General features: G+C 72.0%; 50 protein-coding genes (2 of these 50 only partly in view). 33 read left to right on the top strand and 17 right to left on the bottom strand.

Annotation, left to right across the window (positions count from 1 at the left end):
* The 5 genes from ACZ6NZ_RS14990 to ACZ6NZ_RS14970 form a co-directional block, all read left to right on the top strand.
* On the top strand, positions 1–874 hold the 3' portion of the coding sequence (locus ACZ6NZ_RS14990) for an ABC transporter permease (RefSeq protein WP_366610705.1). Its footprint begins 311 nt before the window's first position; the window shows 874 of its 1185 coding nt (coding positions 312–1185); the start codon falls outside the window, past its left edge; it ends in the stop codon at positions 872–874.
* Positions 875–1086: 212 nt separating this feature from the next.
* Positions 1087–1296: a helix-turn-helix domain-containing protein gene (locus tag ACZ6NZ_RS14985; protein ID WP_007465625.1), complete on the top strand. Its 210-nt coding sequence runs from the start codon at positions 1087–1089 to the stop codon at positions 1294–1296.
* A 269-nt stretch (positions 1297–1565) separates the two neighbouring features.
* Complete coding sequence (locus ACZ6NZ_RS14980) at positions 1566–1667, top strand: 30S ribosomal protein bS22 (RefSeq protein WP_007465623.1); 102 nt, start codon at positions 1566–1568, stop codon at positions 1665–1667.
* 121 nt (positions 1668–1788) lie between these two features.
* Positions 1789–2865: an NAD-dependent epimerase/dehydratase family protein gene (locus ACZ6NZ_RS14975; protein ID WP_366610703.1), complete on the top strand. Its 1077-nt coding sequence runs from the start codon at positions 1789–1791 to the stop codon at positions 2863–2865.
* 330 nt (positions 2866–3195) lie between these two features.
* Positions 3196–4077: a lysophospholipid acyltransferase family protein gene (locus tag ACZ6NZ_RS14970; RefSeq protein ID WP_465858872.1), complete on the top strand. Its 882-nt coding sequence runs from the start codon at positions 3196–3198 to the stop codon at positions 4075–4077.
* 16 nt (positions 4078–4093) lie between these two features.
* On the opposite strand, the gene ACZ6NZ_RS14965 is transcribed toward ACZ6NZ_RS14970, so the two are convergent.
* From ACZ6NZ_RS14965 to ACZ6NZ_RS14955, 3 genes are all read right to left on the bottom strand, one after another.
* Entirely contained in the window at positions 4094–4963 is an 870-nt protein-coding gene (locus ACZ6NZ_RS14965; protein WP_366610701.1) for an HAD family hydrolase, read from the bottom strand.
* 126 nt (positions 4964–5089) lie between these two features.
* Positions 5090–5959, bottom strand: coding sequence for a DUF5667 domain-containing protein (locus ACZ6NZ_RS14960; RefSeq protein ID WP_465858631.1), 870 nt, complete (start codon positions 5957–5959; stop codon positions 5090–5092).
* 289 nt (positions 5960–6248) lie between these two features.
* Positions 6249–7205, bottom strand: a complete 957-nt coding sequence (locus ACZ6NZ_RS14955) for an ECF subfamily RNA polymerase sigma factor, BldN family (protein WP_465858630.1) — start codon at positions 7203–7205, stop codon at positions 6249–6251.
* Between the two features lie 587 nt (positions 7206–7792).
* Here ACZ6NZ_RS14955 and ACZ6NZ_RS14950 point away from each other — a divergent pair.
* From ACZ6NZ_RS14950 to ACZ6NZ_RS14940, 3 genes are read left to right on the top strand one after another with little or no spacing between them, the layout of a single operon-like run.
* Positions 7793–9400 (top strand): AMP-binding protein, encoded by a 1608-nt coding sequence (locus ACZ6NZ_RS14950; RefSeq protein WP_465858629.1) that lies wholly within the window; start codon positions 7793–7795, stop codon positions 9398–9400.
* Positions 9390–9644: a glutaredoxin family protein gene (locus ACZ6NZ_RS14945; protein WP_357356194.1), complete on the top strand. Its 255-nt coding sequence runs from the start codon at positions 9390–9392 to the stop codon at positions 9642–9644. Before ACZ6NZ_RS14950 ends, ACZ6NZ_RS14945 begins: the two co-directional genes overlap by 11 nt.
* A gap of 20 nt (positions 9645–9664) precedes the next feature.
* Positions 9665–10327, top strand: coding sequence for an HAD family hydrolase (locus ACZ6NZ_RS14940; protein WP_465858628.1), 663 nt, complete (start codon positions 9665–9667; stop codon positions 10325–10327).
* Here the strand turns inward: ACZ6NZ_RS14940 and ACZ6NZ_RS14935 are convergent.
* Positions 10308–10961 (bottom strand): response regulator transcription factor, encoded by a 654-nt coding sequence (locus ACZ6NZ_RS14935; protein ID WP_030329744.1) that lies wholly within the window; start codon positions 10959–10961, stop codon positions 10308–10310. The two genes, ACZ6NZ_RS14940 and ACZ6NZ_RS14935, sit on opposite strands and share 20 nt — an antisense overlap.
* Positions 10962–11059: 98 nt before the next feature.
* Positions 11060–12364, bottom strand: coding sequence for a sensor histidine kinase (locus tag ACZ6NZ_RS14930; RefSeq protein WP_366610694.1), 1305 nt, complete (start codon positions 12362–12364; stop codon positions 11060–11062).
* A gap of 496 nt (positions 12365–12860) precedes the next feature.
* On the opposite strand from ACZ6NZ_RS14930, the gene ACZ6NZ_RS14925 reads away from it, so the two are divergent.
* The 6 genes from ACZ6NZ_RS14925 to ACZ6NZ_RS14900 all read left to right on the top strand — a co-directional run bounded on the left by ACZ6NZ_RS14925 (position 12861) and on the right by ACZ6NZ_RS14900 (position 19727).
* Complete coding sequence (locus ACZ6NZ_RS14925; protein WP_465858627.1) at positions 12861–13631, top strand: redox-sensing transcriptional repressor Rex; 771 nt, start codon at positions 12861–12863, stop codon at positions 13629–13631.
* On the top strand, positions 13628–15025 hold the full coding sequence (locus ACZ6NZ_RS14920; protein ID WP_465858626.1) for a glutamyl-tRNA reductase: 1398 nt from the start codon (positions 13628–13630) through the stop codon (positions 15023–15025). Before ACZ6NZ_RS14925 ends, ACZ6NZ_RS14920 begins: the two co-directional genes overlap by 4 nt.
* Positions 15022–15990: a hydroxymethylbilane synthase gene (gene hemC / locus ACZ6NZ_RS14915; protein ID WP_396794723.1), complete on the top strand. Its 969-nt coding sequence runs from the start codon at positions 15022–15024 to the stop codon at positions 15988–15990. Before ACZ6NZ_RS14920 ends, hemC begins: the two co-directional genes overlap by 4 nt.
* Positions 15987–17567: a bifunctional uroporphyrinogen-III C-methyltransferase/uroporphyrinogen-III synthase gene (locus tag ACZ6NZ_RS14910; protein WP_366610689.1), complete on the top strand. Its 1581-nt coding sequence runs from the start codon at positions 15987–15989 to the stop codon at positions 17565–17567. The genes hemC and ACZ6NZ_RS14910 overlap by 4 nt, the downstream gene beginning before the upstream one ends.
* A 20-nt stretch (positions 17568–17587) precedes the next feature.
* Entirely contained in the window at positions 17588–18571 is a 984-nt protein-coding gene (gene hemB, locus ACZ6NZ_RS14905) for a porphobilinogen synthase (RefSeq protein WP_465858625.1), read from the top strand.
* 574 nt (positions 18572–19145) lie between these two features.
* The gene (locus ACZ6NZ_RS14900; RefSeq protein WP_465858624.1) at positions 19146–19727 is read left to right on the top strand and encodes a helix-turn-helix transcriptional regulator; all 582 of its coding nucleotides are present in this window, start codon (positions 19146–19148) and stop codon (positions 19725–19727) included.
* A gap of 69 nt (positions 19728–19796) precedes the next feature.
* Here ACZ6NZ_RS14900 and ACZ6NZ_RS14895 read toward each other — a convergent pair whose 3' ends face one another.
* From ACZ6NZ_RS14895 to ACZ6NZ_RS14885, 3 genes are all read right to left on the bottom strand, one after another.
* Positions 19797–23075, bottom strand: a complete 3279-nt coding sequence (locus ACZ6NZ_RS14895) for a lamin tail domain-containing protein (protein ID WP_465858623.1) — start codon at positions 23073–23075, stop codon at positions 19797–19799.
* Between the two features lie 92 nt (positions 23076–23167).
* Entirely contained in the window at positions 23168–24184 is a 1017-nt protein-coding gene (locus tag ACZ6NZ_RS14890; RefSeq protein WP_465858871.1) for a GNAT family N-acetyltransferase, read from the bottom strand.
* 72 nt (positions 24185–24256) lie between these two features.
* Positions 24257–25819 carry a lytic transglycosylase domain-containing protein gene (locus tag ACZ6NZ_RS14885; protein ID WP_465858870.1) on the bottom strand — a complete coding sequence of 521 codons (1563 nt, stop codon included), beginning with the start codon at positions 25817–25819 and terminating at the stop codon, positions 24257–24259.
* A 55-nt stretch (positions 25820–25874) separates the two neighbouring features.
* Here ACZ6NZ_RS14885 and ACZ6NZ_RS14880 point away from each other — a divergent pair, with 55 nt between their 5' ends.
* Both ACZ6NZ_RS14880 and ACZ6NZ_RS14875 read left to right on the top strand, forming a co-directional pair.
* Positions 25875–26087 (top strand): FmdB family zinc ribbon protein, encoded by a 213-nt coding sequence (locus ACZ6NZ_RS14880; protein WP_465858622.1) that lies wholly within the window; start codon positions 25875–25877, stop codon positions 26085–26087.
* Between the two features lie 152 nt (positions 26088–26239).
* Entirely contained in the window at positions 26240–29080 is a 2841-nt protein-coding gene (locus ACZ6NZ_RS14875; protein WP_465858621.1) for an ATP-binding protein, read from the top strand.
* A 498-nt stretch (positions 29081–29578) separates the two neighbouring features.
* On the opposite strand, the gene ACZ6NZ_RS14870 is transcribed toward ACZ6NZ_RS14875, so the two are convergent.
* Together ACZ6NZ_RS14870 and ACZ6NZ_RS14865 are read right to left on the bottom strand one after the other, a co-directional pair.
* Complete coding sequence (locus ACZ6NZ_RS14870; protein ID WP_465858620.1) at positions 29579–30115, bottom strand: phospholipase; 537 nt, start codon at positions 30113–30115, stop codon at positions 29579–29581.
* A 179-nt stretch (positions 30116–30294) separates the two neighbouring features.
* Positions 30295–31950 carry a glycoside hydrolase family 10-like protein gene (locus tag ACZ6NZ_RS14865; protein ID WP_465858619.1) on the bottom strand — a complete coding sequence of 552 codons (1656 nt, stop codon included), beginning with the start codon at positions 31948–31950 and terminating at the stop codon, positions 30295–30297.
* A 202-nt stretch (positions 31951–32152) separates the two neighbouring features.
* On the opposite strand from ACZ6NZ_RS14865, the gene ACZ6NZ_RS14860 reads away from it, so the two are divergent.
* Complete coding sequence (locus tag ACZ6NZ_RS14860) at positions 32153–33649, top strand: amino acid permease (RefSeq protein WP_465858618.1); 1497 nt, start codon at positions 32153–32155, stop codon at positions 33647–33649.
* Between the two features lie 90 nt (positions 33650–33739).
* Positions 33740–34801, top strand: a complete 1062-nt coding sequence (locus ACZ6NZ_RS14855; RefSeq protein WP_465858617.1) for a LacI family DNA-binding transcriptional regulator — start codon at positions 33740–33742, stop codon at positions 34799–34801.
* A gap of 72 nt (positions 34802–34873) precedes the next feature.
* On the opposite strand, the gene ACZ6NZ_RS14850 is transcribed toward ACZ6NZ_RS14855, so the two are convergent.
* The 3 genes from ACZ6NZ_RS14850 to ACZ6NZ_RS14840 form a co-directional block, all read right to left on the bottom strand.
* Entirely contained in the window at positions 34874–35599 is a 726-nt protein-coding gene (locus ACZ6NZ_RS14850) for a methyltransferase domain-containing protein (protein WP_366610670.1), read from the bottom strand.
* Between the two features lie 475 nt (positions 35600–36074).
* Entirely contained in the window at positions 36075–36383 is a 309-nt protein-coding gene (locus ACZ6NZ_RS14845; RefSeq protein WP_465858616.1) for a hypothetical protein, read from the bottom strand.
* A 38-nt stretch (positions 36384–36421) separates the two neighbouring features.
* A complete protein-coding gene (locus tag ACZ6NZ_RS14840) occupies positions 36422–38059 on the bottom strand; it encodes an ABC-F family ATP-binding cassette domain-containing protein (RefSeq protein WP_465858615.1) in 1638 nt (545 codons plus the stop codon).
* A 62-nt stretch (positions 38060–38121) separates the two neighbouring features.
* Here ACZ6NZ_RS14840 and ACZ6NZ_RS14835 point away from each other — a divergent pair, with 62 nt between their 5' ends.
* The 3 genes from ACZ6NZ_RS14835 (at position 38122) to ACZ6NZ_RS14825 (ending at position 39818) form a co-directional block, all read left to right on the top strand.
* A complete protein-coding gene (locus ACZ6NZ_RS14835; protein ID WP_124860484.1) occupies positions 38122–38892 on the top strand; it encodes an ROK family protein in 771 nt (256 codons plus the stop codon).
* Positions 38893–39022: 130 nt separating this feature from the next.
* Positions 39023–39391, top strand: coding sequence for a tetratricopeptide repeat protein (locus ACZ6NZ_RS14830; protein ID WP_355005736.1), 369 nt, complete (start codon positions 39023–39025; stop codon positions 39389–39391).
* Positions 39392–39563: 172 nt separating this feature from the next.
* Positions 39564–39818: a Smr/MutS family protein gene (locus ACZ6NZ_RS14825; RefSeq protein WP_007465523.1), complete on the top strand. Its 255-nt coding sequence runs from the start codon at positions 39564–39566 to the stop codon at positions 39816–39818.
* 214 nt (positions 39819–40032) lie between these two features.
* Here the strand turns inward: ACZ6NZ_RS14825 and ACZ6NZ_RS14820 are convergent, their stop codons facing one another.
* Entirely contained in the window at positions 40033–40257 is a 225-nt protein-coding gene (locus ACZ6NZ_RS14820) for a winged helix-turn-helix domain-containing protein (RefSeq protein ID WP_366610667.1), read from the bottom strand.
* Positions 40258–40964: 707 nt separating this feature from the next.
* On the opposite strand from ACZ6NZ_RS14820, the gene ACZ6NZ_RS14815 reads away from it, so the two are divergent.
* The 3 genes from ACZ6NZ_RS14815 (at position 40965) to ACZ6NZ_RS14805 (ending at position 42793) form a co-directional block, all read left to right on the top strand.
* Entirely contained in the window at positions 40965–41138 is a 174-nt protein-coding gene (locus ACZ6NZ_RS14815; protein ID WP_366610665.1) for a hypothetical protein, read from the top strand.
* 855 nt (positions 41139–41993) lie between these two features.
* The gene (locus ACZ6NZ_RS14810) at positions 41994–42314 is read left to right on the top strand and encodes an ArsR/SmtB family transcription factor (protein ID WP_465858614.1); all 321 of its coding nucleotides are present in this window, start codon (positions 41994–41996) and stop codon (positions 42312–42314) included.
* A complete protein-coding gene (locus tag ACZ6NZ_RS14805; protein ID WP_465858613.1) occupies positions 42311–42793 on the top strand; it encodes an SRPBCC family protein in 483 nt (160 codons plus the stop codon). Before ACZ6NZ_RS14810 ends, ACZ6NZ_RS14805 begins: the two co-directional genes overlap by 4 nt.
* A 24-nt stretch (positions 42794–42817) precedes the next feature.
* On the opposite strand, the gene ACZ6NZ_RS14800 is transcribed toward ACZ6NZ_RS14805, so the two are convergent.
* Positions 42818–43066, bottom strand: coding sequence for a hypothetical protein (locus ACZ6NZ_RS14800; RefSeq protein WP_465858612.1), 249 nt, complete (start codon positions 43064–43066; stop codon positions 42818–42820).
* Between the two features lie 194 nt (positions 43067–43260).
* Between ACZ6NZ_RS14800 and ACZ6NZ_RS14795 the strand changes: the two genes are divergently transcribed.
* Both ACZ6NZ_RS14795 and ACZ6NZ_RS14790 read left to right on the top strand, forming a co-directional pair.
* Entirely contained in the window at positions 43261–44061 is an 801-nt protein-coding gene (locus tag ACZ6NZ_RS14795) for a 2OG-Fe(II)-dependent halogenase WelO5 family protein (protein ID WP_465858611.1), read from the top strand.
* Between the two features lie 15 nt (positions 44062–44076).
* Positions 44077–45018, top strand: coding sequence for a threonine/serine dehydratase (locus ACZ6NZ_RS14790; RefSeq protein WP_465858610.1), 942 nt, complete (start codon positions 44077–44079; stop codon positions 45016–45018).
* Positions 45019–45041: 23 nt separating this feature from the next.
* Here ACZ6NZ_RS14790 and ACZ6NZ_RS14785 read toward each other — a convergent pair whose 3' ends face one another.
* Positions 45042–47192: a tetratricopeptide repeat protein gene (locus ACZ6NZ_RS14785; RefSeq protein ID WP_465858609.1), complete on the bottom strand. Its 2151-nt coding sequence runs from the start codon at positions 47190–47192 to the stop codon at positions 45042–45044.
* 280 nt (positions 47193–47472) lie between these two features.
* Between ACZ6NZ_RS14785 and ACZ6NZ_RS14780 the strand changes: the two genes are divergently transcribed.
* A complete protein-coding gene (locus ACZ6NZ_RS14780; RefSeq protein ID WP_465858608.1) occupies positions 47473–47961 on the top strand; it encodes a hypothetical protein in 489 nt (162 codons plus the stop codon).
* Positions 47962–48011: 50 nt separating this feature from the next.
* Here the strand turns inward: ACZ6NZ_RS14780 and ACZ6NZ_RS14775 are convergent, their stop codons facing one another.
* The gene (locus tag ACZ6NZ_RS14775; protein ID WP_465858607.1) at positions 48012–50432 is read right to left on the bottom strand and encodes a M28 family peptidase; all 2421 of its coding nucleotides are present in this window, start codon (positions 50430–50432) and stop codon (positions 48012–48014) included.
* Positions 50433–50723: 291 nt separating this feature from the next.
* Between ACZ6NZ_RS14775 and ACZ6NZ_RS14770 the strand changes: the two genes are divergently transcribed.
* The 6 genes from ACZ6NZ_RS14770 to ACZ6NZ_RS14745 form a co-directional block, all read left to right on the top strand.
* Positions 50724–51923: a PP2C family protein-serine/threonine phosphatase gene (locus ACZ6NZ_RS14770; RefSeq protein ID WP_465858606.1), complete on the top strand. Its 1200-nt coding sequence runs from the start codon at positions 50724–50726 to the stop codon at positions 51921–51923.
* Positions 51920–53644, top strand: coding sequence for a sensor histidine kinase (locus ACZ6NZ_RS14765; protein ID WP_465858605.1), 1725 nt, complete (start codon positions 51920–51922; stop codon positions 53642–53644). The genes ACZ6NZ_RS14770 and ACZ6NZ_RS14765 overlap by 4 nt, the downstream gene beginning before the upstream one ends.
* Entirely contained in the window at positions 53641–54093 is a 453-nt protein-coding gene (locus ACZ6NZ_RS14760; protein ID WP_366610649.1) for a response regulator, read from the top strand. Before ACZ6NZ_RS14765 ends, ACZ6NZ_RS14760 begins: the two co-directional genes overlap by 4 nt.
* The gene (locus tag ACZ6NZ_RS14755; protein ID WP_465858604.1) at positions 54086–54895 is read left to right on the top strand and encodes an inositol monophosphatase family protein; all 810 of its coding nucleotides are present in this window, start codon (positions 54086–54088) and stop codon (positions 54893–54895) included. The genes ACZ6NZ_RS14760 and ACZ6NZ_RS14755 overlap by 8 nt, the downstream gene beginning before the upstream one ends.
* 181 nt (positions 54896–55076) lie before the next feature.
* Positions 55077–56093, top strand: a complete 1017-nt coding sequence (locus tag ACZ6NZ_RS14750; protein ID WP_366610646.1) for a coiled-coil domain-containing protein — start codon at positions 55077–55079, stop codon at positions 56091–56093.
* A 36-nt stretch (positions 56094–56129) separates the two neighbouring features.
* A protein-coding gene (locus tag ACZ6NZ_RS14745) for a fused MFS/spermidine synthase (protein ID WP_366610644.1) crosses the window boundary here: on the top strand, positions 56130–56445 show its start. The gene runs 1247 nt beyond the window's last position; 316 of the gene's 1563 nt are visible here — the first part of the coding sequence; its start codon is at positions 56130–56132; the stop codon falls past the right edge of the window.

Genomic DNA, 56445 nt, shown 5'->3' with positions numbered 1-56445 from the left:
GGCGACCGCGCGGGCCGGCGCCCGTTCCGACTTCACCACGGTGCAGGGCGTCCTGGAGACCACCCCGGCGGTGTTCACCCGCTCGCTGGCGCGGGGACGCTACCTCACCGGCACCGACGTCGACACCAGCCGCCGGGTGGCGGTGCTCGGTGACTCGGTCGCCCGTGCGCTCTTTCCCGACCGGGACCCGCTCGGCCAGCAGGTGGCGCTGGCCGGGGTGCGGTTCCGGGTGATCGGTGTCTTCGCGCCGCTCGGGCAGAGCCTCGGCGTCGACCGGGACGACGAGGTGCACGTGCCGGTGACCGCCGCGCAACGACTCTGGGGCACCCAGCGGGTCGACGGCATCGCGGTGAAGGCGCCGGACCGGGAGCGGATCGACGAACTGGGCCAACGGATCGTCGCCGAGCTGAACCGCCGCCACCCGGACACCGAGTTCAGCGCCGTCACCCAACAGCAGATCCTCGGCGTGCTCGGCGACATCCTCGGTGTCCTCACCGGCGTGCTGGCCGCCATCGCTGGCATCTCGCTGCTGGTCGGCGGCGTCGGCGTCTCCAACATCATGCTGGTCAGCGTCCGGGAGCGGACCCGGGAGATCGGGCTGCGCAAGGCCGTCGGCGCGCGCCCCCGCGACATCGGCGTGCAGTTCCTGCTGGAAGCGGTGCTGCTCACCACGATCGGCGGGTTGACCGGAATGGCCCTGGGCGTGGGAACCGCCCTGCTCGTCGACGCGCTGTCGCCGATCCCGGCGGCGATCACCTGGTGGTCGTTGGCGCTCGCCTTCGGGGTTTCGGCGGTGGTGGGCATCGTCTTCGGGGTGGTTCCCGCGCAACGCGCCGGCCGGCTCGACCCGGTGGTCGCGCTGCGCACCGAATGAGCGGCAAAGGAACAACCGGACGACGGGCGCGGACGGGCCGATACCGGGAGCACGGATCGGGTGAACCGGCCACCGAAGCGTGATCAGTTGCAGGAAGGGATCGCGCCGGTCACAACCGCCCCGCTACCGTACTGGTAACACGCGCGTCGTCGGCCCGGCCCGGAGCATCCGTCGGGTTGGCACGCGCCGGGCATGGGATGGGTCGGTGAGCCATGGCCGGGTCACAGTCCGACGGACGGCTGTCGGAGGTCAAGTTCCTGACCGTTGCGGAGGTGGCGACGGTCATGCGGGTGTCAAAGATGACCGTCTATCGCCTGGTGCACAGCGGTGAGCTCACCGCCGTCCGGGTCGGTCGGTCGTTCCGGGTGCCCGAGCACGCGGTGCACGAATATCTCCGGGGTGCCTTTCAGGAGACCGCCTGAGCCACCGCCTCACCCTCCGATCGTCGGTTGACCGGCATCGGTGGGCGTGACGGGTGAGCTCGCGTGCCCCGGCTCGTGCGCCAGAAGCGGCCGCGACGGGGGCGCGTTGGTCCGGCTGACGCCCTGCGGCTACCCTGGAACCCGACCGAGACCCCACCGGTGCGCCCCGCCGCCCAGACTGGTCCGGTCCGTTGTCCGCAAGCGGTCGCCGTCGCCACCTGCGTGGTGTCATCCGGTCCGCCCCGCACGTTGTATCGAAAGGCTGTCGTATGGGCTCGGTGGTCAAGAAGCGCCGTAAGCGCATGGCTAAGAAGAAGCACCGCAAGCTGCTGCGCAAGACCCGCGTCCAGCGTCGCCGTCTCGGCAAGTGATCGCCGCCGGGCTCAGGCCCGGCGTTCGGCGTCACTTGCCAAACTGTCGACCTCCGGAGGCTCAGGTGATCAGGCCGTGGTCGTCCCGGCTCGGTCCATCCTGCCGGCGTAGGTGCGTCAGATGACCCCCGGTGGCACCTCAGGTGCTCCGGGGGTCGTCGTCGTCACCGGAGTGGGCCGTTACCTGGGAGCCCACGTGGCGGCCCGACTGGCCGCCGACCCGCGCATCGAACGGGTCATCGGGGTCGACGCACCTGACTCCGGCATCGAGTTCACCGACCTGCTGGACCGGGTCGAGCGGATCCGCGTCGACAGCGGTTCCCTCGGTGGCCTCCTCGCCGACCTGGACGTCGACGCGGTGGTGCACCTCGCGCTCGTCACCTCACCCGACCCGCAGCACGGCGGCCGGTCCGGGATGAAGGACCAGAACGTCATCGGCAGCATGCAGATGCTCGCCGCCTGCCAGCGGGCACCCCGACTGCGCAAGCTCGTGGTCCGCTCGTCGACCGCCGCCTACGGGGTGTCGTTCCGGGACCCGGCGGTCTTCACCGAGGAGACCGAACCCCGCGAGGTGCCGCGCGGCGGTTTCGGCCGCGACATCCTCGACCTTGAGGGGTACGTGCGCGGCTTCCGCCGCCGTCGGCCCGACGTCACCGCCACGGTGCTGCGCTTCGCCCCGTTCATCGGCTCGACCGCGGACACCACGCTGACCCGCTACTTCTCGCAGCCGTTCGTGCCGACCGTCTTCGGCCGTGACCCCCGCCTGCAGTTCCTGCACTTCGACGACGCGCTGGAGGTGCTGCACCGGTCGATCGTGGAGGACCATCCCGGCACGTACAACGTCGCCGGCCCGGGGGTGCTGTCGCTGTCCCAGGCGATCCGGCGCGCCGGCCGGGTCGCCGTGCCGGTGCTGGAGCCGGGTCTCTCCGGGGCCGCCGCGCTGGCCCGCACCATGGGCTTCGGTCGCTACGGCCTGGACCAGGTCGACCTCTTCGTGCACGGCCGGGTGGTCGACACCAGCCGGCTCGAGCAGGAGTACGGCTTCACGCCCCGGTCGACCGCCGAGGCGTTCGAGGACTTCATCCGGGCCCACCACGGTGGGGTGGTGGTCACCCGGGATCAGCTGGCCGCCGCCGAGCAACTCGTCCTGGACGGTATCCGGCAGGTGCGCTCGGCGGTCCGGGAGCGGTCATCATGAGCGCGAGGAACGAGCCGGTTGTGCGAGTCCCGCAGTCGCGAACCGAGGCAGCATCGTGAGCGCGAGGAACGAGCCGGTTGTGCGAGTCCCGCAGTCGCGAACCGAGGCAGCATCGTGAGCGGTTTCGAGGAGGGGCGCGACCCGCAGTCGGTCGGGCGTTTCGACGTACCCGAGCAGGTGCCCTCGCCGGACGCGGAGCCGGCGCGGCGCAACGGACATCGACCGGCCGCGCAGGCCGCGCCGACCCCGACCGCGCCGCCGACCCCGACCGCGCCGCCGACCCCGACCGCACGGCCGGCCCCGGCTCCGACCGACGGGGTCGACGGCGGGTTGGCCGGCGGCACCGAGCCGGCGGTGTCGGACCGGCCCGGGGATCACTGGGACCGCAAGGTCGCGAACGGGTTGGCGTTCCTGCGCCGGCGGCTCTCCGGTGAGTACGAGGTCGACGAGTTCGGGTTCGACTCGGAGTTGACCGACGCGGTCTTCCACCCGCTGCTGCGGGTGCTCTACCGCGACTGGTTCCGCACCGAGGTCAGTGGGGTGGAGCACGTGCCGGTGGACGGGCCCGCCCTGGTGGTCGGCAACCACTCCGGGACGGTGGCCCTGGACGCCCTGATCCTCTCGGCGGCGCTGCACGACAAGCATCCCGCCCATCGCTACCTGCGGCTGCTCGGTGCCGACCTGGTCTTCCGGATGCCGGTGGTCTCCGAGTTGGCCCGCAAGACCGGCGGCACCGTGGCCTGCAACCCGGACGCCGAGCGGCTGCTCGGCGGCGGCGATCTGGTCGGTGTGTTCCCCGAGGGCTTCAAGGGCATCGGCAAGCTCTACGCCGACCGGTACAAGCTGCAACGGTTCGGGCGGGGCGGGTTCGTCTCGGCGGCGTTGCGTACCGGCACCCCGATCGTGCCCGTCGCCATCGTCGGCGGCGAGGAGATCTACCCGATGCTCGCCGACATCAAGCCCCTGGCGCGGCTGCTGAAGCTGCCCTACTTCCCGATCACGCCGACGTTCCCGCTGCTCGGCCCGCTGGGCATGGTGCCGCTACCCAGCAAGTGGCTGATCGAGTTCTGCCCGCCGATTCCCACCGCCCACCTGACCGACTCGGCGGACGACCCGCTGGTGGTCTTCAACCTCGCCGACCAGGTGCGGGAGACCATCCAGCAGACCCTGCACACGCTGTTGGAGCGACGGCCCGACCCGTTCGGCCCCTGAGCCAGCCGGCGTGACGTCAGCCGGCTCGGCGGCGGCGCTGGAGGGCCAGGCCGGCGGTGACCGCGCCCGCGACCAGCCCGGCGGCCGCGGTCGACGGAACGGCGATCTTGACAGCTCGGCGACCGTTGCGGAAGTCCCGCACCTCCCAGCCGTGCCGGCGGGCCTGCCGCAGCAGGGTGCCGTCCGGGTTGACGGCCACCGCCCGGCCCACCGCGCGGAGCAGCGGCAGGTCGTTCGCCGAGTCGCTGTAGGCCGCGCAGCGGGACAGGTCGAGCCCCTCCACGGCGGCGAGCTGGGTGACCGCCTCAGCCTTGGCCGGACCGTGCATCAGGTCACCCACCAACCGTCCGGTGTACGCCCCGTCCAACACCTCGGCCACGGTGCCGATGGCACCGGTCAGGCCGAGCCGGGCGGCGATCACCCGGCCGATCTCGACGGGGGCGGCGCTGACCAACCAGACCCGCTGGCCGGCGTCCAGGTGACGCTGGGCGAGCTGGTGGGTGCCGGCCCAGATCCGGGGGGCCATCATCTCGTCGAAGATCTCCTCGGCGAGGTGTTCGACCTCGTTGACGCGCCAGCCCTGGACAAAGGCCAACGCGGCCTCCTTGGCCAGTGACATGTCACCCGCGTGCTCCCGGGCCAGCAGCCGGAAGCGGAGCTGTTGCCAGGCGAATCGGGCCAGGTCGGCGGTGGTCACGTAGTTTCGGGAGGCGAGCCCACGGGCGAACCAGTAGATCGAGGCGCCCTGCATCATCGTGTTGTCCACGTCGAAGAACGCAGCGGCGCTCGGATCGGGTGCGCTGACCGGGGCCAGGTCGGTCTCCGCCCAGGCTGCGGTGTGCCCCTCGGCGTCGGTGCTGACCGTCACCTTACGGCTGCGCGCCACGCGAATCCCTTCCTCACCGGTACGACGAATGCTCTCCAGCGAGCGTATCCGCCGTAGACGGGCGACCGGCCGGGCACACAGCGAACTGTGGCGCGGCCGGTCGGTCGTGCGGTATGGGAATGCAGGTCAGCGGGCCCCGGGGCAGGTGTCCGGGTTCGGCCCGAGGGCGTCGCTGGCGGTCGGTGCCGGCAGGCCGCAGGCGATCGCCGCGCGCAGGTCGTCCGAGCGTTCCCGGATGCTGTCCAGCAGCACCAGCGACCGCTGGGTCCGTTCCCGGTCGACCCGGGTGCTCCCGTCGAGCAGGCCGCGTACGGCCCGGCGCTGGCTCGACACGAAGGTGTTGAGAGTGTCCAGGCTGCCGGGCTCGGCCCGTTGCACGGCGGCGGAGGTCAGCAGGCGAACTCCCTGCCGGCTGTCGGCGTCCATGTCGTCGAGGACCGCGCTGAAGCCGATCCGGTCGCCGCGCAGCTTGGCGGCTTCGCCGACTCTGGTCCGGGCGAAGTCCAGGAAGAGTTGGCCTCTGCTGATGTCGGAGCTGGCCAGGGCGAGCTGGGCCCGCTCGGTGGAGCGCTTCATGCCGTACAGCGCGTCACCGGGCACCGCGTTCTCGCTGGCGGCGGAGATCCCGGAGACGGCGATGGCCCCGGCGGCGATGCCGACCAGGATCGCGCCCCGGGCTCGGGCCCGTCGTGCGGTGACCGCCGGCAGCAGCCGCCCGCGGGTGGTCGTGGCGGCCGGTTCGCTGACCGCCGCCGGTGTGCTGCCCAGCCCTTCCCGCTCGGCGGTGGCGAGCAGCATCGCCCGCAGGCCGGTACGGAAGTCCTGGTCCACCTCGACAGCCGGGGGGTCGACGCTGAGTCGCTGACCCACTGCGACGAGCGGCGCCAGTTGGCCGTCCACCCGGGATCGCACGTGGTGTCGTCGAGCGCCGTTGGCCTCGTCGAGAAGCTGCGCGAAGCGCTCCGCGCGCCGGCGGGAGAAGAGGGTGTTGTCCACCGCAGGCACCTCCTCTCGCTGGTCACGGCCGGTCGGCCGCCGTCGTTGCCAGCGACCGGGCGGCAGTGTGACACCACGGAGGTGAGGTGCCGCCGGCGTACCGGTCGGACCTCGGTGCCCCGGGCCTGCCGGGACATCCACCGGTCGCACCCGGAGAAACGCGGCGGACCGGGCACGGGTTACGGGCCTGGCGGGGCGGAAATTACAGAAAGTGATGGTCATCACCGGGCGGGACCGACTCTGAGCTGCGCGGACGTTGATCGGCGTCCGTCGGTCCCGCCGTAACAAACTACGGCTGGAAGCCGTCGGGCAGCAGCCGGGCCAGGGCGCGGACGGCGCGGTACTGGAGGGCCTTGATGGCTCCCTCGTTCTTGCCCATCGCGCGGGCCGTCTCGGCGACCGAGAAGCCCTGGAGGAAGCGGAGCACGATGCACTCCTGCTGCTCCGGGTTGAGCTGCTTCACGGCGGTGAGGAGCGCGACGTTGGTGATGTGCTCCACCACCGCCGCCTCCGGGCTGCCCTCCGGGCCCCGGTCCTCCCGGTCGGCGTCGAGCACGTCGCCGGTGGTGACCTCCAGTCGGTACCGGCCCGACTTGAAGTGGTCCGCGACGAGGTTGCGGGCGATCGTCACCAGCCAGGCGCCGAGGTCGCGGCCCTGCCAGGTGAAGCTGCCGATCCGCTTGAGGGCGCGCAGGAAGGTGTCCGAGGTGAGGTCCTCGGCGAGTTGCCGGTTGCCGACCCGGAAGTAGACGAACCGGAAGACGGTGTCCACGTAGCGGTCGTAGATCAGACCGAACGCCTCGGACTCGCCGGCCTGGGCCCGCTCGATCAGCGTCCAGACCTCGGTCGCCGGGTCGGACGGGTCCGGGCGGCTCGGGAAACCGGTCGGGGTGGTCGCGGTGGTGGCCGGCACCGCCGGGATCACCGCTGTCTCGCCCGCCGCCGGGTCGGTGGTGACCGTCGGTGTGTCGTTTACCCGACGACCCTGCACAGGCATCGTGGGTCGCGGCGGTACGGCGACCCGGCCGCCGGCCGGCTTCGCGTTTCCGCCGGGCACCGCGGGTCGCGGCGGTGGCTCGTTGTGGTGTGACCGGCTGCGGATCCGCTGCGTCGCGCCGTCACCTCGCACGCCGCCGCCGTGCTGTTCGTCGGACGGGGCACGGGCCGCCGGCCGTTCGTTGACGTGGGAGCGGGCGGGTTGACCGGTCAGGCCGACCGGACGTTCCGCGTATCCGAAGGTGGTCATCGCGTCGCCCCCGTCCCGTCGGTCGCCGGGCGGGCCGGTCTGGGTCTCGTCGGGGCGGACCGGCCGGGTGACCGGTCGGGCAGGACGGTCACGGGAGTTGCCGACGCGCGGCAAGTCCCGTGGAGGTGCTGGTCCAATGCGCTCACAGGCACGGGGGCCTCCTCGGGCTGAGGGGTGTCGACTCACGGCAAATGGGGTGAGCCGACCCGAGTGATGATAGGGCCAACGTCACCCGCGCGTGGCAAGTCCGTTACACAAGGCGGAAGTATTTCCCGCTCCGTCGCACCGGTGGCGGACCGGTTGTCCGTCGTGTGCGATTGACTTTCCGTCGGCTCGGTGTTCCAGGATGGATCCCCAGGTCGGAGGCGCTCCGCCCGTTCGGCTGGCCCGTCGTGTCGGCTGGCCGGACGAGGGTGGCCGAACTGCCCTTGGTCAGCGTCGCACGTCCCATCGACAGGACCCGATCGGACCGCCGGTGGCACACCGGACAGTCCCGTACATGGGACTGTCGCGGTGGCGTCCTCCGGGCGTGGCGCACCACCGTCGGGCGTGGCCCGCCGAGGCCCGTTGTGCCAGACTCGATCACCGTGCAGGACGCCTCGGAAAGCCCCGCGCCGAACCTCGCCGACCGGGTCCGTCGGGCGGCTCTCGACAGCGCCGACCGGCCCGCGCTGCACTGGCGTCACCACACCCTGAGCTGGTCCGAACTGGACACCGCGGTGGACGCCGCCGCCCGCGGCCTGTCCGCCGCCGCGCCACCCACCGACCCCGGCGGTACGCCGCCACGCGTCGCCATCGCGCTGCCCAACACACCGGACTTCGTGATCGCCTGGCTCGGGGCCCTGCGCGCCGGGCTGGTCGCCGTGCCGGTCAACCCCGGCCTCACCGCCCCGGAGCTACGGCACGTGCTCGCCGACTCCGGCGCGTCGGTGCTCATCGCCACCGACCACGTTCGAGGCCTGGTCGCCGACGTGGCCGCCGACCTGCCCGCGCTCGCCTCGGTGCACGGCACGCCACCGACCGCCGACCAGCCCGGACCGGCCCCCCGCCCGCGACGCGGCGGCACCGATCTGGCTGTCCTGCTCTACACCTCCGGCACCGAGGGGCGACCCAAGGGGGCGATGCTCTCGCACCAGGCCCTGCTCGCCAACCACGAACAGGTCGCCCGGATCGAGCCGCCGGTGGTCGGGCCGACCGACACCGTTCTCCTGGCATTGCCGCTGTTCCACGCGTACGGGCTCAACTCGGGGCTCGGCGCGGTCGTGCACCACGGCGCGACGGGTGTGCTGCTCGACGAGCCAGGCTCGACGGCGGGGCTGGACGAGGTCGCGCGGCACCGGGTCAGCGTGCTGGTCGGCGTACCGTCGATGTTCCTGACCTGGGCCGGCGCGGCCACGGCCCGCGCGGCGACCGCGTCGGTGCGGGTGGCGGTCTGCGGCGCGGCACCGCTCGAACCCGCTGTCGCGGCGCGCTTCACCGAGGTCACCGGCCATCAGGTCCACATCGGGTACGGCCTCACCGAGACCGCGCCGGTGCTCACCTCCACCCTGGTCGGCGGCGCGACCAAGCCGGGTTCGATCGGCCGGCCGCTGCCCGGGGTACGGCTACGCCTGGTCGGTGCCGACGGGGCGGACCTGTGGCGGGACGGGCTGGCTGTCCCCGACGACGACCCCGACGAGCTGGACATCTCCGACGTGGCTCCGGGCACCGACCCGGGGCAGATAGTGGTGTCGGGTCCGAACCTCTTCACCGGCTACTGGCCCGACGGTCGGGGCGGCCCGGACGCCGACGGTTGGTGGGGCACCGGCGACATCGCGTACGCCGACGAGGACGGCGACCTCTTCCTGGTCGACCGGCTCGGTGAGTTGATCCTGGTCAACGGGTTCAACGTCTACCCGCACGAGGTCGAGCTGGTGCTCGCCGGGCACCCCGGGGTGGTCGAGTCGGCGGTACTGGGTGTGCCGCACGCGCGGACCGGCGAGACTGTGCGGGCGTACGTGGTGCCGGCGCGGGGCCGATCGGTGACCAGCGAGGAGTTGCTCGCCCACTGCGCACGGAACCTGGCCCGGTTCAAGTGCCCGACCACCGTCGAGTTCGTCGACGCCCTGCCGCACTCGGCGATCGGCAAGGTACGCAAGACCCAACTCCGGTCGGCCCCGCCGACCGACCGCACGGAGGTAACCGATGGCCACTGACGCCCGACTCGCCCTGATCACCCGTCCCGGCTGCCACCTGTGCGACGACGCCAAGGCGGCGCTCGACCGGGTGGTCGCGGTCACCGGCGACAAGTGGGTCGAGTGGGACGTCACCGCCGACGAGGGGCTGGAGCGGGAGTACGGGGACCGGCTGCCGGTGGTCATGCTCGACGGCAAGGAGCACGGCTACTGGCGGGTCGAGGAGGACCGGCTGCTGCGGGACCTGACCACGCCGCAGCTCTGACGGATGCCTATGGTGCTCCGATGACCTCTGCGCACCCGCACCTCGTCTGGGACTGGAACGGCACCCTGCTCAACGACCTCAGCCTGGTGGTGTCCGCCACCAACGTCGTGTTCGCGAGCCTGGGTGGGCCGACTGTCACGTCCGACGAGCACCGGGTGCGGTTCCGCAGGCCGATCGCCGAGTACTACGCCGATGTGCTCGGGCAGGCAGTGGACGACGACGAGTTCGGTCGACTGGACAAGATCTTCCACGACGCGTACCGCACCGGGTTGACCACCTGTGAGCTGGCCGCCGACGCGCGCGCCGCGATGGCCGCCTGGCCGGGCACCCAGAGCCTGCTCTCCATGTGGTTCCACGAGGAGCTGGTCCCGACCGTGCACACGTACGGTCTGACCAGCCACTTCACCCGCGTCGACGGGCTGCGGGCCACGGTCGGCGGCGGCCCCAAGGCCGAGTCGCTGAAGCTGCACCTCGCCGAACTGGGCGTCGACGGTGCCTCGGTGGTGTTGATCGGCGACTCCATCGACGACGCCGACGCGGCACTCGCGGTCGGCGGCCGTGCCGTGCTCTACACCGGCGGGTTCACCGATCCGGGTCGGCTGCGCGCCTCCGGTCACCCGGTCGCCGACACCCTCACCGACGCGGTGGCCCTGGCCCGGGAGGTCAGTTCCGCAGATAGGTGAGGACGGCCAGCACCCGCCGGTGCTGTTCGGTGTCCGGTGGCAGGGTGAGCTTGGTGAAGATGTTGCGCACGTGCTTCTCCACCGCGCCGTCGCTGACCACCAGGGCGCGCGCGATCGCGGTGTTCGAACGCCCCTCGGCCATCAGCGCGAGCACCTCGCGCTCGCGGGGGGTCAGCTCCCGCAGCGGGTCGTCGCGGCGGCGTCGGGCGAAGAGCTGACCAACCACCTCCGGGTCGAGCACCGTGCCGCCGCCCGCCACCCGGCGCAGCGCGTCCAGGAACTCGTCGATCGCGGCCACCCGGTCCTTGAGCAGATAACCGATCCCGCCGCCGGCGCCGCCGGTGGTCGCGAGCAGATCATCGGCGTACGAGACCTCGACGTACTGGGAGAGCACCAGGATCGGCGTACGCGGCACCAGCCGGCGCGCCTCCACCGCAGCCCGCAGCCCTTCGTCGGTGTGCGACGGCGGCATCCGGACGTCGACGATCGACACGTCGGGCCGGTGCTCGACCACCGCCTCGACCAGGGCGTCACCGTCCCCGACCGCGGCCACCACCTGGTGCCCACTCTCGGTCAGCAGCCGGACCAGCCCCTCCCGGAGCAGGACGGCGTCGTCGGCGATCACGATGCGCATGGCTGTGTTGTCTACCACGTCGCTCACCATCGCGGCGGCTCACCGCACCTTCGTGGTTCGCGAGTGCGGGGCTCGCAAACCCGGCTCACTCCTCGCGCTCACAGCGGCAGCTCGGCGCGGATCTCGGTGGGGCCACCGGTCGGGCTGACCACCATCAGCTCGCCACCCGCGGCCCGGACCCGGTCGGCGATGCCGGCCAACCCGTGGCCCTTCGCCAGGTGCGCGCCGCCCTGCCCGTCGTCGCCCACCCACACCTGCAGGTGGGAGCCTCGCCGGGTCACCGTCACGGTGGCCTCGGTGGCTCGGCTGTGCTTGGCGACGTTCGTCAGCGCCTCGGACACCACGAAGTACGCGGTGTTCTCCACCGCCGGGTCGAGTCGCCCGGCCGGGGTGCCGAGCTGCGGGTCCACCTGGAGCTCGATCGGGATCAGCCCGCGGCCGGCGATCGCGGCCAGGGCGCTGGGCAGGCCCCGGTCGACCAGGATCGGCGGGGCGATGCCCCGGGACAACGCCCGCAACTCGGCAAGCGTGTCCCGGGTCTGGCTGACCGCCTCGTCGATGGTCTGGCCGGCCGCGTCCGGGTCCGAGGAGAGCTGCATCCGGGCTCGGCTGAGGTCCATCGCCAGCCGGACCAGGCGCTGCTGTGGTCCGTCGTGGATGTCCCGCTCCAACCGGCGCAGCGCGGAGGCCTCGGCGGACACGGCGGCCCGCTTCTGCTCCTCCAACACGGTGATCCGGTCGCGCATCTCGGCCACCCCGGTCAGCATCGCCTTGGCGAAACTCGCCTGGAGCAGTGCGCAACCCCGCACCACGATCGGCAGGGTGATCAGGAAGAACACCCCGAGCGCGGTGTTCAGCCCGATCCGCGCGGTGGTCGAGTCGCCCAGGCCGAGCAGTTGCGCCAGATCCTGGTCACCCTCGCCGGACGGCTGGGGGATGGCCCAGTCGTAGGCCCAGTAGAGGGAGCCGGCGATCGCGATGGCCCACCAGACCGTGGTCACCACGAAGCTGCCCACCGCCGCGATCAGCCGCAGGATGCCGTGCGCCAGGTCGAGCCACGACTGGGCGTCCCGGATCGGCACGAAGATCCGCTTCCAGGCGTTCGCGCCCGCCTCGGGCAGCCGGTAGTTCGGCCGGATCCGGGGCTGTCGGAGCACCGCGGCCATCCGCAGCCGCTCGATGTCGGCCAGGCCACGGGCGGCGTACAGGGTGCCGCTGAGGATCGGCAGGCCGATCACCGGGACGACCAGGCCGACGCCCACCGACAGGCCGACGACGAGCACGACGAAGCTGGCCAGCCCCAGGGGCAGGCCGAGCAGCACGTAGCCGGAGTCGACGAGGAGTTGGCGGGGGATGCTCGGTGCCAGCGGCGGTCGGGCGCTGGTGGCGGCAACGGTGGTCATGCTCAAAGGCTAGGCAGCGGTTGACGCCGCCCCCATCCCGAAACCCCGCCCATCCGCCGTAGTGCTACCCCCACCCCACCCCACCCCACCCCACCCCTCCCGCCCCACCCCCACCCCTCAACGGCGTCGATCTTGCAGTTTGTGTTGGTGAATTGCCCTCGAATGGGCGAGAAGTGAGAGCAGAAAGTGCAAGATCGCGAGGCGTGGCGGTAGGTCGGGGGCAGGGCCGGCGCGGGATTGGTCAGAGAAGTCGGGATTGAGCAATAATCGCCCGGGCGGTGAGCGGACCAGGCCGTTCAATCGATCTTGTGGAATGGAGGGGCTGGTGAGGTCGCGCCACGCAGCGACAAGATCGCGATTTGTGCACGTCTTCACAAGCGCCTACGCTGTGACTCCGACGCGCCCTGCTAGCACAGCCGGCAATCTCGGTCGCCAGCGGGAGTCCACAAACGGCCGACCAGCGGAGTTGGCCGAGGATCGCACCGCACGGAGTCTCATGAGTCAGCACCGTCACCCAGGCGCGCCCGGCCGCGCCGGTGCCGTACCGGCGCTCCCGGACCTGCCCGAGGCGACCGTCGCTCGGCTCCCGGAGTACCTGCGCGCGCTGCACAACCTCGCCGACACCGGGCACGAGACGGTCTCCAGCGAGGGGCTCTCCGCCGCTGCCGGGGTCAACTCCGCCAAGCTCCGCAAAGACCTCTCCCACCTCGGCTCGTACGGCACCCGGGGCGTCGGCTACGACGTGGCGCTGCTGATCGAGCAGATCGAGTTTGTGCTCGGGCTCACCCAACGTCGGGCGGTCGCCCTGGTCGGCGTGGGTAATCTCGGTCACGCTCTGGCCGGCTACGACGGCTTCGCCAGCCGGGGTTTCCGGATCGCCGCACTGCTCGACGCCGATCGCTCGCGGGTCGGTGAGGAGATCAACGGCCTGGTGGTCCGGCATGTCGACGACCTGCCGGCGGTCGCCGCGGAGGAATCCCTCGCGATCGGCGTGATCGCCACCCCGGCCGCCGCCGCCCAGCAGGTCGCCGACCAACTGGTCGCCGTCGGCGTGACGAGCATCCTCAACTTCGCGCCGTGCGTACTCTCGGTTCCGGAGGGGGTCGACGTGCGCAAGGTCGACCTCGCCATCGAGCTGCAGATTCTGTCCTTCCACGAGCACCGCAAGGCGTCGCTGACCGCGCTGCCCGCCACCGGCGGGTCCGCTCTCACCGCCCTGCCGGGCGGGTTCGCGGCCACCGACACCCAGGAGGCGATCGGCACGTGAAACTGCTCGTCGTCGGCGCGTCCTACCGGACCGCCCCGGTCGCCACGCTGGAGCAGCTGGCCGTGCCCCCCGCCGACCTGACCCGCACACTGGACCGCCTGGTCGCCCAGCCGTACGTGGCCGAGGCGGTGATCGTCTCCACCTGCAACCGGGTGGAGGTCTACGCCGCCGTGTCCGGTTTCCACGGTGGGCTCGGCGACGTCTGCGCCGTGCTGGCCGAGCAGGCCGGCAGCTCGCCGACCGCGCTCGCCAGCCACCTGTACGTGCACTACGACACCGCGGCCGTGGACCACGTCTTCCGGGTCGCCACCGGGCTGGACTCGATGGTGGTGGGCGAGGCGCAGATCCTCGGCCAGCTGCGTGACGCGTACCACTGGGCCACCGGCGCCGACTCGGCCGGCCGCCTGCTGCACGAGCTGATGCAGCAGGCGTTGCGGGTTGGCAAGCGGGCCCACGCCGAGACCGGCATCGACCGGGCCGGCCAGAGCGTCGTCACCGCCGCCCTGGAGCTGGCCGCCGGGCACCTCGACGGCGACCTCGTCGGCCACCCGGCCCTGGTGGTCGGCGCTGGTGCGATGGGTTCGCTCGGGGTGGCCACGCTGTCCCGGCTCGGCGCCGGGCCGCTCACCGTCAGCAACCGGGGCACCGACCGGGCCGTCCGGCTCGCCGAGTCGTACGGGGCAAGTGCCGCGCCGATGACCGAGCTGGCCGACACCCTCTCCACAGTGGACATCGTAGTGGCCGCCACCGCGTCCACCGAACCGGTCCTCACCCGCTCGGTGGTCACCGCGGCGCTGGCCGAACGCGACGCGTCCCGGGGCCCGCTGGTCCTGCTCGACCTCGCCGTTCCGCGCGACGTCGAGGAGGGCGTCGCCGAGCTGCCCGGCGTCGAGGTGATCGACATCGACCGGATGGCGGCGCTGCTGGCCGACGGTCCGGCGGCTGCCGACGCGGCAGCCGTCGAACGCATCGTCCTCGGCGAGGTGGAGGGCTTCCTCACCTGGCTGCGTGGCGCGGATGTGGCACCCACGGTGGCCGCGCTGCGCGGTCGGGCCGACGACGTGGTCACCGCCGAGCTGCGCCGACTGGCCCAGCGTCGCCCCGACCTCGGCGACGACCTGCGGGCCGAGGTGGCCCGCACGGTGCACCGGGTCGTGCAGCGGCTGCTGCACCAGCCCACCGTCAAGGTCCGCCAGTTGGCCGCCGAGCCCGGTGGCGACCAGTACGCGGCACTGCTGCGCGAGCTGTTCGACCTCGAGGTGCCGCAGACCTCGCCGGTGGACACCGTCCCGGACGTGCTGACCCCCGACCTCGGCGTGGCGCTCCCCGGCACCGACCCGTTGTCCGGAGCCGACGCCGCCGAGCCGACCCCACCCAGCGGAGGTGCGCGATGACCGCCCCCCTGCGCCTCGGCACCCGGGGCAGCGCCCTGGCGATGGCCCAGTCCGGCCAGGTCGCCGAGGCGCTGACCGTCGCCACCGGTCGCCCCGTCGAGCTGGTCGAGGTGGTCACCGCGGGCGACCGCTCTAACGCGCCGGTGCACCGCCTGGGCGTCGGGGTGTTCGTCTCCGCGCTGCGCGATGCGCTGACCGCCGGGACGATCGACTTCGCGGTGCACTCCTACAAGGATCTGCCCACGGCCGCCGCCGGTGGGCTGCACATCGCGGCGGTGCCGGCCCGGCAGGACCCGCGCGACGCGTTGGTGGCCCGCGACGGCCGAACGCTCGCCGAGTTGCCGCCCGGGGCCACAGTAGGCACCGGCGCGCTGCGTCGGATCGCCCAGTTGCACGCCCTCGGCCTGCAACTGGAGGTCACCCCGATCCGCGGCAACGTCGACACCCGCCTGGGGCGGGTGCTCGGCCCCGAGGCCGATCTCGACGCCGTCGTCCTGGCCCGGGCCGGTCTGGCCCGACTCGGCCGACTCGACGTGATCACCGAGTCGCTGGACCCGATGCTCATGCTGCCCGCTCCCGCTCAGGGCGCGTTGGCAGTCGAGTGCCGGGTCGACGACCGGGACCTGGTCGAGCTGCTCGCCGTGCTCGACCACGCACCGTCGCGTTCCGCGGTCACCGCGGAACGTGCGTTTCTGGCAACCCTGGAGGCCGGGTGCAGCGCACCCGTCGCCGCCTATGCCGAACTCGCCGAAGGCGAGACCGGCGATGAGATCTACCTGCGCGGGGCGGTGATCAGCCCGGACGGCACTCGTGACCTCCGGCTGTCCCGCACCGGAACGCCCGCCGACGCGGCGGAGATCGGTAAGGCACTCGCCGCCGAACTCCTCGACCTCGGCGCCGACTCGATCCTCGGCCACGAAGGACACACCGGCCCGGGGACCCAGCAATTTGGGAGCACAGAATGACCCGCACCCGTAAGCCCGTCGGCCGTATCGCGTTCGTCGGGGCTGGCCCCGGCGACCCGGGCCTGCTGACCCGTCGGGCCCACGACGCCCTGGTCGACGCCGACCAGGTGATCTACGACCGGGGAGTCCCGGAGTCGTTGCTCGCCGTCGTGCGCGCCGAGGCCTCTGACGATGCCGAGTTCACCCCGGCCGAGGGCGCGCCGGGGGACGTGGCGAAGGTGCTCATCTCCGCGGCCCGCTCCGGGCTGAACGCGGTGCACCTGGTCGCCGGCGACCCGTTCGGGCACGACTCGGTGGTCAAGGAGGTGCAGGCGGTGGCCCGCACCGCCGCCCACTTCGAGGTGGTGCCCGGCGTCGGCCAGGCCGAGGGTGTGGCCACCTACGCCGGGGTCCCGCTGCCGGGTGTGCGGACGGCAGCCGACGTCGAGGACGTCAGCGCGCTGGACTTCGAGGCGCTGGCCACGGCCGTCGGCCGGGGATCGCTCGCGCTCGCCGTGGACGCCGGTGACCTCGCCGCCGTCCGGGACGGGCTGCTCGCCGCCGGGGTCGACGGCACCACCGGCGTCGGGGTGACCGGCGACGGCACCGGCGAGACCCAGTACACGACCACGTCGACGGTGGACAGCTTCGTGGCCGCCGCGCTCGGCTTCACCGGCCGGGTGGTGCTCACCGTCGGTGTCGGCGTGGGGCAGCGCGACAAGCTGAGCTGGTGGGAGAACCGCCCGCTGTACGGCTGGAAGGTGCTCGTACCCCGGACCAAGGAGCAGGCCGGTGCGATGAGCGCCCGGCTGCGCGCGTACGGGGCCATCCCGTGCGAGGTGCCGACCATCGCGGTCGAGCCGCCGCGTACCCCGGCCCAGATGGAACGGGCGGTCAAGGGCCTGGTCGACGGCCGGTACGCCTGGGTGATCTTCACGTCGGTGAACGCGGTCCGCGCGGTCTGGGAGAAGTTCGCCGAGCACGGCCTCGACGCCCGGCACTTCGGCGGCGTCAAGATCGCCTGCATCGGTGAGGCCACCGCAGACTCGGTCCGCGCGTTCGGCATCCAGCCGGAGCTGATCCCCGCCGGGGAGCAGTCCTCGGAGGGCCTGCTGGCCGAGTTCTCGCCGCACGACGAGATCCTCGACCCGGTGGGCCGGGTGCTGCTGCCGCGCGCCGACATCGCCACCGAGACGCTCGCCGCCGGGCTCACCGAGCGCGGCTGGGAGGTCGACGACGTGACCGCGTACCGGACGGTGCGGGCCGCTCCGCCGCCCGCCGAGATCCGCGACGCGATCAAGTCGGGCGGGTTCGACGCGGTGCTCTTCACCTCGTCCTCGACCGTGCGCAACCTGGTCGGCATCGCCGGGAAGCCGCACGCCCGGACCGTTGTTGCCGTCATTGGGCCCAAGACGGCGGAGACCGCGACGGAGTTCGGCCTGCGCGTCGACGTCCAGCCGCCGCACGCCTCGGTGCCCGACCTGGTGGAGGCGCTTGCCGCCTACGCCGTCGAACTGCGGGAGAAGCTGGCCGCCATGCCGGCCAAGCAGCGCCGTGGCTCGAAGGTGCAGGGTCCGACCGCTCTGCGCTTCCGGTAGTCGTTCGAGGAGGGCCTGCCATGTCGTACCCCGAGATCCGGCCCCGCCGGCTGCGCCGCAACCCGGCGGTCCGCCGGCTGGTGTCAGAGACCCGGGTCGACCCGGCCGAGCTGGTCGTGCCGATGTTCGTCAAGGAGGGGCTGACCGAGCCCCGCGCCATCGGGTCGCTCCCGGGGGTGCTCCAGCACTCCCGGGACTCGCTGCGCAAGGCGGCGGCCGAGGCGGTCCAGGCCGGTGTCGGCGGGATCATGCTCTTCGGCGTGCCGGAGCAGCGGGACCCGACCGGCTCCGGCGGCGTCGACCCGAACGGCATCCTCAACGTCGCCATCCGCGACGTGGTGGCCGAGGTGGGCGACGCCACAGTGGTGATGAGTGACCTGTGCCTCGACGAGTTCACCTCGCACGGGCACTGCGGGCTGCTCACCGGAGACGGTGAGGTCGACAACGACTCGACGCTGACCGCGTACGCCGAAATGGCGGTGGCCCAGGCCGCCGCCGGGGTCGGCATGGTCGGGCCGTCCGGGATGATGGACGGCCAGGTCGGCGTGGTACGCCGAGCCCTCGACGCCGCCGGCTACCAGGACGTCTCCGTGCTGGCGTACGCGGTGAAGTACGCCTCCGCCTTCTACGGCCCGTTCCGGGAGGCGGTGGAGTCGGCGCTGGAGGGCGACCGGCGCACCTACCAGCAGGACCCGGCCAATCTGCGGGAGTCGCTGCGCGAGGTCGCGTTGGACGTGGCCGAGGGCGCCGACCTGGTGATGGTCAAGCCGGCACTGCCCTACCTCGACGTGGTGTCGGCGGTGCGGGCCGCGGTGGACGTCCCGGTCGCCGCCTACCAGGTCTCCGGCGAGTACGCGATGGTCGAGGCGGCCGCCGCTAACGGATGGATCGACCGCGAGCGGGTGATGCTGGAGACGCTCACCTCGATCAAGCGGGCCGGTGCCCAGGTCATCCTCACCTACTGGGCCGTCGAGGCCGCCGGTCTGCTCCGCCAGCGCTACTGAGCCAACCTCACGGCACCCGGCACCCGGCACCCGGCACGTGGCGCCCGGCGCGTGGCCGGATCGGCCGTCCTTGGCCGCGACGCCTCCGCGCCAGCCTTTGCTCTGCACCCGCCGATGCGACGGCTAGGGTCCGGCCGCATGGCCGCATGGCCGCATGGCCGCATGGCCGCATGGCCGCATGGCCGCATGGCCGCATGGCCGCATGGCCGCATGATCGCATGGCGCAAGGCCGGGTGGCGGCGTGGCCGCCTGGCCGCGTGGCCCACGGCCCTCGGCTGGGACGGCCGTCCGGCGGTGACAACCCCGCGCGCCAGCCTTTGCTCTGCACCCGCGGGTGCGACGGTCACGGTCCGCGACCGGTGCCTATGCGGGTGCAGAGCAAAGGGGAAATGTTTCGGGAGTGCCCCCTGCTCCTTGGCGGTGGAGGCGTACCGCCCAAGCCGCCGGTCGCGGTCGGTCGCACCGGCACCGTCTCCGCGCGGTGACGAACGCCGGTTGTCCACAGGTGCCGTCGTTGTCCACAGGTCTGCCTTGCGGGACTGCGGGGATCGGCGTGAGCCGGGACGGTGGCGGCATGGACGATTCAGTGACACCCCTGGAGGCCGGAGCGCCCGGCGTCGACAGTTGGGTTCTCGACGGCCCCGACCCCGACCCCCGCATGGCGCAGCGGAAAGTCATCCTCAGCGAGCCCTCCGACACCCCATGGCCAGTCGTTGGCATCGTCCGGGCGGTCCGTCGTCAGGCCGACCTGAGCCAACGTGAGCTGGCCAGGTGGGCGGGGGTGCACCACGCGACCATCGGCCGCATCGAGGCCGGTCGGACCGTCCCGAGCATTGAGCTGCTCCGCCGGACAGTCGGGGTCGTCGGATGTCGGCTGGCCGTCGTCGACGAGTTCGGCCGGGTGCTCAAGCCGATGCGGGACTGGGAAGACACCCGCGACGGTGCCGGGCGCCGCTACCCGTCGCACCTGGACACCATCCTCGACCCCGAGCCGGGGGAGTGGTGGGCGGACATCTACGGGCTGGCCCGCCCACCCGAGACGTTCTACCGCAATCGGGAGGTCCGTGACGCGATGCGGCGGCGCAGCCAATGGGAGGTGCGGGTGGCCAAGCACCGCGGTGATCCGCCGCCGCCACAACTGTGGCGGTACCGCTGACGCAGGATGGGCGACGGCCCGCCGCCCCCCGGGTGGGGTTCGGCGGGCCGTCGTCGATCACATCCGCGATCAGTCGTCGTTGGTGATCGTTCCGGTCGCGAGCGGATCGGCCAGCCGCAGGCCGGGCACGCCGGCCACCAGCAACGTCAACTTTTCGTCCGCCTCCCGCTTGCGGTCACCGCGCACCGAGACCGGGAACGCCACCGACGTCTGCCCGGCGGCCAACACCTTGCAGCCGGCGTACGGGTCGAAGTCCGAGCCTGCCTGCGCCGTGAGGCCGACGGTGGCGGCGCAGAGCAGCACCGACTGGGACAGCGGCCGAGACACGGTCGCGGTGAAGGTGAGCTGCCGGGTGCCCTGATCGCCCTCGGTCACCGCCGAGTCGGCCACTGTCAACGACGCCCGGGACCGGAACCGCGCCACCTGCGGGTCGTGGTCACTGGAACCTCGCGACCCGTCACCGGCGAACTCCGCCGGCCAGTCGGCGTTGATGTGCGCCGCCCGCACCTGCACCAGGTCGTTGTGGAACGCGTCGTTGACGAACAGGTGGTCGAGAGTCTGCGCCTGCCCCTCGAAGCTGTACGAGTAGGCCGAGGCCGGCACGTCCGCGACGAGGTCGTCCCACAGGTTGCGCAGGCCCGCCTCGTAGAGCGGAGCGAGCTGATCTGACGGCGTGGGCTGCTCTCCGGTCGCGATGGGATCGTCCGGGCGGGGGAAGACGTTCAGGTCCCCGCCGTAGACCACTCGGGCGGCCGGGTCGGCCGCCTCGATCGCGGTGACGATCGCCGCGCCGTAACGCGCCTGCTCACGCCGTTGCCCGACCCGGCTGTCCGGGCCGGAGGAGTAGTGGTTGCTGAGCGCGTACAGGGTGAACCGCTCCGACGAGCCGGGAGCGGCGGCCACCGTGAACTTCCCCAGCTGCGGAGCACGGGTGAAGACGTTGTTCCCGTCCTTGCCGGTGGAGGTGTCCACGTCCGCCGGCAGCACCGCGTTGAGGGCCTTCGGGTTCTGCACGTCGGCGTTGGTCGGCAGCCCCGCAGCCCGGTACTGCACCGTCGGCGTCGCCCCCAGCAGGGGGTCCGCCGCCGTCGCGGCCGCCAGCGACACCCGGTCCGTGCGGTACAGGAAGGCCGCGGTGATACCGCGAGCGTCCGCGCCGGTCCGGTCATAGGCGGCGGCGTACGCGGGCCCACCGGCCGCCGTCACCGCGAGCGCCAACTCCTGGATGCTGTCCGGAGCGCCATCGGCGTTGTTGGTCTCGCCGCAGCTCAGCGCCGCCCCGGAGACCGTGCAGATGTCCTGGTCCTCGGCCTCCTGCACCAGGATCAGGTCCGGTGCGTGCAGGTCCTTGACGATCTGATCGGCGAGAGCGGCCAGTTGCTCGCGGTACTCCGCCTCGCTGGCCGGGACGTAGTCGAACGGCGGGGAGACGCCCACACAGCCGGCGTTACCGGCGAAGTCGCAGCCGTCGAACGGGTCGTCGCGGTAGTCGTACAGGTTCTCCACGTTGTAGGTGGCCACGGCCACCTCCTGCGACCGGTCGGCCGGCTTGGGCGGGTTGTTCCTCGACGGGTCGGCCCCGGCGGCGAACTCCGCCCGCTCGACCTGGACGCCGTACTTCTCGAACGAGTAGTAGACCCCGCCCACCGCGTCCGCCCGCAGCGTGTCGAAGGTGTGCGCCGGCGGGAGCAGCGCGGCGCTGTCCCCGGCGGTGGCTTTCACGCCCATGCTGCCCAGCAGCGTCCGCTGGCCGTTGCCGTCGTCGAAGCGGCGGGTCGGGTCGTTGTCCAGCGGGTGCGAATCACGGAAGACCCGCCGGGAGTACGCGTCGGCGCGGTCCAGCAGCGGGTCGTCGCGGTCGACCACCCACAGCTCCGCGTCGGCGGTGGAGGAGAAGACGTCCCGGCCGCTCACCGCACCGCTGCCCGCACGTACCCGCATCCGGGAACCCTCGTGCCGCTCCCAGAAGCGCTGCGCGTCGGTCAGCACGGCCGGCGGCACCGCGTCGGTCACCGCGACCGCGGTGTCCACGGCCAGCCCGCCTTCGATCAGGCGGACCAGCGACGCGCCGGAGAGCTGGGTGAAGTTGTAGTACTCCGACACCCGGGCCCGCAGCACGACCTCGTCGCCGACCGTGGGCACGTAACCGCCGATCAGCGAGGTGAACGCACCCATGAACACGAAGATGCCGTCGGAACTGGTCGGATCGCCGTCGGTGTCACCAACGCGGCTCTGCAGGAAGAAGCCGTGCTGCTCCGCTCCGGCCGAGGTGCGGGCCAGGGTCAACTGGGTGATCACGCCGCGTACGTCGTACAGGCTGCTGCTCGTGCCGTTGCCGCTCGCCGGTGCGAGCGGTGACCGGTCGTTCGGACCGGACTCGGTGTCGGTGGTCGGACCCTGCACCTCGCCGACGGTCAGCTCCCGGGTCACCTGCACCGCCAGCGCGCAGCTCGCGGTGCCACCGCCCGCGTCGGTCGTGGTGAGGGTGACGGTGTACGCCCCGGCGGCGAGGTCGGCGCTCACGTCGACCGTGGCGCGGGCGGTGCCGCCCACCCCGTCGGCGGGGGTGAAGGCGGTACGGGTGATCGAGCCGGAGGTCGGGCTCGGGCTGATCGCCGTCACCGCCAGGTCGACGATCGTGTCGTCGGGGTCGGCGGCGGTCACCTCGCGGCTCGCGGCCGTGCCGGCGGCGGTGACCAGCGGCCCGCCGCAGGTCAGCGTGGCGGGCACGTCGACCGGGCCGCCGCCGTCCACGGTGTGCGCGCCCAACCCGTCGAAGGTGTCGACGGGGAAGCCCGCCCACTGCGCGGCGGGGTCGAAGGCATCCGACGGGTCGGTGTCACCGGCGGCCACACTCGCCAGCCGCCGCAGGGTGTTGTCTGCGGTGCTGGTCACGCCCGTGCCCCACTCGGTGCCCGGGTCGACGCCCACCTGGCCGATCGAGTCGAGCACCGTGGCGCCCCGGCGCAGCACTATCGCGTCGTCACCGTTGAAGAGGCTCGCCCCGGTGGTCTGATCAGCCTGGGCGAGGATGGCGGCCCCGGCCGAGGCGCTGGCGAACACGAACGCGTCACCGGCCGCCACGCTGCCGGTCAGGGCGATCGTGGTGGCCGTGGTGGAACCGTTGAAGTAGAGCTGCAACTGGTAGCCACCGGCCGCCAGGTCGACGGCGGCGCCCGTGCCGTTGAACAGCTCGATCGCCTTGTTGTTCGACGAACCCTCGACGTACTCCGAGATGAACAGGTCGGTGGGCGCGGCGCTGGCCGCGGTGGGTGCGACGCCGAGCGCCGTGACGGTCACGGCGGCGGTGGCGGTCGCGAGCGCGGCGATTGAGCGGCGCGGGCGCATAGGGCCTCCACGATGGGTGGACGGGGGTCAACGCACGTTAAGGTGCGCGACTGTCCACCGTCCATCCTCTAATGGACAGTTTCGTGAATTTCTCAACGCGGTGGATCGAGGCGGTGCACCAGCTCAGCGACGTCGACGCTGTATTCGCACCAGTCCCGGTCGGGGCGGTAGCCCAGCTCAGCGTTGACCTTCAACATCGCCTCGTTGGCCTGCGCGTTCCAGGTCTGCACCTCGATCAGCTCCGGCTCGGCGGAGCGCAACTCCAGCAGCATCCGGGCCTTGATCGCCCGATCGATGCCGTAGCCCCGGTGATTCTGCGCCACGATCGTGTCGTACTGGTCGGCGCGGGTCGGGTGCTGCGCCGGCACCACCACCTCGGTCAGGCCGGCCACCTCGCCGCTCTGCTCGTGTCGGGCGAGCATGATGTACGGCTTCATGCCCCGCCGGTGCAGCGTGTCGAGGCTGTCGCGCAGCCGCTCCGGGTCGTAGGAGCTGGGGCGCAGCTCACCGTCGTCGACGTCGCGCACCTCGGCCTTGGCCCGCGCGTACGCCTCGATCAGGTCGTCCGGCGGCCCGCCGGGGAAGAACTCCAACTGGTAACCCGCCCCGATGCCGGTGGCCATCTCGGCCAGCTCGGCCCAGTCCACCGCCGTCAGGTCGAGCACGCTGCGCGTCTCCACGTACTCCCGGTTGAAGCCGAGCGACTCGTAGAACCCGACCGCCGGCGTGTCGCCGACAACCTCGACCCCGATCGACCGGAAGCCCTCCTGGTAGACCCGGCGCGCGGCGCGCAGCACCAGGTCACGGCCGAGACCGGTGCGCCGGGCGGACGGGTGCACCAGCACCTCGAGCACACCGATGTCACCCAGAAGGAGGACGTGCACCTGGCCGATCACCGCGCCCGTGTCGCCCGGGGCGGTCGGCTCGGCCTGGGCGATCCAGGAGATCCGCCGCTCGCCGGGCATCACCTCGGCGAGGTACTCCCGCAGTGAAGCCTCCCGCCAGGGCGGGTCCTGCGGCAGGTCGGCCGCCAGGACCGCGTTCAGCGTGGCCAACAGCGACGCGATCTCGGCGGACGACGCGGTCCTGGGGTCCCACTCGCGCACCATCACCCGTCTAGCTTGCCGCTAACAGAGGCCCGGGGGAAGTGTCCAGTTCTCCAACGTATCGAGACGATCACTTCACGAGCGACTGGCCCGTCCGTACCGGTTCGCGGTGTCGTAGACGTCCTGGGCGTACCGCCGTACGTCGTTGTAGGAGAGGATCGCGTTCCACCAGTCGCCCGCGATGCTCAGGTTCCGGCCGCCCTTGCAGAGGTAGTTCCCCGCCGCCAGCGCCGCGTCGTCCAGGTCGTGCGGGTCCTTGACGCCGTCGTTGTCCGCGTCCGCGCCGATCTCCTGCCAGGTGGTCGGGATGAACTGCATCGGCCCGATGGCGCGGTCGAGGGTCGAGTTCCCGTCGAGCGCCCCACGGTCGGTGTCGATGATCCGCATCCGGCCGTCCTTGCCGTCCAGCGGCAGCCCGAAGATGTTGGGTACCGCCTTGCCGTCCTGCCCCAGCCGCGCGCCGTTGGTCGAGCCGTGATCCGATTCGACCTTTCCGATCGCGGCCAGCGTGGTCCAGCTCAGCGCACAGCTGCGGTTGGTCTGGGCGAGCACCAGCTCGGCGTAGCCGTACGCCTGCATGGCCACCGCCGGGATACCGACCTTGGCGCCGACCTGCTGCGCCCAGCCGGCCAGGGCGTCCGACGGTCGGCCACCGATCACCGCACCGGTCGGCAGCCCGTTGCCGGGCAACCCGCCGGAGGGCAGCGGAAGGGTCGGTAGCGGTCCGGTCGGCAGCGGTCCGGTCGGCAGCGGACTGGTCGGCAGGCCGGACGGCATCCCGGGCGCTGCCACCCCGCTCGGCGCGGCCGAGGCGTCGACCGCGACCGGGCGAGGCGCACGGATCGTGGCCGGCACGAGCAGCGCTCCCGCCGCAGCCGTCGCGGCAACCAGCGCCAGCAGGAACACGCCGGGCAGGGTCAACCGACCGCTCGGCCGGCGGGCCCAGGCGCGGGTCGCCTGGGTCGCTGCGGCTGCTGCCCGACGGGGCGGCAGCCGTACCGCGTGCGCGAACTGCACCCGCCGTCGGCGGGCCGGGTTGGACACCGGCACGACCGGAATCTCATCCACAGTGGTCTTCGCCGGATCCGCGGCACCGGGCTTCGCGTCCTCGGCGGGCGCGTCGGCGCTCGACGCGCCGGCCGTTCCCGACGCGGCCGGGCCACCGGCGCCGCCGTCCGCCCCCGCGGCGTCGGCCTTCACGTTCCTGGCCTCGGGGATGTCGGTCTTCGCGGCGTCGGTCTTCGCGTCCGTGGCCTCGCCGGTCTCGGCCTTCGCGGTCTCGGCCTTGGCCTTGCCGGTCTTGGCCTCGGCTGCCGCGGCCAGGGGGCCGGCTGCGGAGCTTGCGGCCGGGACAGATTCGGCCGGGACCTTCGTGCCGGTGGCGCGGGCGTCCGGTTCGGACCTGGCGGACTCGGCTGCGGTGGACTTCGCTGCTGGCGGAACCGCTGTGGCGGCTGGTGGCGTGGTGGTCGCTGGCGTGCTCGGCGCGCCGGCGGAACGCCCGCTCAGCCAGGGGCGGCGAGGCCGGGGCACCTTGCGCGCCAGGTCGGGCGCGGCCCCGGAGCCTTCGATCGGCCCGTCCAGCGGCGCGGCCGGTCGTAACGGTTGCACACGCGTGTCGTCCTCGCCGTCCACCACCTGTCGAGTATCACCCATGCGTCGCGAACCGTCAGATCCACGTACCCTGGGTGGCATGCCCCGGTACGAGTTCCGCTGCCGCGCCTGCGGCGACACCTTCGAGGTCAACCGTTCGATGGCGGCGGCCGGTGAGCCGGCCAGCTGCCCGCAGGGACACGCCGACACGGTCAAGCTTCTTTCCGCGGTCGCGGTCACCGGTCGCGGTGGTGGTGCCCCGGCACCCGCCGCTGGCGGTGGTGGCTGCTGCGGCGGCGGCTGCGGCTGCTGATCGGGCCGATTCGCCGCCGCCTGGTGGGCCAGCCTTGCCGGGAACGGGCCTGAGTGGCACGTTGGGGCGGCACTTGCCCGGCCGTTCTCACGATGTGTGATCGTTCGGACTCAGGCAGCATGAACCCGACGTCACGGGCGGAGGTTCCTCGCATGTCGCCACGGATCCAGCTCCCGAGCGGTTGGGTGACCTTCGTATTCACTGATATCGAGGGTTCGACACGGCTGGCTCAGCTGCTCGGCCCGGACTACCGCCCGGTGCTCGCCGAGCATCGACGGCTGCTGCGCCGCACGCTGGCCAGCACCGGTGGCGCGGAGCTGCTGACCGAGGGCGACTCGTTCTTCCTGGCCTTCGAGGAAGCTTCCGCGGCGATGACCGCGTGCCTGACCGCTCAGCGGGCACTGTCCAGCCACGACTGGCCCACCCCCGAAGCCGCGCCCCGGGTGCGGATGGGCCTGCACACCGGCTATGCCGAGCCACGCGACGGCGAGTACGCCAGCCCCGAGGTGCACCGGGCCGCCCGGGTGGCGGCCGCCGCGCACGGCGGGCAGGTGCTCTGCACGGCGTCCACCGCCCGTCGGGCCGAGCCGATGCCGCCGGGAGCGACCCTGCTCGACCTGGGGTTGCACCGGCTGCGCGGCTTCGACGACCGTGAACGCCTGTTCCAACTGGTCGCACCGGGTCTGGAGCGACAGTTCCCCCGGCCCCGCACGGCCGACGCGGTGGCGCACAACCTGCCCACCCAGGTCACCTCGTTCGTCGGCCGGCAGGCCGAGCGCATCGAGTTGAGCCTGCTGGTGCGTCAGAACCGCCTGGTCACCGTGCTGGGCGCCGGCGGCGCGGGCAAGACCCGGCTCGCGGTGGAGTTGGCCAGCGGAGTTGTCGAGGCGTACCCGGACGGGGTCTGGTTCGTCGACATCGCCTCGGTGACCGACCCGGGGTTGGTGGCGTTCGCCATCGCCGCCGTGCTCGGCCTGCGTCCCGAGCCCGGCCGGCCGATGCTGGACACCCTCGTCGAGTACGCGGCCGGCCGTCGGATGCTGGTCGTCCTGGACACCTGCGACACCCAACCGGCCGCCTGCGCCGAGGTGATCGCGCGGCTGCTGTCCGGTGGCAGCGGCGTACGGGTGCTGGCCACCAGTCGCGAGTCGTTCAGCCTGCCCGGCGAGGTGGTGTGGCGGATTCCGCCGCTCTCGGTCGACCCGCGCGCGGACGGCGCGGAGAGCGACGCGGTGGCGCTGCTGCTGGACCGTACGGCGGCGGCGCGTGGTGGTCGGCAGCCGGACCCGGCCGAGTCCGCCGACCTGCGTCGGGTCGTGCAGCGGTTGGACGGCCTGCCGCTCGCCATCGAGCTGGCCGCCGCCCGGCTGCGGGTGCTCTCGGTCGGTCAGCTCGCCGAGCGCCTGGACGACGTCCTCGGCACCCTGGACGCCGGCCGGGAGGACCCGGATCCGCCGCCGGTGGAGCGGGGCTGGTCCGGCAACCAGCAGGACACCGTCGACCTGGTCGCCGCGGCGGCCGGAGCGTCGCCACCCACCCCGGCGAGCCGGGCGGTGCAACGCTCGGCCACCGAACGGCATCTGACCATGCAGGCCACCGTCACCTGGTCCTACCGGACGCTGGGGCCCCGGGCCGCCCGTCTGCTGCGGTGGCTGGCGGTCTTCGCCGGCCCGGTGGATCTGGCGACGGTGGAGTGGCTGCTGGGTGACGATCCGCTGGACCCGCTCTCGGTCCTGGTGGACAAGTCGATGGTGTTGGCCGAGCCGCGTGCCTCCGGCAGCACCTACCGGATGCTCGACCCCATCCGGGCGTACGCGGCGCGACGGCTGGCCGAGGCGGGCGAGGAGCAGGCCGCCCGGGACCGGCACGTGGCCTGGTCGGCGCACGCGTTGGACCGGGCCCACCTGGGCCAGGACGGCCGGCCGGTGACGTTGTCGCTGTACGCCCTCGATCCACTGGCCGGGGAGCTGCGCGCCGCGCTGCGGTGGTGCGCCACCGGCGGCAGCGCCCGTGCCGGTCTCGGCCTGGCGGGTGGGCTGGACCAGTGGTGGCTGGAGCGGGGCCTGGCCCGCGAGGGGCGGCTGTGGCTGTTCCGGCTGTACGGACGGATCGCGGAGACGGGAGAGCGGATCCCCGAGGCGGAGCTGGCGGCGGCGTACCACATGCATTCGCTGCATGCCAGCGCCGACGGCGAGTTCGCCGAGGAACTGCGCTACTCCCAGCGGGCGGAGGCAGCGGCCCGGCAGGCCGGCGACGCCGGGTTGCTGGCTCGGGTGCTCGCCGGCAGGGCCGCGCCGCTCGTCGACATGGGGCAGTTCGTCGAGGCCGAACGGGTGTGCCGGGAGGTCATCGACTGGGCGCACGGGCAGGACGTGGTCGGCGAAGCTCTGTTCGCGGTCTTCAGCCTGGCCGAGCTGCTCTGGCGACGGGGTGCCCTGGAGGAGGCCGCGGAACTGCTGGGCGCGGTGCGTCCGGTGGAGGCCGCCCGGCCCGTGGAGCGGGGCCGGCGTTCGGTGGACATGCTGCTCGGCATGGTCGCGCTGGCCCGCGGCGACGTGATCGCCGCACACGAGCATCTGCTGGTGGCGCTGCGCTCCCGGATGGGTCACGGCTACCACGGGCGGGCGTGCGACACCTTGAACGCGGTAGCGGTGCGCTGCGCGATCGGCGGGGAGCGGTTGACCGCCGCCCGCCTGTTCGGGGCGGCGCAGGCCACTCGGGCGAGCATGCGGGCCACCCCCGGCATCTTCGGCGGTTACTGGGCCGAGCAGCAGGGGGAGTTGCGCGCGGTGCTGGGCGACACGGCCTTCGACGACGCGTACGGCGAGGGTGCGGAGCTGGGGCTGGACGAGGCCGCAGCGCTTGCACTCGACGTGGAACACCCGGACCTGGCGGCGGACTCGACCCGCTTCAGCACCGGCCTGTCCCAACCAACCCCCCGCCGACCCGCCGACCCCGACCGCCACCCCGCCACCCGAACCGAACGCGCCTAACCCCACCCCGCCTCGCGCGCCCTGCCCCCGCGCCCTGCCCCGCCCTGCCCCCGCGCCCTGCCCCGCCCTGCCCCCCGCGCCCTGCCCCGCCCTGCCCAACCCCGCGCCCCCGCCCCGCCCCCGCCCCCGCGCCCCGCCCTGCCCTGCCCTGCCCCGCCGATCTTGCACATTCTGTCGCGAGATACCGGTGCCAAGGCGGCAAATCGACAACCGAAAGTGCAAGATCGGCGGGGCAGAGCGCGGGTCGCGGGGCAGAGCGCGGGGCAGAGCGCGGGTCGCGGGGCAGAGCCGGGGTGCGGGGCAGGGCGCGAGGACGCGGGGCAGGGCACGAAGGCGTGAGGGCGTGGGGCGGGGCAGGGCGTGGGGGCGTGGGGCGGGGCAGGGCGTGGGGGCGTGGGGCGGGGCAGGGCGCGGGCGTGGGGCGGGGCGCGAGGGCGCGGGTGCGGGTGGGGTAGGGGTGCGGGTTGGGGTGGGGGAGGGGTGCGGGTTGGGGCGGGGTTAGTGGGTTTGGGCGTTGGCTTCGGCTTGGGCCTTCATTCGGGCGGCGCGGTCGATGTCGGCCTGCTGGACGGCCGCCACCGAACCGAAGATGCTGACCGCCTGGTAGTAGGTCCAGGCCAGGCTGTAGCAGGCCGGTCGGACAACCGAGTTGTACGTGGTGCAGACGCGCTTGAGGTCCTCGTAGAAGGCGCTGTCGAGGCGGGGCTTGTTGGCGGAGAACTGGCCGACCGCCTTGTAGTTGCGGTAGCCGAAGTCGTGCCGGTAGCAGCCCAGGTTGAAGGTGAAGCCGAGCGGGTTGTCCGGGCTGGACGAGCAGTAGTCGGTGGACCAGTTGAAGTTGTAGTCGGCCCAGGGTGCCCGGTTGACCCGGGCGCTGTTCCACGAGTTGTAGCTGGACGCGCTGGTCTGGGTCCAGCTGGACAGCACGGAGAGCTTCTGGGCGGGGGTGACGGCGGCGGCGGGTGAGGCGATGGCGAGGGTGGCGAGCAGCGCTGATGCGCCCGAGGCGAGCAGGGTGGCGAGACGTCGGGGCACGGGTTACCTCCGCGGGGGTGAGCGGGTGGGACGGAAGTTACCGGCGGGTTACCGGATGTCGATGAGTGTCGATCAGCTGATCAACTGGGTGGTATGCGCATCGCCAACTATTGGTGACATGCGTTGAAACAGACGAATGCCCCGGACGCGCGAGGCGTTCGGGGCATTCGGAGAGACGGTCAGCGCAGGACGAATGCCGGCGGGCTGGCAGCGCTCTCGTTGGCCGACCGGTCCAGTGCGGTCAACTGGTAGGTGTAGCGCCGACCGGGCTCGGCCGACGTGTCCACCCAGGACTGGACGTTCCCGGGCGTGGCCCGGACGGTGTCGACCAGGTGCGCGGCGTCGGCCGTGGCGCACCGGCCGGGCAGCGTGGTGCCGTCGAACCGGTAGATCGCGTACGAGGTGGCGGTGCCGAGCGGGCCGACGCCGTCGGCGGGCTGCCGCCAGGTGAGCCGGACCCCGTCGGCCTGCCGCGCCGCCTTGCTGACCACCGGGAAGAGCAGCGGTCGCGCCGGCAGGTGGGGCATGGCCGGCACCAGCGCCGGGCGGGAGTAGTGCTCGGCGGCGTAGATGTCGGTGGCGTCGAGCCGGTTGGCCCGTACCTGCACCGCGGAGAAGTGCACGTTGCCCTGCACCTCCGGGTACGACCGGTTGAGCGTCAGGTGGTCGGACAGCTCACGCGGGTTCTGCCAGTACGGCCCGTACGCCGGGTCTCCGCTCTTGTAGTCGGCCTGGCCGATGTAGAGCTGCACGCGGGTGCCGCGCACCGTCTCGGCCCACCACGGCACGAGGCGCGCGTAGTCGGCGGCCGGGTACTGGCCGATGTACCAGTAGAGCTGCGGCACCACGTAGTCGATCCACTCCTGCTTGATCCACTTGCGGGTGTCGGCGGAGATGATGTCGTACGACTGGCTGCCGGTGGTGTCCGAACCGAGCGGGTCGGCGGTCTTGTTGCGCCAGATGCCGAACGGGCTGACGCCGAACTTCACCCACGGCTTCGCCGCCTTGATCTTGCCGTTCATCTCCTGGATCAGCAGGTTGATGTTGTCCCGCCGCCAGTCGGCCCGGTCGGTGAAGCCCCGGTTGTGGGCCGCGAAGGTCGCGTCGTCCGGCACCTGGTACGTGCCGCTGGGATAGGGGTAGAAGTAGTCGTCGAAGTGGACGCCGTCGATGTCGTACCGCTTGACTGCGTCCATCATGGCGGTCTGGACGAACTCGCGTACCTCGGGGATTCCGGGGTTGTAGTAGAGCCGGCTGCCGGCCACGCCAGCCGGTGGGTAGGCGAAGGTCCAGTCGGGGTGCTGCTGGGCCGGGTGGCCGGGGGCGAGCTGGGCGAGGTCCGCGCCCGCGCCGCCGGGGGCCGGCATGGAGACGCGGTACGGGTTGAACCAGGCGTGGAACTCCAGGTTCCGCTTGTGCGACTCGTCGACCAGGAAGGCCAACGGGTCCCAGCCCGGGTCCTGGCCGCGAACCCCGGTCAGGTACTCCGACCAGGGCTCGTACGGCGAGGGCCAGAGCGCGTCGGCGGTGGGCCGGACCTGCACCACGACGGCGTTGTGGTGCAGCCGCCCGGCGAGGTCGAGCAGCTCGCGGTACTCGGCCTGCTGCGCGGCGATCCGGTCGGGGCTGGTCTGGGACGCCTTGCTGGGCCAGTCGATGTTGACCACCGACGAGATCCACATGGCCCGGAACTGCCGTTTCGGGGTGGCCGGGTCGGTGGCGCAGGTGGTGGTGGTGTCGACCGCGCTGGGGGCGGCACTCGCGGGGGTGGCGGTGACGAACGTGCCGAGCAGGGCTGTGACCAGCCCGGCGACTCCGAGTCGGGTGGCTTTCATGCGGTGTGTCCCTTCGTTGGGGCTCCCGGATGCTTCGCGCGGTGCGCGGCAAGATTCGCCGTCGATGTCCGCGTTGCTGGTAGGAAATTTTCACAATCTGGCCATCGCCGCAAGAGTTCGTGGTTGACCAATCGCTCCGCTGGGTAGCAACGCCGGTCACCGGCCGCCACGGGGGTGGTCGCACGGTGGGAGGGGTGACCGGGTGTCCGTGCTGCGCACAAAACCAATCAAGGACGTGATAGCCCAGGGTGAGGCGGACGGCAGCGACGGCCAGTTGGGGCTGAAGCGACGGCTCGGCGCGATCGACCTCACCGGCTTCGGCATCGGCATCGTGATCGGCACCGGCATCTTCACGCTCACCGGCATCGAGGCCCGCGACAGCGCCGGGCCGGGCGTGGTGATCTCCTTCGCCATCGCCGGCGTGGTGGCCCTGCTCGCCGCCCTCTGCTACGCCGAGCTGGCCTCCAGCGTGCCGACCGCCGGCAGCGCCTACACCTACGCGTACGCCACGATGGGCGAGATCGTCGCCTGGATCATCGGCTGGGATCTCCTGCTGGAGTTCGCGCTCGGCGCCGCGGTGGTGGCCCGAGGCTGGTCCGGATACCTCGCCGAACTGCTCGACCTGCCGACCCGATGGTTCGGCGAGGAGGGCAGCACCGTCAACGTGGGCGCCATCGCCATCGTGCTGATCCTCGGCGTCGTGGCGATCGTCGGCATCCGGGAATCCGCCCGGATCACCAACCTGCTGGTGCTGGTCAAGGTGGCCATCTGCGTCTTCGTGGTGGTAGCCGGTCTGTTCTTCGTCAAGGCCGCCAACCTCACCCCGTTCATCCCGCCGGCCGAGCCCGCCGGGAGCGGCGACGACGGCATCAAGCAGCCGGTCACCCAGGCGCTCTTCGGGCTTGAGCCGTCCGTCTTCGGCTTCGTCGGGGTGCTCAGCGCCGCCGCCGTGGTCTTCTTCGCGTACACCGGCTTCGAGGCCGTGGCCAACCTGGGTGAGGAGACGCGCAAGCCCAAGCGGGACCTCACCCTGGGTCTGCTCGGCACCCTGCTGATCTCGACTGTGCTCTACATCGGCGTCTCGCTGGTGGTGGTCGGGATGGTGCCGTACACCGAGATCGACCGGGGCGCCCCGATCGCGTCGGCCTTCGAGTCGGTCGGCGCGGGTTGGGCCGCCGTGCTGGTCTCCATTGCCGCGGTCGCGGGCCTGACCAGCGTCATCCTCGTCGACCTGGTGGCGATGGGCCGGATCGGCTTCGCCATCGCCCGGGACGGTCTGATCCCGCCCTCGATCGCGAAGGTGCACCCGCGCTGGGGCACCCCGTACCGGATCTCGGCGATCATGACGGTGGCGGTCGCGCTGCTGGCCGGCTTCCTGCCGCTGTCCGCGCTGGCCGACCTGGTCAGCATCGGCGCGCTCTGCGCGTTCGTCCTCGTGTCGGTGGCGGTGCCGATCCTGCGCCGCAAGCGCCCCGACCTGGAGCGGCCGTTCCGGGTGCCGTTCTCACCGGTGCTGCCGATCGTCTCGGCGCTGGCCTGCTTCTATCTGATGCTCAACCTGTCCGTGGAGACCTGGCTGCGGTTCCTGGCCTGGATGCTGCTCGGCGCGCTGATCTACTTCGGCTACGGCTACCGCCGCAACCGGTTGGCCCAGCACGAGCCCGCCGTCGCGCCGACCCCCCGCGAGCCGACTGCCTGACCCGAAGGTGCGCAAGGGCCCCGTCGGTGGGGCCCTTCCGCGCGGCCCGCGCAGCTATGGTGCGCTCGGTCACCTCGGGGAGGTTGCGGCGTGCGACACAGACTCAAGGACGTGGCGGAACGGGCCGGCGTCTCCGTCAAGACCGTCTCCAACGTGGTGAACGGCCACGTGCACGTGCGACCGGACACCCGGGCCCGGGTCGAGCAGGCGATCGTCGAACTCAACTACCGGCCGAACCTCTCCGCCCGTCACCTCCGCAAGGGCCGCACCGGCGTGATCGCGCTCGCGGTTCCGGAACTGGACATCCCGTACTTCGCCGAGCTGGCCCGTCACGTGATCAGCGCCGCCGCCGAGCACGGCTGGACGGTGCTCGTCGACCAGACCGGCGGCCGGCGCGGCCAGGAGCGGGCGCTCGCCCCCGGTATCACCGACCACCTGATCGACGGGCTCATCCTCAGTCCGTCGGCGCTCACCGCGGCGGACCTGGCCGGTCTGGACGGCATCCCGATGGTGCTGCTCGGCGAGCGGACCGACCATTGCCCGGCGGATCGTGTGGTGATCGACAACGTGGCAGCGGCCCGGGAGATCACGAGCCACCTGATCCAGTTGGGTCGCCGCCGCATCGCGGCCGTCGGCCCGCAGCGCACCGACGGGGGTGCCAGCGCCCGGCTGCGCCTGGCCGGCTACCGCGACGCGCTGCGCGCCGCCGGCCTCGACGATTCCCTGGTGGCGTTCGCGCCGGCCTGGCACCGCGCGGACGGCGCGGCCGCGATGCGCGGCCTACTCACCTCCGGTGTACGCCCCGACGCCGTCTTCTGCTTCAACGACACGCTGGCCCTCGGTGCCCTGCGGGCGCTGCACGATGCCGGCCTGCGGGTGCCCGAGGACGTGGCGGTCGCCGGCTTCGACGACATCGAGGACGGCGGGTTCGCCACCCCGACCCTGAGCACCGTCGCCCCGGCGAAGGAGCAGATCGCCCGGCTGGCCGTCCAACTCCTCGCCGACCGCCTGAACGGTGACCCCACCGCCCCCGCCCGGGAACTTCGCGCCCCCCACTGCCTGAAACTCCGCGAGTCCACCCAGACCCACCCGCCCAGCCCGCCCAGCCCGCGTCGCCCGCCCAGCCCGCGTCGCCCGCGTCGCCCGCGTTGATCATGAAGTTATTGCGGGACACGCCGTCATTCATGGCAACAACTTCATGATCGACGAAGGGTGGGCGGGTGATCAGTCGAAGAAGCGGGCCAGGTGGGACTGGGGTGCCGGGTCGGCGTCCGGGGGAAGGGGCGTCAGGTCGGCGAAGATCGAGGCACCGTCGCAGCCCGCGTGCAGTGGGTACCAGCGCGGCGTGCCCGGGGGCCGCAGCTGGCAGATCCCCTTGAACGTCTGCACGTCCATCAGCCGGACGTGGGTCGGGTCGGCTACCGCGTTCACATGCCCCCACCAGGGGCTCATCACGTGTAGCACCCCACCGGGGCGGAGCACCCGGTGACACTCGTCGACCAGCGGCAGGAAGTCGATCAGGTGCTCCAGGATGTGCACCGCGAAGAGGACGTCCACCGAGTTGTCGGCGAGCGGCAGCGAGCCGGACAGGTCCGCCACCGCATCCACGCCCGGTGCCGGGTAGATGTCCAGCCCCAGGTTGCTCGACCACTGCTTGGTCGGCCCACAACCGAGGTCCACCACCACCGGCGCTCGCCCGCCGATGCCGACCCGGCACCAGACGCCGTAGACACCGGCCAGCCGTCCCACCAGCTCCCGCACCAGCCGTAGCTGGGCGGGCTCGGCCACATCACCGCTCAGATGCGCCACCCCCCGGTCGAACCGCACCTCGACCGCCAGGCTCCGCAACCGGTCATCATGCTGGACCTGATCCGCCCATGTCTGGGCGAGGAAATCGTCGATCGCCCGCAGCCGGTCGGCCGAGGGCGGAGTCTGTGCTAAAGCGACCATTCGGGCCACCTCCCGCCGCGCGATACCCGCAATCCCGCCCGTTATGCCCCGCTCGTCCACCTCGTCGCCCTTCGAGGCGAGGTCCGCCGACGCCGACGCCGACGCCGACGCCGACGCCCACGCCCACGCCCACGCCCACGCGCGTGTCGCGGGTCCCGGGCGGATGCGCAGTCATCCTGATGTCACACAGTCATCACGATGACTCTGTGACATCGCGGTCAACCGAGGCATGCGCTTCGCGCCGGCACCCGGCTTCGCGCCGGCACCCGGCTTCGCGCCGGCACCCGGCTTCGCGCCGGCACCCGGCTTCGCGCCGGCACCCGGCTTCGCGCCGGCGCCCGGCTTCGCGCCGGCACCTGGCTTCGCGCCGGCACCGGCTGAGCCGCCGAGCGGTCCAGGCGGCTCACACCAACGCACGGAAGGCAGGTCGCGCCACCGAGCGGGGAGGGGCCGCCTCGGCCTGGAGCGGGTCGGGTCAGCCGGAGATGGTGCGCCGGCCGCCGCGCATCCGTTGCCGGGGTGGCGGGTCGGCGGGCTTCGGCCGTTTCAGGTGGTAGCGGTGCAGTTCGTGGTTGCCGGGCAGGGACGGGTCCTCGCTCATCGCGACCAACTCCCAGCCCTGGTCGCCGGCCCGGTTCAGGTGGGCCAGCGAGGTGTCGCCGTACGGCGTCACGTCGACCATCGAGCCGTCCGGGCCGTACCAGACGAACATGACCTCCCAGCCGAGGTCGGTGGTCGCAGCTTGACGGCGGCGGACCAGCAGGGCGTACTCCCACTTGAGCATGGCGTCATTCTCACCCCGCGCCGGCCGGCGGGCACGGATCAATCCTCGGCGATCCGCCCGGCGTCGACCCGCAGTCGCCGGTTGGTCTCGATGGCGGCGAGCATCCGCCGGTCGTGGGTGACCAGCAGCAGCGTTCCGGGGTAGCTGGCCAGCGCCGATTCGAGCTGCTCGATGGCCGGCAGGTCCAGGTGGTTGGTGGGTTCGTCCAGCACCAGCAGGTTGACCCCTCGACCCTGGAGCAGGGCCAGCGCGGCCCGGGTCCGTTCGCCGGGGGAGAGAGTGGCCGCCGGTCGCGGCACGTGCGCCGCCCGCAGGCCGAACTTGGCCAGCAGGGTCCGCGCGTCCGCCGGCGACAGGTGGGGTACGGCCGCCTCGAACGCGTCGATCAGCGGCACGTCGCCGAGGAACAGTCCGCGGGCCTGGTCCACCTCGCCGATCACCACGCCGGGCCCGAGCGAGGCGGTGCCCTCGTCCAGCGGCAGCCGGCCCAGCAGCGCGGCCAGCAGGGTGGACTTGCCCGAGCCGTTCGCCCCGGTCACCGCGACCCGGTCCGCCCAGTCGATCTGGAGGTCGACCGGGCCGAGGGTGAAGCCACCGCGGCGTACCACGGCTCCTCGCAGCGTGGCCACGACGGCGCCGGCGCGGGGCGCGGCGGCGATCTCCATCCGCAGCTCCCACTCCTTGCGGGGCTCCTCGACCACCTCGAGCCGTTCGATCAGCCGATCGGTCTGCTTGGCCTTGGCGGCCTGCTTCTCGCTCGACTCGGCTCGCAACTTGCGGCCGATCTTGTCGTTGTCGGTGGCCTTGCGGCGGGCGTTCTTGACGCCCTTCTCCATCCAGCCACGCTGGGTCCGGGCCCGAGCCTCCAGCCCGGCCTTGGTCTCCGCGTACTCCTCGAAGTCCGCGCGGGCGTGCCGGCGGGCCACCTCGCGCTCCTCCAGGTAGGCCGCGTAGCCGCCGCCGTAGTGGTTGACCTGCTGCTGTGGCAGGTCCAGCTCCAACACCCGGGTCACCGTGCGGGTGAGGAACTCCCGGTCGTGGCTGACCAGCACCGTGCCGGCGCGCAGCCCGGTGACGAACTCCTCCAGCCGTTCCAGCCCGGCCAGGTCCAGGTCGTTGGTCGGCTCATCGAGCAGGAAGACGTCGTACCGGCTGAGCAGCAGCGACGCCAGCCCGGCGCGGGCCGCCTGACCGCCGGAGAGCCCGGTCGTCGGGTGGTCCAGGTCGACGGCGAGCCCCAGGTCGGCGCTCACCTGCTCGGCGCGTTCGTCGAGGTCCGCGCCGCCGAGGGCGAGCCAACGCTCAAGCGCGTCGCCGTACGCGTCGTCGGCGCCCGCCGCCCCGGCGGTCAGCGCCTCGGTCGCCGCGTCCAACGCCGCCTGCGCCGCGGTCACCCCGGTCCTGCGGGCCAGGAAGTCGCGTACCGTCTCGCCCGGTCGCCGTTCCGGCTCCTGCGGCAGGTGTCCGACGCTCGCGGTGGGCGGGCTGAGTCGCACGCTGCCGGCCTCGACCGGCAACAACCCGGCGAGGGTACGCAGCAGCGTCGACTTGCCGGCCCCGTTCGGCCCGACCAGGCCGATCACGTCGCCGGGGGCGACTACCAGGTCCAACCCGGAGAAGAGTGAGCGGTCGCCGTGCCCGGCGGCCAGGTCCTTGACGATCATCGTGGCGCTCATCAGGACGGCAGCCTATCCGGCCGCCTGCATATCACCGCTCCCCAGCGGGCAGACTCAACGACGTGGTGACCACACTGGCGATCGACTGCGGCGGCGGCGGCATCAAGGCGTCCGTGCTCGACGAGGCGGGAACGATGCGGGCCCGGCCGTTGCGGGTGCCCACCCCGTACCCGTTGCCGCCCGCGTTGTTTGTCCGGACCCTGCTGGATCTCGGCGGGCGCCTGCCAACGGCGGACCGGCTCACGGTCGGCGTACCCGGGATGATCCGGCACGGAGTGGTCGTGAGCACGCCGCACTACGTGACCCGCAGCGGCCCCCGCAGTCGGGTCGACCCGGACCTGCTGGCCGAGTGGTCCGGCTGGGACGCGCGCGGCGCGCTGGCCGACGCGTTCGGGGTGCCGGCGCTGGTGCTCAACGACGCCGAGGTGCACGGTGCCGGGGTGGTCGCCGGTACTGGCTGTGAGCTGGTGCTGACCCTGGGGACGGGGCTGGGCAGCGCGCTCTTCGACGGTGGGGTGCTCGCACCGCACCTGGAGCTGTCGCACGCGCCGGTGCGCTGGGGCACCACCTACGACACGTACGTCGGCGAGCCGGAACGGCGGCGGCTCGGCGACGCCTTCTGGTCCCGCCGGATCCGGCAGGTGGTGGACGGGCTGCGCCCGGTGTTCCGCTGGGACCGGCTCTACCTGGGTGGGGGCAACTCCCGGCTGATCCGACCCGAGCAGCTGGCCCGGATGGGCGACGATGTGGTGGTGGTGCCGAACACCGCCGGAATCGTCGGCGGTGTGCGCGCCTGGGAACTTTCCGCCGGACGGCGCAACGCCCGCACCTGACCGTTCGACGCCTCTTCGGCGGCCATCGGCGGCCGGAAGTGACCCGATCTCGACCCCGGGAACAGTCGCCAAACGTTCGGTGTTGTGCCAGCGTCGGAACAGGTGACGGTGCGACCCGAGGAGGTGGCAGATGGATCTTCTGGCGGACTACCGGCGGGCGACCATGTTCTTCGAGACCGGTGACCCCAGCGGTGCGGCCCGACTGCTGGAGCCGATCATCGACGCCGAACCCGGCAACGCTGCGGTCCGGCAACTGCTGGCCCGGGCGTACTTCCAGTCGGCCCAGCTCAACCGGGCCGAGGAGCACCTGCGTGAGCTGGTCGAACGGGACCCGAGCGACCACTACGCGCACCACGTGCTCGGTCGGACGCTGGAGCGGCTGAACCGGCACACCGACGCGCTGCGGCACCTGCGGATCGCCGCCGCGATGTACGCGGCCAACGACGACTACCGGACCGCGCTGGAACGGGTGGAGACCCGCGTGGGCGGCCGGCGCTGAGCGTGCGGGTCGACGTGGCAGGGGCGGTCCTTCGGGGCCGCCCCTTCGTCGTCGTCGGGCGACCTGGCGGACGTGCCCCGGCCGCCGTCTGGGCCCGCCGCAGGCCGGCCAGGGGCTTCGACACACGCCCTAGGATGGCGGACATGGGACCTGACCGGCCGGGGGCTGCGGCATGAAGCTCAAGCTGGACCTGCACGAGATCTTCAACAAGGGCCAGGACATCGACCGGGCGTTGCGCGGGATCATGGACGAGGCGGTGGCGAAGAAGGCCACCCTCGTCGAGATCATCCCCGGCAAGGGGTCCGGCCAGCTCAAGAAGCGGGTGCTGCGGTTCCTCGACCAGAAGGACGTCAAGCAGCTCTACCACCGGGTGGAGAAGGACTCGAAGAACTTCGGCCGCCTCTTCGTCCACTTCCGCTGGAAGTAGGCCGCGCGTTCGGCCGACCTGCGTAGCAGGGCGCTGCCAGGTCCGCTGAGTGAGTGCGAAACCCGATGATCCACTCGCCGTCCAGGAAATCGCGGGGTCCGGGGTGATGGGAAACCGCGACTTCCTGGAAGGCGAGTGGATCTACCGTGAGCGCTGTGCGCCCGAGGGCGCTGGCGGGGTCCGGCTCGCCGCGGTGGGCGTTGATGAAGGCGCTTTATCGGGGGAGCGGGTTGGCGACGTACACGCCTTTGCCCTGCCGCCCGTCGATCAAGCCCTCGGCTTTGAGTAGAAGCATCGAGGCGCGGATCACCGTGTTGCTGACGTCGTACTGCTCGCACAGCGCGGCGAAGGACGGCAGCTTGTCGCCCGGCTTCAACGTGCCGGAGCTGATCTGCTCGCGGATATCTCGGGCGACCTGTAGGTAGGCAGCTTCAGACATAGGTGGTGCTCCCAGCTTGGCGGCTGGTGCAAGAGAACCACATCTTCGGCTCGACTTACAACGCTATGTGTCGTAGCTGTTGACCCTGTGCACATTGCGTCCTAAGTTGGCTCGTGGGGCTACCCAGCTTGGCGGCCGGGTCGTCCTTGCCGTGGGTGCCCTGTCTCCGGACACGGCTGGCCGGGTGCCCACGGAACCCCAGGCGTCGGCGGGAGGCGCAGTGACCAGACCGAACGATGCTGCCTCAACCGGAGGCTTCGCCGGTGCAGCTGGGGATCTCGACGATCGGCAGCCAAGGGCGGCGCACAACCAGCGCGTGTCCTACGACGAGTACGTCATCGCAGTGGCGCTCACCCTGGCGCGCCGACACCGACCAGTCTGGTCCTGGCGGCACTGGCGACGCATCTGTCGCTGCGGTTCCGACCTGCCGTGCGGAAGCCGTCACCGGATCCCGATCAGTCGCCGCCACTGGCCGAGGCAGGACGACATGCAATGACGAGCCACCTCGCGATCACCCCAACCTGGATCTGCGCTGGCTGTGGTGCCGACTGGCCCTGCCATACCCGCCGTCGAGAGTTGCAAGCGGAGTACCACAGAGCCCCAGTGTCGCTGGCCCTCTACCTGGCCGCCCAGTTGGTTGACGCCGCCCAGGACCTGGTCCACGTGCCGGCTGGCCATCTGCACTATCGCTTCCTGGGCTGGACCCGATGAGCATCCTTCGTGCGGGTGACGAGAAGTTCCACTACAGCGACGGCTCCCACAAGTGGATCCCGCCGGACCCCGATTACGACCAGGACGTCTGGGACGAGCAGATTCGCCAGCACAAACACGGCCACCTGCGGAACGAGCGTCCGAAGGTCCGCATCCAGCGGCTGGTCTGAGGTGAGCGGCGGCGGTCAGAGGCTGGCGATGAGGAGTTCGCACACGGCCAGTGGAAGCACCGCGCTACCAGTTGTGGCGCGCGCCCATAGCCACCGAGGGCTTTAGGTGGATCGCTCCGAAGCGAGATTCAATCTAGCTTCGCGGTCGCCGGGCGACCTCGCGGTGGTCACCGTCGACGGCGCGTCGGCCTTCGGGCGTCCCCTTCTCAGCCGCATCGCTCAGGCCGTCGCGAGGTACCGGTAATACCGGGGCACTAAGCGGCCCGGCTCCCACCGGTTGGGGGCCGGGCCGCATATATAGGTGACGGGCGTCTTTGTAGGTGGGGGCGATGTAGTGCGCCGCGTCAGGGGAGACGATGGCGCAGTCGAGCCGGCCGCCGACGGACCGGGTGTGCGACCCGGGCGGCTGACGGCGTCGTGGAAGGGTGCGCGCCATCGTGTCCGCGTCCTCGAAGGACTCGACCGTGCGGAACCCCTCGGCGGCCTCGTTCAGGTAGCGGAACCAGGCCGCGCCCACCGGCCGACCTCGGCCTGCCGCAGATCTTGGACAGTTTCCGTCATCACGTGACGGAAACTGTCCAAGATCTCGACGGGTGAGCACCACCGGGGGCCCTTTCCCACAGTGACGACCAAGGGAAGAGCGGCGTGGTGGACGAGCCGTCGGACCGGATACCCACACCGCGGCCGACACGGCGGAAGCCGCGCTCGGGCGAGGTCCTGCACCTGACCCGCTCCGCGAGCGTGCAGTTCCTGGGTCCGATCTTCGTTCGCCACTCCCGGAGGCTCACACACAAGATCGATACGACCAATGCGGACCTGCTTGACGAGCGTGTCGGTAAGTCGTAGCTTACGTTCGTGGTGACTTACGGATGGCATCCAGGCTGGGAGGCGCTCGGCGATCCCAGCCGGCTCGCCATCGTCCAACGCCTCGCCGAACGGCCCTGTGCCGTCGGGGAGTTGGCGGACGAACTGCCGATCAGCCGGCCAGCCGTGTCGCAGCACCTCAAGGTGCTCAAAAGTGCCGGCCTCGTCATCGACCAGGCGATGGGAACCCGCCGGGTCTACCGGTTGAGTCCGGTGGGGTTGAGCGCGCTGCGGGACCAGCTCGACACCTTCTGGCGTCGAGCGCTCAACGGATATCAGGACGTCATCGAAGAGACGGAGGAGAGTTCATGACGCAAGCAGCCACAGCGGTGGTGCGCCGCCAGATCGTCGTCAACGCACCGGTCGAGCGGGCCTTCACCGTGTTCGCCGAACGGTTCGGCGACTTCAAGCCACCCGAGCACACCCTGCTCGACGTTCCGGTCACCGCTACCGTGTTCGAGCCCAGGGTCGGCGGGCACATCTACGACGTCGGGGCCGACGGCAGCGAGTGCCGGTGGGCGCGCATCCTCGCGTACGAGCCGCCGACCCGGATCGTGTTCAGCTGGGACATCGGACCGACCTGGCAGATCGAGACTAACCTGGCCCTCACCAGCGAGGTGGAGATCCGATTCGTGGCCGAGACCTCGTCCCGGACCCGGGTCGAGCTTGAGCACCGGAACATCGACCGGCACGGCCCCGGCTGGGAGTCGATTCGGGACGGCGTCGACACCGACACCGGGTGGCCGCTGTACCTCAGTCGTTACGAGTCCTTCTTCGGCACCGACAGCTAGGACCACTCGGCTGGAAGGGAGTCTTCAGTAGGCTGTGGCGTCGGCCCGGGAGCCGTGGCCGGCCGGGCGTCGGGACCAGCACTGCGGGCGCTGTCGGACGGCGAGCTCCAGGGCCTGATGGTCGGACTCGATCATTTCCCGGGCTATTCGACGCGCCATTTCCAGGCGGTCGACGTGCATGTCAAGATCCGTCGGGCCGGCGCCTGCCATCTCGAACTCCTTGTCAGCGTTCGAACTAGTCGCATCATGCGTCACGCCGAGAATCGTCACCATTAACCGAAAGGTGGAAAGCTTCCGCCGTACGGTTCGGTGTCACTTTTCCCGGTTGCGCCGATGGTAGCGGTGGCCGCGCCACGCCACGCGGAACTGCGTACACCCTGTCTTGCCTGCGGTTTGTACATTGCACGGTGCGCGGGTCGGGGGGCGCGACAAGTCCGGTGAGGGATCTTCGTTACGGGAGGACCGCCGTGCAGCATTCGAGCAGGACCGATCCCTTGTTCGTCGCCGTCGAAGCAGAATCGATCACCCGAGCGGATGTCGCCGGGCTCATCGCGGGGCGGCTCGCCGCCGTTCGGGTGCCGGGGTTGCTCTCCGCGGCCCGCTGCCAGGCGATCACCGCCGCCCTCGCCCACGCGCCCATGGACCGCTACGACGAGAGCCGGGTCTTTCCCGTCGTCGCCAAGTTCGGTCCGGCCATCAACGACCACCGGTCCGCCGGGGAGCTCCGCGAGGACTACTGGGACGCGGCCAGCGCTGCCGAGAAGAGCTGGTCGACGCTGGGCGTGTCGGACTCGCCCCGGGATCTGTGTCTGGCCGCGTTCCGCGGTGCCTGGCCGGATGTGGCGCCCGGGCGGCGGCAGGGCCGGGAGATGCACGTTGGCATCGTCCGCGAGATCAACGCCGGGCTCCAGGTGCACTTCGACGACGCGGTACGGGAGTACGCGGGCCGGCTGCTCGACAGCGAGGTGGTGGCCCAGTTGGCGTTCAACATCTACATCCGGGTGCCACCGACCGGTGGTGAGACGGTGCTCTGGCGGCGGCGCTGGCAGCCCGACGACGAGCCGCTGCGGATCCCCGGCGGGTACGGCTTCCAGGAGACGGTGGCCGCCGACGCGCAGTCGTTGACGTTGCGCCCCACGCTCGGGGAGGGCTTTCTGTTTGATCCGCGGCACTATCACACGGTGCGTCAGGCGTCGGATGGCCGACGGATTTCCATAGGATGCTTCGTCGGGCTCACCGACGATGGTCGACTGGCCCTCTGGTCGTAGTGAAGGGCGTTTCCCATGGTGGACAGAAGCGACGTCGAGGCGGCCGCGGCCCTTGTCGAGGGACGGGTCCGGGAAACCCCGGTCATCGCCGTCGACGGCGCCGATCTGGGTGTGCCGGGGCAGCTCAGTCTCAAGTTGGAGCTGCATCAGCACACCGGCTCGTTCAAGCCGCGTGGCGCGTTCAACCGGATGCTCCAGGGGGCCCTGCCCTCGGCCGGAGTGATCGCCGCGTCAGGTGGCAACCATGGCCTCGCCGTCGCGTACGCGGCCCGGTCGTTGGGCGTGCCGGCGGAGGTCTTCGTCCCGGTCACCGCCTCGCCGGTGAAGGTGCAGCGGTTGGCCGGGCTGGGCGCACAGGTGCGCCAGGTCGGCCAGCACTACGCCGAGGCCCTGGCCGCGAGCACGCAGCGGGCCGCGGAGACCGGCGCGCTGGTGGTGCACGCGTACGACCAGCCCGAGGTGGTGGCGGGTCAGGGCACCGTCGGCCGGGAGCTGGAGCGGCAGGTGGACGGCATCGACACGGTGCTGGTGGCGGTGGGCGGCGGCGGGTTGGTGTCCGGCATCGCCAGTTGGTTCGGTGGCTCGGTACGGGTCGTGGCGGTCGAGCCGGAGCAGATCCCCACCCTGCACTCGGCCCTGAAGGCGGGTCGTCCGGTCGACATCGAGGTGGGTGGCATCGCCACCGATTCGTTGGGTGCCCGGCGGATCGGCGAGATCGCCTTCGACACCGCCCGCCGGACCGAGGTGGTGTCCGTGCTGGTCCGCGACGAGGACCTGGTGCGGGCGCGCCGGCTGCTCTGGTCGGAGCTGCGGGTCGCCGCCGAGTTGGGGGGCGCCGCCGCGCTGGCCGCGCTGGTCGGCGGCGCGTACGTGCCGCAGCCGGGGGAGCGGGTGGCAGTGGTCATCTGTGGTGGCAACACCGACCCGAGCGACCTGGGCCCGGCCGCGCCGCACTGACCCGGCCGCGCCGCACTGACCGGTCAGCCGCCGTCGCGCAGCCGGCGCAGCGCGTGCTCCACCTGGAGGGTGTCCAGGTGGGTGTCGCCGAGGAGTCGCCGACGGTCGGCCAGCAACTGCTCGTACACCTCGATCGCCGCGTCGACCTGCTCCTCGAGCAGCAGCACCAGGGCCAGGGTGGATCGGATGGCGAGCACCTCGCTGCGGTCGGCGTGCCGGGGTTCCACGGTGGCCAGGGTGGCGCGCAGCTCGGCTCCCGCCTCGGCGAACCGGTCCTGCGCCTGCATGCAGCGGGCCAGCGTGTGCCGGGCCTGCCAGGTCTCCGGCTGGTTGAGCGGCCACAACCGGTAGCGGACCTCCAGGATGGCGTGCAGCATCTCCTCGGCCTCGGGTGCCCGTTGCTGGGCCAGCACCGCCAGCGCCAGGCTGTGCCGCACGATCATGGTGTCCCAGTGTTCCGGGCCGCGTACCTGATCCTCGGCGGCGACGATCTGCCGCAGCTCCAGCTCGGCCTCCGGCCACTGCCGCTGCGCCATGATGGCCTTGGTGAGCTTGTGCCGGCTGGCGAGGGTGTCGGCGTCGTCGCTGCCCAGCACCCGGGTGCGGTCGGCGATCACCTCGCGGAGCACCCGGTCGGCCATCTCCGGCTGGTTGCGCTCCAGCCAGGTGCGGCCCAGTTCGTGGCGCAGCGCCAGCACCTGCGGCCGGTCCAGGTCGTGGTCGTACGCGGCGCAACCGCGCACGATCGGGTCGAGGATGTCGAAGGCCGAGCCGGGTAGGCCGACCGCGATGAGGTAGCGGGCGGTGAGTCGGGTCAGCTCCAGCGCGCGGCGTACCGTCTCGGGGTCGTGCTTGTGTTTCTGCGGCACGAGGTATCCGCGCACGGCCTCGACCAGGTGCGGCACCAGCACGTCCCAGTTCGTCCAGGCCGCCGAGTCGTCCGGGTTCTGCCCTTCGGTGGCGGCGAGCAGCAGCTTCATGACCAGCCCGTGGTATTCGGCGAGCTGCTCACGCACCTCGTCGCGGTCGCGGAACATCGCGTGCACCAGTGGGTGCAGCGACAGCACGTGCGCGAACGCGGGGTCGGTGACCTCCTCGTGCACGTCGAAGTCGACCAGGGCCAGGTTGCCGATGCCCTCCAGCACCTTCACCCGCTGCCGGCCGGTGAGCCCCTTGAAGAGCGGCGACTCGGCCAGGATGGTCGGCTTGAGCACCACCTCGTAGGGGACCGGGGAGATGCTCAGGCAGGCCAGCACGTTGAGCAGTGGTCGGCTCTGTTGGAGTTGGCGGCGGGCCAGCAGATCCAGTGAGATGTCGTCGACCTCGCGGACGATCTCCAGGCCGAGGGACTCGTCGAGGTCGACGTCGGTGGCGTCGCGTGGTGAGCGGAACCGACGCTGCACGGCGGTGCGGTAGTCGGCGAACGTGGTGATCGTGGATGAGCCCCGCCAGACCGGGCTGGCGTTGACCGACCGCAGGTAGTTGCCGGCGGCCCGCAGGGCGAGAGGCAGGCCGCCCAGTTCCCGGGCGAGTTCCCGCGCGTCGGCCAGGCCGCCGGCCTGGGCGCCGGCCCGGTCGATGAGCACCTTCGCGCCGGCCTCGGCGTCGAGTGGGCGCACCTGGTGCAGCACCGACCAGGTGCCCCAGGTGGCCCGGTTGCCGTCCCGGCTGGTCACGACGACCATGCCGTATTCGGCCTCCGGGCTGCGCAGCCAGCCGGTGCCGTCGGCCAGCACTCCGTCGGTGGGGCCCAGGCTGGCGGGCTCGTCCGCACTGTCGAAGATCAACAGCCAGGGCTGCGCGGCCTGGTTGAGGTAGCGCCACACCAGGTCGGTGGCGCTGATCATGCCGGCCCAGGCCTGGTCGACCTGGGTCTCCGACGCGCCGAGTTGGCTGACCACCTCCCGCATCCCGGAGTTGAGCCGCCCCGCCTGCACCCACCAGACGGTACGGCCGTCGGCGCGGGCCTGACGGGCGATCTCCAGCGCGACGTGGCTCTTGCCGGAGCCGCCCATGCCGCACAGGATGTGCACCGCGGGTCGACCCTCGGCAGCGTCCCCTGGCCGCAGGATCTCGCCGATCAGGTCGGCGCGGCCGTGCAAAGGGCTGTCCAGTCGCCCGAGCGGTGGATCGACGGAGACCCGACTCGGCCGGTCGTACGCAGGCCGAGGCACGCCGGCATCCTCGGGTGGAACGTCCGCAGTCAATGCGGTCCCCCTTCGGTGGCGAATTCACAATGGGGCGGAGGCGGAAGATCCTGTCCATCTGATGGACAGTCGGAGGGATTGCCATCCGCGCCATGTCGACCGCAAGCGTATCCATCCCCGTACTGGGTTGCACACTCTCCGTTCAGGCCGCCCGGCTGACCAAAATCAGCGCCGGAATTCCAGTTCGCCGCTGATTCCGGCCGATCCGCCGTGCGCGACACTCGACACGGGCATCCACGATGGACCTATGAACTGGTCGCCAATCCAGGATGTCGTCGACTGGGGTTCCGTGCCGGACTGGTTCGGCGCGGTCGGCTCCATTGCCAGCGTGCTCTTCGTCTACCTCGGATTGCGGCGGGAAATCCGTGCCCGTCGCGACGACGATCTGCGGGTCCGGGCCACCCAGGCTCGGCTGGTCTCGGCGGTGGCCGAGATTCGCGGCACCTCGGTGCTGCGGATCGTGGTGGCCAACGAGAGCGATGCTCCGGTGCTGGACGTGGTGGTGCTGGCCCGGCTCGCCCCGCCCGACGACCCGGACGCCCTACCGGTCGGGCTCGCCGCGGCGAAACAGGTCCTCCGGATTCCCGGCCGCGACGTGCACGACCTCTTCGTCACCGTCGCGGCGGAGCATCGGCTCCGCCCGGCCGACAACGTTCTGGTGGATCTCACCTTCACCGACCACGACGGTAATCGCTGGCACCGCATCGGTGCCGGTCAGCCCGAACCGGTGGGCTGACCGGAGCAGGTGGTCCGGCGACGAACCGCTCACCGGACCACCTCCGACCGTCAGAGGGGATAGGTCCGGGCGACCGCCAGCATCTCCGAGCTGTGCGACCCGACGACGCCGACGGCCGGCGGCCGGGGGCGGAAGCCGGGCAACGCGTCCAACCCGTCACTGGCATCCATCGCCCGCAGCGACACCTGCCCGGCAATCGGGCGCAGGGTCAACACGACCTCGATGCCCTCCGCCGGCGGGGCGTGGAACACCAGCCCGAAGCCCCACTTCCCGGCGCGGGGCTCCACCGGCACCGACCGCCCCGCCACGTCGGCGCGCAGCACGGTGGCGGTCGACGTGTCGACGTGCAGGGTCGCGAGCCGGGACACCCGCTGCGGGGTGAGCCGCAGCCGCAGCGTGCGCTCGCCGCCCGTGGTGGTGTCGGCCACCACCTCCAGCTTCGGTGCCGGCAGGTTCGCCGACTGCGCCGGCCCGGCCCGCAACTCACCGTCGCCGAGCCCGGGGAAGTCGTCGGCGACGTCGGTGACCCCGTCCACGTAGCCGTCCGTCCACGGCTGCGGGTCGCTCTCGTGGCTGAGCCAACGGGCCTGGCCGGTGCCGGCGTCCAGGGCGTACATCAGGTGGGTGGGAGCGGGGTGGGCGGCGTCGAAGCGGTCGACGCCCAGGCCGACCCCGGCGAGCACCACCGCCGCCACGGCGGCGGCGCCGGCCGGCAGCACCGCGAGCCGCCGGGCCCGCAGCGCCAGCAGACCACGCTGGCCGCCGGCCTGCGGGTGCAGCAGGTCGACCACCGGCAGGGCCACCAGGCCGAGCAGCACCGCGACCAGCGCGGCCACCCCGCCCATGGCCATCCCCAGCGCGGGGAAGAGCAGCACCACGGTGGGCAGCAGGATGACCACACCCACTGCCGCGGCGGCCGTCACCGCCACCACCGGCCACGGTCCGCTCTGCCGGGTGCGCAGCGCGACGAGCCCGCCGAGGGCGCCGGCCAGCGCCGGCAGTGTGGTGAGGTACGCCCCACCCGGCACCGCCACGGCGAGCAGCACCCCGAGCACCGCCAGCCAGGCCAGCCCGCCGACGGCCAGCGCGGCCGGGCCGATCCGGCGGCGGGTCAGCGCGTACCAGGTGAACAGGATGGCGGTGGCGAGCGCCAGGACGGCCAACCGGTACCAGATCGGCCGGTACGGGTCGAGCAGCTCCGCGTACCCCGGTCGGATCGTGGTGATCGCCAGCCAGAGCAGTTGGGCGGCGACCGGCGCGGCGATGATCGGCACCAGGGCCAGCGCGAAGCCGGCGGCCAGCCGGCCGGTGCTGGCCCGGCCGCTGCGGCGGATCAGCCAGCCCAGGGCGGCCACCAGTGCCACCGCGAGCAGGGCCAGCGGCAGGGTGAGCCAGCCGGGGTAGCGGACCAGCCCGCCGGGGACGGGAAAGTAGGTGGCGTCGTGTTCGGAGCGCAAGTCGGTCAGGTCCGTGCCGCCGAACTCCCGGGCGAGGCCCAAGGCGTTGTCCCCGTGCTGCTGGAGGCTGCCCCGGTCCATGGCGGCCGGGGTGTCCAACGGCGTGTGGTAGATCGCGCCTCCGTCGATGTACGCCGAGTTCAGCCCGACGAACTTCTGATCGAGAAAGGCGGTGAAGTCGGTGTCGTTGGGCAGCGCGCGGTAGATCTCCACAGCGAACGAGGTGCCGACCGGGTGTGGGGCGGCCCGGCCGAAGATGTCCACCAGCTTCGCGTTGTTCCGGGAGGTCTCGAACATGATCACCGGCCCGGTCGAGCCCCGCGCCTCCAGGTTGAGCACCACGCCGCCGTCGGCGGCCAGCGGGTGACTGGCAGCGAACGCGGACGCGCCGCAGAGGCACGCCTCCTCGGCGTCGGTCAGCACGAAGACGATGTCGTTGCGCGGCCGGGGGCCGGTGGTCAGCGCGCGGGCCACCTCCAGGATCGTCGACGTGCCGGCCGCGTCGTCGTTGCCGCCCGGCCCGGTCTGCACCGAGTCGTAGTGGGCGACCAGGAAGACCCGGCCCGTCGAGTCGGTGCCCGGCATCCGAGCCACCACGTTGCGGACCCGGGCCAGCGTCGCCCCTCCCGCCGCCCCGCTGAGCTGGCCGGCCTCCGGCGCCACGGTGTCCTGCACCTCGGTCTCCAGGCCCAGCCCCCGCAACTGCTGCTCAAGGTGCGCGCGGACCTGCTCGTTGGCCGGGCTGCCGGCGACGTGCGACCGGGCGGCGATCACCTGGACGTCCTCGTACGCCCGGCCGGCGCTGAACGCGTCCGCCGGGGCGTCGGCCGACTTCGGGGCGGGGGTGCGCAGGTCGAGCAGACTGCCGGCGCCGACCGCGGCCAGCGCGACCAGAGCCGCCGCGGCGGCCACGAGCCGCCGGCGCGGTCGGGTCAACGCACGGTCGGCCGGGGGTACGCCCGGGATCGGACGGGGTGGCGTGCCCGTCGTGGCCGGGGTGGTCGGTGCTCCCACGGGAACTCCTCGGGGGTGGTGGGGCCTGGGGTGGGATCATCCTGCCCGTCGGCGGTCGCGCAGGGGGATGGCCGGTACGTCAGGCGTCCATCAGCCGCCCGGTTTGTCCATGGCCGAGCAAGTGATGCGCCCCATCCCCGCCCGCGCCGGAGGCATCGTGTTGTGTGGGACCGTTGTCTAATACAGGATCAGCGGGGCACTCGGAAGGAGCCCGACATCACCAGCGAACTCCCGCGTCTCGCGGCGGTGACCCGGCCGCACCGGGGGGCCGGCTCGGCCGGTTCCCCAGTTGTGCCGTACCCGCACGGCGGCCTGGCGCGGCACGCCAACCTGCCGCCGGGTGAGCGGCTGCGCGTGCTGCTGGTGGAGGACGACGAGGGCGACGCCTTCCTGGTCGGTGAGCTGCTGGCCGAGACGAACTCGATGATCGACCTGCTGGTCGCCACCAGCCTCCGGGAGGCGCGGCAGCGGATCACCGACGTGGACTGCGTCCTGCTCGACCTGGGTCTGCCCGACGCCCAGGGCCTGGACGGGCTGCGCCAGGTGTTGGAGATGTCCAGCGGTGCCGCGGTCTGCGTGCTGACCGGCCGCACCGACGAGCACCTGGGCGTCGTGGCGGTCGCCGAGGGCGCCCAGGACTACCTGGTCAAGGGTCAGGTCGACGGGGTGCTGCTGACCCGGGCGCTGCGCTACGCCGTGGAGCGTAAGCGCGCCGACGAGAACGCCCGCCGGCTGCGCGAGGTCGAGCTGCGCCAGGCCGAGTCGGCCCGACTCGAACGCGGTCTGCTGCCCCAACCGCTGATGAGCACCGACCAGGTGGCGGTGCACACCTTCTACCGGCCGGGCCGGCACGCCGCCCTGATCGGCGGGGACTTCTTCGACGTGGTGCAGACCCACCCCGACCGCCTCGACCTGATCGTCGGCGACGTCTGTGGGCACGGGGTGGACGAGGCCGCGCTCGGGGTCGAGCTGCGGGTGGCCTGGCGGGCCCTGGTGCTCGCCCGGGTGCCGGACGACGAGGTGCTGCCCGCCCTGGAGCAGGTGCTGATGAGTGAGCGCCGCCTCCAGGAGATCTTCGCGACGGTGGCCACCATCCGACTGGACCTGGACGCCAACCGGGCCACCGTCCGACTGGCCGGGCACCCGCCACCGCTGCTGCTCTCCGGCGGCCGGGTCGCCCCGGTGCCCGCGCCCGGCGGCCTGCTGCTGGGCGTACGGCCCCGCCGGCCGATCGCCTACGACCTGGAGTTCGACACCGATGACTGGTCCCTGTTGATGTACACCGACGGCCTGATCGAGGGGCGGGTGGGTGCCGGCAACGAACGGCTCGACGTGCCGGGCCTCAGTGGCCTGCTGGACGAGCCGGCGAACCGTACGGTGTCGCTGCCCGAGCTGCCGGCGTGGCTGGTCGGGCGGGCCGAGCGGCTCAACGGTGGTCCGCTCGCCGACGACGTGGCCATGCTGCTGGTCAGCCGGGGCGGTGGCCGGTGAGGCCGGTCATCGGTGGCTGGAGTCTCCGCCGCCGGGTGATCACCCTGCTCACCGTCGTGGGCTTTCTGCTGATCGGGCTGGCCGGCGCGGAAGCGGCGATGGCCGCCCGCAACCGCACCCAGATCGACGCGGTGCTGAACGAGACCGGCCCGTTGCGGGTGCAGTCCCAGGAACTGCTCAACGCGCTGCTCGACCAGGAGACGGCGATCCGCGGGTACGCGGTCAGCGGCGACCAGGACGACCTGAACCCCTACCGGGAAGGGCTCGCCCAGGAGCAGAGCGTCACCGCCTCGATGCGGAAGCTTCTCGACGACTATCCGGAGATCAGCCAGGAGCTGCGCACCGTCGAGGAGCGTGTCACGCAGTGGCGGCGGTCGGTCGCGGAGCCGGTGATCACCACCACCGAGCAGAGCGGCACCAGCGCCGGCCAGGCGTTGGTCACCGAATCCGCCCGGCAACAGTTCGACGGGGTGCGTTCGGCGGTGAACGATCTCCAGGAGGAGGTCCTGTCCGCCCGGGAGCAGACCGCCGCCAACGTGCGTACCAGCAGCAACGTGCTGGTCGTCCTGCTGATCGTGGCCGCCCTGGTGGTGGTCATCGCCGGTACGGTGCTGCTGCTCTCGCTGGATCGGATGGTGGTCCGGCCGCTGACCGGCCTCGCCACCCAGGTTCGCGAGGTCGCCGAAGGCGACTACCAGCACCGCATCGCCACCGTCGGCCCGCCGGAGTTCATCCAACTCGGCGAGGACGTGGACGCGATGCGGCAGAAGATCGCCGCCGACCTGGCCGAGGTGCGGGCCGCCCGCGAGCGCATCGAGTGGGTGAACAGTCAGCTCCAGAAGCAGGCCGAGGAGTTGACCCGCTCCAACCGGGATCTGGAGCAGTTCGCGTACGTGGCCTCGCACGACCTGCAGGAGCCGCTGCGGAAGGTCGCCAGCTTCTGCCAGCTGCTCCAGCGCCGTTACGCCGGGCAGCTCGACGAGCGGGCCGACCAGTACATCGCCTTCGCGGTGGACGGCGCGCAACGGATGCAGCGCCTGATCAACGACCTGCTCGCGTTCTCCCGGATCGGGCGGCTCACCACCGGCTTCGTCGAGGTCGACCTGAACAAGGTGATGGGCGACGTGGCCGGCCAGACCGAGGCCGCCCGGCAGTACGCGGACGCCGAGTTGACCTGGAGCGGGCTGCCGACGATCTCCGGTGAGGAACCCCTGCTCACCAACCTGCTGGCCAACCTGGTCAGCAACTCGATCAAGTTCCGCCGCCCGGACGTGCCGCCGAAGGTGCACGTCTCGGCGCGCCTGGTGGGTGCAGAGTGGGAGATCACCTGCCAGGACAACGGCATCGGAATCGAGCCGGAGTTCGCCGACAAGATCTTTGTGATCTTCCAGCGGCTGCACTCCAAGGACGCGTACCCGGGCACCGGCATCGGGTTGGCGATCGTCAAGAAGATCGTCGAGTACCACGGCGGCCGGGTCTGGGTGGACACCGACGTGCCGGAGGGCACCGCGATCCGCTTCACCCTGCCGGCACTTCCCGAGGACGTCGCGGCGGCTGCCGCCGTCGACTCCGCGGGGGAGCCGACCGATGGTGACGCGACGCCCCCGACCGAGGCTCCGGCAGCGCTGACGGAGCCGGCCGACGGCCCGGACCAGCCGGACCGGGCCGACCGGACGCTGGAAAGCGGTAGAACGGGTGACATGAGGGAGACGGTGGGATGACCGCGCCGGCGGATGGCAAGAGCCCGATCGAGGTCCTGCTCGTTGAGGACGACCCGGGTGACGTGCTGATGACCCAGGAGGCGTTCGAGGAGCACAAGCTGCGTAACCGGTTGACCGTCGTCTCCGACGGGGCCGAGGCGCTCGCCTACCTGCGCCGGGAAGGTCAGTACGCCGACGCGACGGCGCCCGACCTGATCCTGCTCGACCTCAACCTCCCCCGGCGCGACGGCCGGGAGGTGCTGGAAGAGATCAAGAAGGACCAGGACCTGCGCCGGATCCCGGTGGTGGTGCTCACCACCTCGCAGGCCGACGAGGACATTCTGCGCAGCTACCAACTGCACGCCAACGCCTACGTGACCAAGCCGGTGGACTTCGAGCGCTTCATCTCGGTGGTCCGTCAGATCGACGAGTTCTTCGTCAGCGTGGTCAAGTTGCCGCCGCGTGGCTGACACCCTGCTGGACGACGTCGGCGGCCTGCTCTGGGAGGCCGCCGACCAGGTCGTGCTGCCGCTGTTCCGCAAGCTCGACGACGACGACGTGTCGGAGAAGGCGCCCGGTGAGGTGGTCACCGTCGCCGACCGCCGGGCCGAGGAGCTGCTCTCGGCGGGGCTGCGCCGGCTGCGGCCGGGCTCGACGGTGGTCGGCGAGGAAGGCGTCGCCGACGATCCGGGTCTGCTGCGGCACCTGCGCGACAGCGGGGACGTCTGGCTGGTCGACCCGGTCGACGGGACCGCCAACTTCGCCTCCGGTCGCCGGCCGTTCGCGCTGATGGTGTCGCTGCTGACCGACGGGCGACCGGCCGCCGGCTGGATCCTCGACCCGCTGGCCGGCACTCTCGCGGCCGGCCGGGCGGACGAGGGCACCCTGCTCAACGGTCGACCGGTGGACGGCGTCGGCTCGGTGCCGCCGCTCGGCGAACTGCGCGGCGCGGCGATGACCCGTTTCCTGCCGCCGGAGACCCGCGACCGGGTCCGCGCCGGCGGGCGGCGGCTCGGTGAGCTGCTGCCCGGCCAGCACTGCGCCGGTCGGGAGTACCTGGACATCCTCACCGGCGAGCAGCAGTTCGTCCTCTTCTGGCGCACCCTGCCCTGGGACCACGGCCCGGGCACGCTGCTGGTCCGTGCCGCCGGAGGCGTCGCCCGCCGATTCGACGGCGTCGACTACCACCCCGCCGACGACGGCCGCGGTCTGCTCGTCGCCGCCAACGAGCAGGTCTGGGCGGACGTGCACGAGGCGCTCCTGCGCCCCTGATCCGCGCGCTGCGCGACCGCGCCGGAACGCTGCGTCGACATCGAGACAGCCTGAGGGTCAGCAGGCTGGTCACCGGCCCACGATCCGGTATCGTGACCGGCGGTCTCCGCCAGCGGACCGCCGACCGGCGTCTCCGTGCAGCGTCACATCGGGGGCCGGCGGTCGACGGAAGGACGCTTTCGTGCCCAGGTTCAGGGTCAGCCCGCGGCTCGGTCGCCGCGCACTGTTCGCCGTGCTCGCCGCCGTCGCGCTGGTGCTCGGTGGTGCCGCGGTGCCCGCGTACGCGGAGCCGGACGAGGGTGGCAGCAAGAAGCTGCGGGACGCGCTGGAGCTGACCGCCAAGGGCCACATCGAGGCCAAGGCCAAACTGGACAACTCCAAGCGTCGCCAGACCGCGCTGGCCGGCGAGCTGACGGCCCTCGAGGGTCGGCTGGTCGGGCTCACCGCCCAGGTGGGTGAGGTGGCCGCGCAGTCGTACCGCTTCGGTCGGTTGAACGCGGCGTCGATGCTGCTCAACACCGCCACGCCGGAGGCGTTCCTGCAACGCGCCAGCGACCTCGACCTGATGGCCCAGCGGGACGGCAAGCGGCTGCGTGACCTCACCGAGGCCCGGCAGCAGGCGCAGCAGGCCAAGGTGGCCATGGACGCCGAGGTTCGCGAGCAGCAGAAGCAACTCGCCGTGATGGCGAAGAAGAAGAAGGAAGCCGAGGAGGCGCTCGCCGAGGTCAGCTCCGGCGGCAGTAACGGTTTCAGTGGTGGCAGCTCCACCTCGGCGAAGCCGGCACCGCGTAACTCCGACGGGTCCTGGCCGTCGGAATCCTGCTCGGTGAAGGACCCGACCACCAGCGGGTGCATCACTCCGCGCACCCTCAACGCGCTCAAGCAGACCCAGGCGGCCGGCTACAAGCGGCACGTCTCCTGCAAGCGCAGTGGCGGCGGCGGCGAGCATCCGAAGGGCCGGGCCTGCGACTTCTCGGCCGCCACGAACGGCTTCGAGGACAAGAACGCGACCGGCGGCGACAAGGCGTACGGGGACAGCCTGGCCGCCTGGCACGTGCGCAACGCCGACCGGCTGGGCGTGCTCTACGTGATCTGGTACCGGCAGATCTGGCACCCCGGCACCGGGTGGCGCTCGTACAGTGGAAGCGGCTCTCCGGCGGCGACCCACACGAACCATGTTCATCTCTCGATGTACTGACCCGAAGCACCAGCTTCGCTGCGTACCATCGCGACGATGAGCTCCCCACCGTCCGACGTAGCGGCCCTCCCCGCACCCCCGGCCCAGCCCGTGCCGACCACCGGCCGGGCGTTGCCCAACGGCCTGGCCGCCTTCCTGGTCTTCTTCTCCAGCGGTGCCGTGTTGGTGCTGGAGACTGTCGCGCTGCGCCTGGTCGGCCCGTACGTCGGGGTGACCCTTCAGGTGACCAGCTCCGTGATCGGCATCGCGTTGGCCGCGATCGCCTACGGGGCGTGGTCCGGCGGCTGGCTGGCCGACCGGCGCAACCCGCGGGGCCTGCTCGCGCCGGCGTTGGTGTTGGCCGGCATCGCCA

This window comes from Micromonospora sp. NPDC047756, from assembly GCF_055587245.1.
This window is presented reverse-complemented; position numbering and strand designations above follow the sequence as displayed.

What these genes read in the sequence shown, in the direction of transcription:
- ACZ6NZ_RS14760 (WP_366610649.1), top strand. Translation starts at nt 53,641, where the DNA reads ATGACCGCGCCGGCGGATGGCAAGAGCCCGATCGAGGTCCTGCTCGTT.
- ACZ6NZ_RS14830 (WP_355005736.1), top strand. Translation starts at nt 39,023, where the DNA reads ATGGATCTTCTGGCGGACTACCGGCGGGCGACCATGTTCTTCGAGACC.
- ACZ6NZ_RS14910 (WP_366610689.1), top strand. Translation starts at nt 15,987, where the DNA reads ATGACCCGCACCCGTAAGCCCGTCGGCCGTATCGCGTTCGTCGGGGCT.
- ACZ6NZ_RS14900 (WP_465858624.1), top strand. Translation starts at nt 19,146, where the DNA reads ATGGACGATTCAGTGACACCCCTGGAGGCCGGAGCGCCCGGCGTCGAC.
- ACZ6NZ_RS14925 (WP_465858627.1), top strand. Translation starts at nt 12,861, where the DNA reads ATGAGTCAGCACCGTCACCCAGGCGCGCCCGGCCGCGCCGGTGCCGTA.
- ACZ6NZ_RS14975 (WP_366610703.1), top strand. Translation starts at nt 1,789, where the DNA reads ATGACCCCCGGTGGCACCTCAGGTGCTCCGGGGGTCGTCGTCGTCACC.
- ACZ6NZ_RS14800 (WP_465858612.1), bottom strand. Translation starts at nt 43,066, where the DNA reads ATGGTGACGATTCTCGGCGTGACGCATGATGCGACTAGTTCGAACGCT.
- ACZ6NZ_RS14940 (WP_465858628.1), top strand. Translation starts at nt 9,665, where the DNA reads ATGACCTCTGCGCACCCGCACCTCGTCTGGGACTGGAACGGCACCCTG.
- ACZ6NZ_RS14850 (WP_366610670.1), bottom strand. Translation starts at nt 35,599, where the DNA reads ATGGTCGCTTTAGCACAGACTCCGCCCTCGGCCGACCGGCTGCGGGCG.
- ACZ6NZ_RS14985 (WP_007465625.1), top strand. Translation starts at nt 1,087, where the DNA reads ATGGCCGGGTCACAGTCCGACGGACGGCTGTCGGAGGTCAAGTTCCTG.
- ACZ6NZ_RS14875 (WP_465858621.1), top strand. Translation starts at nt 26,240, where the DNA reads ATGTCGCCACGGATCCAGCTCCCGAGCGGTTGGGTGACCTTCGTATTC.
- ACZ6NZ_RS14865 (WP_465858619.1), bottom strand. Translation starts at nt 31,950, where the DNA reads ATGAAAGCCACCCGACTCGGAGTCGCCGGGCTGGTCACAGCCCTGCTC.
- hemC (WP_396794723.1), top strand. Translation starts at nt 15,022, where the DNA reads ATGACCGCCCCCCTGCGCCTCGGCACCCGGGGCAGCGCCCTGGCGATG.
- ACZ6NZ_RS14980 (WP_007465623.1), top strand. Translation starts at nt 1,566, where the DNA reads ATGGGCTCGGTGGTCAAGAAGCGCCGTAAGCGCATGGCTAAGAAGAAG.
- ACZ6NZ_RS14935 (WP_030329744.1), bottom strand. Translation starts at nt 10,961, where the DNA reads ATGCGCATCGTGATCGCCGACGACGCCGTCCTGCTCCGGGAGGGGCTG.
- ACZ6NZ_RS14845 (WP_465858616.1), bottom strand. Translation starts at nt 36,383, where the DNA reads ATGCTCAAGTGGGAGTACGCCCTGCTGGTCCGCCGCCGTCAAGCTGCG.
- ACZ6NZ_RS14780 (WP_465858608.1), top strand. Translation starts at nt 47,473, where the DNA reads ATGAACTGGTCGCCAATCCAGGATGTCGTCGACTGGGGTTCCGTGCCG.
- ACZ6NZ_RS14820 (WP_366610667.1), bottom strand. Translation starts at nt 40,257, where the DNA reads ATGTCTGAAGCTGCCTACCTACAGGTCGCCCGAGATATCCGCGAGCAG.
- ACZ6NZ_RS14895 (WP_465858623.1), bottom strand. Translation starts at nt 23,075, where the DNA reads ATGCGCCCGCGCCGCTCAATCGCCGCGCTCGCGACCGCCACCGCCGCC.
- ACZ6NZ_RS14930 (WP_366610694.1), bottom strand. Translation starts at nt 12,364, where the DNA reads ATGACCACCGTTGCCGCCACCAGCGCCCGACCGCCGCTGGCACCGAGC.
- ACZ6NZ_RS14890 (WP_465858871.1), bottom strand. Translation starts at nt 24,184, where the DNA reads ATGGTGCGCGAGTGGGACCCCAGGACCGCGTCGTCCGCCGAGATCGCG.
- ACZ6NZ_RS14945 (WP_357356194.1), top strand. Translation starts at nt 9,390, where the DNA reads ATGGCCACTGACGCCCGACTCGCCCTGATCACCCGTCCCGGCTGCCAC.
- ACZ6NZ_RS14880 (WP_465858622.1), top strand. Translation starts at nt 25,875, where the DNA reads ATGCCCCGGTACGAGTTCCGCTGCCGCGCCTGCGGCGACACCTTCGAG.
- ACZ6NZ_RS14805 (WP_465858613.1), top strand. Translation starts at nt 42,311, where the DNA reads ATGACGCAAGCAGCCACAGCGGTGGTGCGCCGCCAGATCGTCGTCAAC.
- ACZ6NZ_RS14790 (WP_465858610.1), top strand. Translation starts at nt 44,077, where the DNA reads ATGGTGGACAGAAGCGACGTCGAGGCGGCCGCGGCCCTTGTCGAGGGA.
- ACZ6NZ_RS14840 (WP_465858615.1), bottom strand. Translation starts at nt 38,059, where the DNA reads ATGAGCGCCACGATGATCGTCAAGGACCTGGCCGCCGGGCACGGCGAC.
- ACZ6NZ_RS14955 (WP_465858630.1), bottom strand. Translation starts at nt 7,205, where the DNA reads ATGACCACCTTCGGATACGCGGAACGTCCGGTCGGCCTGACCGGTCAA.
- hemB (WP_465858625.1), top strand. Translation starts at nt 17,588, where the DNA reads ATGTCGTACCCCGAGATCCGGCCCCGCCGGCTGCGCCGCAACCCGGCG.
- ACZ6NZ_RS14825 (WP_007465523.1), top strand. Translation starts at nt 39,564, where the DNA reads ATGAAGCTCAAGCTGGACCTGCACGAGATCTTCAACAAGGGCCAGGAC.
- ACZ6NZ_RS14815 (WP_366610665.1), top strand. Translation starts at nt 40,965, where the DNA reads ATGAGCATCCTTCGTGCGGGTGACGAGAAGTTCCACTACAGCGACGGC.